This is a genomic window from Bradyrhizobium sp. MI1.3, from assembly GCF_055811695.1.
Genome location: NZ_JBVVPQ010000001.1, coordinates 115,344 through 173,014 on the forward strand (window position 1 = coordinate 115,344; position 57,671 = coordinate 173,014).

The 57,671-nt window shown below is 64.3% G+C and carries 49 protein-coding genes and 2 pseudogenes (2 of these 51 cut by a window edge); 31 read left to right on the forward strand and 20 right to left on the reverse strand.

The genetic code is table 11. From position 1 onward, the window contains the following. The 15 genes in view from AC0L3A_RS00525 to AC0L3A_RS00595 are tightly spaced (at most 41 nt apart) and all read left to right on the forward strand, a layout consistent with a single transcriptional unit that may run on beyond the window. Window positions 1–1,012, forward strand: the final stretch of a protein-coding gene (locus AC0L3A_RS00525; RefSeq protein ID WP_473253333.1) for a Tm-1-like ATP-binding domain-containing protein. Its footprint begins 1,202 nt before the window's first position; only the last 1,012 of its 2,214 coding nucleotides appear in the window; its start codon lies beyond the left edge, outside the window; its stop codon occupies window positions 1,010–1,012. A gap of 3 nt (window positions 1,013–1,015) precedes the next feature. Then, window positions 1,016–1,849 (forward strand): phosphoenolpyruvate hydrolase family protein, encoded by an 834-nt coding sequence (locus AC0L3A_RS00530; RefSeq protein ID WP_473253334.1) that lies wholly within the window; start codon window positions 1,016–1,018, stop codon window positions 1,847–1,849. A 25-nt stretch (window positions 1,850–1,874) separates the two neighbouring features. Next, window positions 1,875–4,775 (forward strand): flotillin family protein, encoded by a 2,901-nt coding sequence (locus tag AC0L3A_RS00535; protein ID WP_473253335.1) that lies wholly within the window; start codon window positions 1,875–1,877, stop codon window positions 4,773–4,775. A 9-nt stretch (window positions 4,776–4,784) separates the two neighbouring features. Continuing rightward, window positions 4,785–5,222, forward strand: coding sequence for an SRPBCC family protein (locus AC0L3A_RS00540; protein WP_473253336.1), 438 nt, complete (start codon window positions 4,785–4,787; stop codon window positions 5,220–5,222). 5 nt (window positions 5,223–5,227) lie between these two features. After that, window positions 5,228–5,677: an SRPBCC family protein gene (locus AC0L3A_RS00545; RefSeq protein WP_473253337.1), complete on the forward strand. Its 450-nt coding sequence runs from the start codon at window positions 5,228–5,230 to the stop codon at window positions 5,675–5,677. After that, window positions 5,674–6,492 carry an FAD binding domain-containing protein gene (locus AC0L3A_RS00550; protein WP_219684407.1) on the forward strand — a complete coding sequence of 273 codons (819 nt, stop codon included), beginning with the start codon at window positions 5,674–5,676 and terminating at the stop codon, window positions 6,490–6,492. Before AC0L3A_RS00545 ends, AC0L3A_RS00550 begins: the two co-directional genes overlap by 4 nt. A gap of 5 nt (window positions 6,493–6,497) precedes the next feature. Continuing rightward, complete coding sequence (locus AC0L3A_RS00555; RefSeq protein WP_007593025.1) at window positions 6,498–6,974, forward strand: (2Fe-2S)-binding protein; 477 nt, start codon at window positions 6,498–6,500, stop codon at window positions 6,972–6,974. 11 nt (window positions 6,975–6,985) lie between these two features. Next, window positions 6,986–8,572 carry a xanthine dehydrogenase family protein molybdopterin-binding subunit gene (locus AC0L3A_RS00560; RefSeq protein ID WP_473253338.1) on the forward strand — a complete coding sequence of 529 codons (1,587 nt, stop codon included), beginning with the start codon at window positions 6,986–6,988 and terminating at the stop codon, window positions 8,570–8,572. Window position 8,573: 1 nt separating this feature from the next. Beyond that, entirely contained in the window at window positions 8,574–9,596 is a 1,023-nt protein-coding gene (locus AC0L3A_RS00565) for a xanthine dehydrogenase family protein molybdopterin-binding subunit (protein ID WP_473253339.1), read from the forward strand. A gap of 7 nt (window positions 9,597–9,603) precedes the next feature. Next, window positions 9,604–10,485 (forward strand): AAA family ATPase, encoded by an 882-nt coding sequence (locus AC0L3A_RS00570; protein ID WP_219684410.1) that lies wholly within the window; start codon window positions 9,604–9,606, stop codon window positions 10,483–10,485. Then, window positions 10,482–11,603 carry a vWA domain-containing protein gene (locus tag AC0L3A_RS00575; RefSeq protein WP_473253340.1) on the forward strand — a complete coding sequence of 374 codons (1,122 nt, stop codon included), beginning with the start codon at window positions 10,482–10,484 and terminating at the stop codon, window positions 11,601–11,603. The genes AC0L3A_RS00570 and AC0L3A_RS00575 overlap by 4 nt, the downstream gene beginning before the upstream one ends. Next, a complete protein-coding gene (locus AC0L3A_RS00580; protein WP_473253341.1) occupies window positions 11,600–12,484 on the forward strand; it encodes an amidohydrolase family protein in 885 nt (294 codons plus the stop codon). The genes AC0L3A_RS00575 and AC0L3A_RS00580 overlap by 4 nt, the downstream gene beginning before the upstream one ends. Window positions 12,485–12,525: 41 nt before the next feature. Further along, window positions 12,526–13,374, forward strand: coding sequence for an MBL fold metallo-hydrolase (locus AC0L3A_RS00585; protein WP_007593031.1), 849 nt, complete (start codon window positions 12,526–12,528; stop codon window positions 13,372–13,374). A gap of 17 nt (window positions 13,375–13,391) precedes the next feature. After that, on the forward strand, window positions 13,392–14,966 hold the full coding sequence (locus AC0L3A_RS00590) for an isochorismatase family protein (RefSeq protein WP_007593033.1): 1,575 nt from the start codon (window positions 13,392–13,394) through the stop codon (window positions 14,964–14,966). Between the two features lie 3 nt (window positions 14,967–14,969). Next, window positions 14,970–15,596, forward strand: coding sequence for an FMN-dependent NADH-azoreductase (locus AC0L3A_RS00595; protein ID WP_007593035.1), 627 nt, complete (start codon window positions 14,970–14,972; stop codon window positions 15,594–15,596). A gap of 24 nt (window positions 15,597–15,620) precedes the next feature. Here AC0L3A_RS00595 and AC0L3A_RS00600 read toward each other — a convergent pair whose 3' ends face one another. From AC0L3A_RS00600 to AC0L3A_RS00625, 6 genes and pseudogenes are all read right to left on the reverse strand, one after another. Beyond that, window positions 15,621–16,670: a LacI family DNA-binding transcriptional regulator gene (locus AC0L3A_RS00600; RefSeq protein ID WP_007593037.1), complete on the reverse strand. Its 1,050-nt coding sequence runs from the start codon at window positions 16,668–16,670 to the stop codon at window positions 15,621–15,623. Then, window positions 16,667–17,311: a ThuA domain-containing protein gene (locus AC0L3A_RS00605; RefSeq protein WP_219684414.1), complete on the reverse strand. Its 645-nt coding sequence runs from the start codon at window positions 17,309–17,311 to the stop codon at window positions 16,667–16,669. Before AC0L3A_RS00605 ends, AC0L3A_RS00600 begins: the two co-directional genes overlap by 4 nt. 10 nt (window positions 17,312–17,321) lie before the next feature. Continuing rightward, window positions 17,322–18,419 carry a Gfo/Idh/MocA family protein gene (locus AC0L3A_RS00610; protein ID WP_473253342.1) on the reverse strand — a complete coding sequence of 366 codons (1,098 nt, stop codon included), beginning with the start codon at window positions 18,417–18,419 and terminating at the stop codon, window positions 17,322–17,324. 22 nt (window positions 18,420–18,441) lie between these two features. Further along, window positions 18,442–19,290, reverse strand: a complete 849-nt coding sequence (locus tag AC0L3A_RS00615) for a carbohydrate ABC transporter permease (protein WP_473253343.1) — start codon at window positions 19,288–19,290, stop codon at window positions 18,442–18,444. After that, window positions 19,283–20,224 carry a carbohydrate ABC transporter permease gene (locus AC0L3A_RS00620; protein WP_473253413.1) on the reverse strand — a complete coding sequence of 314 codons (942 nt, stop codon included), beginning with the start codon at window positions 20,222–20,224 and terminating at the stop codon, window positions 19,283–19,285. The genes AC0L3A_RS00615 and AC0L3A_RS00620 overlap by 8 nt, the downstream gene beginning before the upstream one ends. 2 nt (window positions 20,225–20,226) lie before the next feature. After that, window positions 20,227–21,488 (reverse strand): annotated as a pseudogene (locus AC0L3A_RS00625) (extracellular solute-binding protein). A 160-nt stretch (window positions 21,489–21,648) separates the two neighbouring features. Between AC0L3A_RS00625 and AC0L3A_RS00630 the strand changes: the two are divergent. After that, window positions 21,649–22,407, forward strand: a complete 759-nt coding sequence (locus AC0L3A_RS00630) for an SDR family NAD(P)-dependent oxidoreductase (protein ID WP_007593048.1) — start codon at window positions 21,649–21,651, stop codon at window positions 22,405–22,407. Between the two features lie 34 nt (window positions 22,408–22,441). Here AC0L3A_RS00630 and AC0L3A_RS00635 read toward each other — a convergent pair whose 3' ends face one another. The 3 genes from AC0L3A_RS00635 to AC0L3A_RS00645 all read right to left on the reverse strand — a co-directional run bounded on the left by AC0L3A_RS00635 (window position 22,442) and on the right by AC0L3A_RS00645 (window position 26,877). Then, entirely contained in the window at window positions 22,442–23,590 is a 1,149-nt protein-coding gene (locus tag AC0L3A_RS00635; RefSeq protein WP_473253344.1) for an ABC transporter substrate-binding protein, read from the reverse strand. A gap of 954 nt (window positions 23,591–24,544) precedes the next feature. Continuing rightward, entirely contained in the window at window positions 24,545–25,570 is a 1,026-nt protein-coding gene (locus tag AC0L3A_RS00640) for a glycoside hydrolase family 5 protein (RefSeq protein WP_473253345.1), read from the reverse strand. Next, a complete protein-coding gene (locus AC0L3A_RS00645; protein WP_473253346.1) occupies window positions 25,567–26,877 on the reverse strand; it encodes an O-antigen ligase family protein in 1,311 nt (436 codons plus the stop codon). The genes AC0L3A_RS00640 and AC0L3A_RS00645 overlap by 4 nt, the downstream gene beginning before the upstream one ends. 226 nt (window positions 26,878–27,103) lie before the next feature. On the opposite strand from AC0L3A_RS00645, the pseudogene AC0L3A_RS00650 reads away from it, so the two are divergent. Then, window positions 27,104–28,239 (forward strand): annotated as a pseudogene (locus tag AC0L3A_RS00650) (GNAT family N-acetyltransferase). A gap of 29 nt (window positions 28,240–28,268) precedes the next feature. Here the strand turns inward: AC0L3A_RS00650 and AC0L3A_RS00655 are convergent. Further along, a complete protein-coding gene (locus AC0L3A_RS00655; RefSeq protein ID WP_473253347.1) occupies window positions 28,269–29,492 on the reverse strand; it encodes an FAD-dependent oxidoreductase in 1,224 nt (407 codons plus the stop codon). A 431-nt stretch (window positions 29,493–29,923) separates the two neighbouring features. On the opposite strand from AC0L3A_RS00655, the gene AC0L3A_RS00660 reads away from it, so the two are divergent. Continuing rightward, window positions 29,924–31,270, forward strand: coding sequence for a lipopolysaccharide biosynthesis protein (locus AC0L3A_RS00660; RefSeq protein WP_473253348.1), 1,347 nt, complete (start codon window positions 29,924–29,926; stop codon window positions 31,268–31,270). A gap of 54 nt (window positions 31,271–31,324) precedes the next feature. Here AC0L3A_RS00660 and AC0L3A_RS00665 read toward each other — a convergent pair whose 3' ends face one another. Then, on the reverse strand, window positions 31,325–33,418 hold the full coding sequence (locus AC0L3A_RS00665) for a GumC family protein (RefSeq protein ID WP_473253349.1): 2,094 nt from the start codon (window positions 33,416–33,418) through the stop codon (window positions 31,325–31,327). Window positions 33,419–33,700: 282 nt separating this feature from the next. Here AC0L3A_RS00665 and AC0L3A_RS00670 point away from each other — a divergent pair, with 282 nt between their 5' ends. Beyond that, entirely contained in the window at window positions 33,701–34,876 is a 1,176-nt protein-coding gene (locus AC0L3A_RS00670) for a glycosyltransferase family 4 protein (protein ID WP_007593057.1), read from the forward strand. A gap of 46 nt (window positions 34,877–34,922) precedes the next feature. Continuing rightward, window positions 34,923–36,455, forward strand: a complete 1,533-nt coding sequence (locus AC0L3A_RS00675) for a glucosamine inositolphosphorylceramide transferase family protein (RefSeq protein ID WP_473253350.1) — start codon at window positions 34,923–34,925, stop codon at window positions 36,453–36,455. On the opposite strand, the gene mdlC is transcribed toward AC0L3A_RS00675, so the two are convergent. From mdlC to AC0L3A_RS00705, 6 genes are all read right to left on the reverse strand, one after another. Next, complete coding sequence (gene mdlC / locus AC0L3A_RS00680) at window positions 36,452–38,059, reverse strand: benzoylformate decarboxylase (RefSeq protein ID WP_473253352.1); 1,608 nt, start codon at window positions 38,057–38,059, stop codon at window positions 36,452–36,454. The two genes, AC0L3A_RS00675 and mdlC, sit on opposite strands and share 4 nt — an antisense overlap. Window positions 38,060–38,094: 35 nt before the next feature. Further along, window positions 38,095–39,543, reverse strand: a complete 1,449-nt coding sequence (locus tag AC0L3A_RS00685; protein WP_007593060.1) for an aldehyde dehydrogenase — start codon at window positions 39,541–39,543, stop codon at window positions 38,095–38,097. 34 nt (window positions 39,544–39,577) lie between these two features. Next, window positions 39,578–40,897, reverse strand: a complete 1,320-nt coding sequence (locus tag AC0L3A_RS00690) for an MFS transporter (RefSeq protein ID WP_473253353.1) — start codon at window positions 40,895–40,897, stop codon at window positions 39,578–39,580. Window positions 40,898–40,985: 88 nt separating this feature from the next. Next, window positions 40,986–42,695 carry an FAD-dependent oxidoreductase gene (locus AC0L3A_RS00695; protein WP_473253354.1) on the reverse strand — a complete coding sequence of 570 codons (1,710 nt, stop codon included), beginning with the start codon at window positions 42,693–42,695 and terminating at the stop codon, window positions 40,986–40,988. A 46-nt stretch (window positions 42,696–42,741) separates the two neighbouring features. Beyond that, complete coding sequence (locus AC0L3A_RS00700) at window positions 42,742–43,209, reverse strand: MarR family winged helix-turn-helix transcriptional regulator (RefSeq protein WP_219681073.1); 468 nt, start codon at window positions 43,207–43,209, stop codon at window positions 42,742–42,744. A gap of 43 nt (window positions 43,210–43,252) precedes the next feature. Beyond that, complete coding sequence (locus AC0L3A_RS00705) at window positions 43,253–44,176, reverse strand: LysR family transcriptional regulator (protein ID WP_007593066.1); 924 nt, start codon at window positions 44,174–44,176, stop codon at window positions 43,253–43,255. A gap of 108 nt (window positions 44,177–44,284) precedes the next feature. Here AC0L3A_RS00705 and AC0L3A_RS00710 point away from each other — a divergent pair, with 108 nt between their 5' ends. The 11 genes from AC0L3A_RS00710 to AC0L3A_RS00760 all read left to right on the forward strand — a co-directional run bounded on the left by AC0L3A_RS00710 (window position 44,285) and on the right by AC0L3A_RS00760 (window position 55,158). Continuing rightward, on the forward strand, window positions 44,285–44,608 hold the full coding sequence (locus tag AC0L3A_RS00710) for a Dabb family protein (protein ID WP_007593067.1): 324 nt from the start codon (window positions 44,285–44,287) through the stop codon (window positions 44,606–44,608). After that, a complete protein-coding gene (locus AC0L3A_RS00715; protein ID WP_473253355.1) occupies window positions 44,605–45,684 on the forward strand; it encodes a maleylacetate reductase in 1,080 nt (359 codons plus the stop codon). Before AC0L3A_RS00710 ends, AC0L3A_RS00715 begins: the two co-directional genes overlap by 4 nt. 4 nt (window positions 45,685–45,688) lie before the next feature. After that, window positions 45,689–47,062, forward strand: a complete 1,374-nt coding sequence (locus tag AC0L3A_RS00720) for an amidohydrolase family protein (RefSeq protein ID WP_473253356.1) — start codon at window positions 45,689–45,691, stop codon at window positions 47,060–47,062. A 20-nt stretch (window positions 47,063–47,082) separates the two neighbouring features. Further along, entirely contained in the window at window positions 47,083–47,985 is a 903-nt protein-coding gene (locus tag AC0L3A_RS00725) for an NAD(P)-dependent oxidoreductase (protein WP_473253357.1), read from the forward strand. Window positions 47,986–48,000: 15 nt separating this feature from the next. Further along, on the forward strand, window positions 48,001–48,885 hold the full coding sequence (locus AC0L3A_RS00730; protein WP_354127569.1) for an intradiol ring-cleavage dioxygenase: 885 nt from the start codon (window positions 48,001–48,003) through the stop codon (window positions 48,883–48,885). A 53-nt stretch (window positions 48,886–48,938) separates the two neighbouring features. After that, complete coding sequence (locus AC0L3A_RS00735; protein ID WP_007593073.1) at window positions 48,939–50,333, forward strand: FAD-linked oxidase C-terminal domain-containing protein; 1,395 nt, start codon at window positions 48,939–48,941, stop codon at window positions 50,331–50,333. Continuing rightward, the gene (locus AC0L3A_RS00740) at window positions 50,330–51,856 is read left to right on the forward strand and encodes a sugar ABC transporter ATP-binding protein (RefSeq protein ID WP_007593075.1); all 1,527 of its coding nucleotides are present in this window, start codon (window positions 50,330–50,332) and stop codon (window positions 51,854–51,856) included. Before AC0L3A_RS00735 ends, AC0L3A_RS00740 begins: the two co-directional genes overlap by 4 nt. After that, a complete protein-coding gene (locus tag AC0L3A_RS00745; protein WP_007593077.1) occupies window positions 51,849–52,799 on the forward strand; it encodes an ABC transporter permease in 951 nt (316 codons plus the stop codon). Before AC0L3A_RS00740 ends, AC0L3A_RS00745 begins: the two co-directional genes overlap by 8 nt. Next, window positions 52,796–53,773, forward strand: a complete 978-nt coding sequence (locus tag AC0L3A_RS00750; RefSeq protein ID WP_473253358.1) for an ABC transporter permease — start codon at window positions 52,796–52,798, stop codon at window positions 53,771–53,773. The genes AC0L3A_RS00745 and AC0L3A_RS00750 overlap by 4 nt, the downstream gene beginning before the upstream one ends. A gap of 42 nt (window positions 53,774–53,815) precedes the next feature. Then, a complete protein-coding gene (locus AC0L3A_RS00755) occupies window positions 53,816–54,790 on the forward strand; it encodes a sugar ABC transporter substrate-binding protein (RefSeq protein ID WP_085352393.1) in 975 nt (324 codons plus the stop codon). Between the two features lie 80 nt (window positions 54,791–54,870). Beyond that, the gene (locus AC0L3A_RS00760; protein WP_473253359.1) at window positions 54,871–55,158 is read left to right on the forward strand and encodes a YciI family protein; all 288 of its coding nucleotides are present in this window, start codon (window positions 54,871–54,873) and stop codon (window positions 55,156–55,158) included. A gap of 179 nt (window positions 55,159–55,337) precedes the next feature. Here the strand turns inward: AC0L3A_RS00760 and AC0L3A_RS00765 are convergent, their stop codons facing one another. The 3 genes in view from AC0L3A_RS00765 to AC0L3A_RS00775 are tightly spaced (at most 19 nt apart) and all read right to left on the reverse strand, a layout consistent with a single transcriptional unit that may run on beyond the window. Continuing rightward, on the reverse strand, window positions 55,338–56,330 hold the full coding sequence (locus AC0L3A_RS00765; RefSeq protein WP_354127564.1) for an ABC transporter ATP-binding protein: 993 nt from the start codon (window positions 56,328–56,330) through the stop codon (window positions 55,338–55,340). After that, window positions 56,327–57,316 carry an ABC transporter ATP-binding protein gene (locus tag AC0L3A_RS00770; RefSeq protein WP_473253360.1) on the reverse strand — a complete coding sequence of 330 codons (990 nt, stop codon included), beginning with the start codon at window positions 57,314–57,316 and terminating at the stop codon, window positions 56,327–56,329. Before AC0L3A_RS00770 ends, AC0L3A_RS00765 begins: the two co-directional genes overlap by 4 nt. Before the next feature lie 19 nt (window positions 57,317–57,335). Then, on the reverse strand, window positions 57,336–57,671 hold the end of the coding sequence (locus AC0L3A_RS00775; RefSeq protein ID WP_007593091.1) for an ABC transporter permease. 588 nt of this gene lie beyond the right edge of the window; only the last 336 of its 924 coding nucleotides appear in the window; its start codon lies off the right edge, out of view — the gene reads right to left on this strand; its stop codon occupies window positions 57,336–57,338.

Genomic DNA, 57,671 nt, shown 5'->3' on the forward strand with positions numbered 1-57,671 from the left:
GGCCTTCGCCAGCTGGCTGCGGCGCCAGAGCAATGTTGCCGGCGTGATTTCGGCCGGCGGCTCGGGCGCAGCGTCACTGGTCGCGCCCGGTATGCGGACCCTTCCTGTCGGGGTGCCGAAGCTCATCGTCTCGTCCGTCGCCTCCGGTGACGTCGGGCCCTATGTCGGCCCCGCGGACATCACCATGATGCATTCGGTCGCCGACGTGCAGGGCCTCAACTCGATCTCGCGCGCCGTGCTGGCCAACGGCGCCAACGCGCTCGCCGGCATGGTCAAGGCGCGCCTGGATCAGCATGCACGAAAGGATCGCGACGACAGCGGATTGCCGTCGGTCGGCATCACCATGTTCGGTGTCACCACGCCGGCGGTGCAGAAGATCGCGGCCGACTTGCGCGAGGATTTCGAGTGCCTCGTCTTCCACGCCACCGGCGTCGGCGGGCGCTCAATGGAGAAGCTCGTCGATTCCGGGCAGCTCGTAGGCGTCATCGACCTCACGACCACGGAGGTCGGGGACCTCCTGATGGGTGGCGTGTTCCCGGCCACCGACGACCGCTTTGGCGCCATCATCCGCAACCGGGTGCCTTATGTCGGCTCGGCGGGCGCGCTGGACATGGTGAATTTCGGCGCTCCTGAGACGATCCCGGAGCGCTACCGCGGCAGGAAATTCCACGTCCACAACCCGCAGGTCACACTGATGCGGACCACGGCGGAGGAGAACGAGCGCATGGGGCACTGGATCGCCGATCGACTCAACCGGATGGACGGGCCGGTGCGCTTCTTCCTGCCCGAGGGCGGCGTCTCCGCGCTCGACGCGCGAGGACAGCCATTCTGGGATCCGGATGCCGATGCGGCGCTGTTCCGCACGCTGGAGCGCAACGTGCGGCAGACCGCCAACCGTCAGCTTATCCGCGTTCCCAAGAACATCAATGACCCCGAGTTCGCCTCCACCATTGTCAGCGCGTTCCGAACATTGTTCGGCCGCATTGGGGCGCGCCGGAGACTAGCGAGGTGACCGATGGCACGGTTTGAACGCGCTGCACTGTTGAAGCGCTTCCGCGACATGGCAAGGCGCGGCGAGCCGATCGTCGGCGGCGGCGCCGGCACCGGCCTTTCGGCCAAATGCGAGGAGGCTGGCGGTGTCGACCTCATCGTCATCTACAATTCCGGCCGCTACCGCATGGCTGGCCGAGGCTCACTCGCGGGATTGATGGCTTACGGCGACGCCAACGCCATCGTGCTGGAGATGGCCGGCGAAGTGCTGCCCGTCGTCTCCAGGACGCCAGTGCTCGCCGGCGTCAATGGCACGGATCCGTTCCGCGACATGGATCTTTTCCTGGACCAATTGAAAGCGCTCGGCTTCGCCGGCGTGCAGAACTTTCCGACCGTCGGCCTTATCGACGGCGTGTTCCGCGCCAATCTCGAAGAGACCGGCATGTCCTATGCGCTCGAGATCGACATGATCGCAAAGGCGCGCGAGAAGGACCTGCTGACGACGCCCTACGTCTTTAGCGAGAAGGAAGCTGCCGCGATGGCGATCGCGGGCGCGGATATCATCGTCTGTCATCTGGGCCTGACGACCGGGGGCACCATCGGCGCGCAGACAGCGCTCAAGCTGACGGATTGCCCAGCGCACATCGACACCTGGGCCTCTGCCGCACTCGGCGTCAATCCGGACATTCTGGTGCTCGCTCATGGCGGACCGATCTCCGATCCGGACGATGCCGATTTCATCATGAGGAACACACGCAATTGCCACGGCTTCTACGGCGCCTCCTCGATGGAACGGCTTCCGGTCGAGCGGGCACTGACGGATCAGGTTCGCAAATTCAAGACTATCGGCGCGCGATAACGCCGAAAGGTCGAGGGAGAGAAACATGTCAGGGACTCTGGTCGGTGAATTGATCCTCTGGCTGATCGTCGCCGTCGTGGTGATCGTGGTCGGCGTCTACATCGTGAACTGGCTCTATCACCGCTCGTCCAAGGAGACCTCATTCGTCCGGACCGGCCTGCTCGGCGAGCGCGTCGTGATCAACGGCGGCGCCTTCGTGCTGCCGTTCATCCACGACTACACGCCGGTCAACATGAACGTGCAGCCGATGGGCATCGTTCGCTCCCGCCAGGACGCCGTAATCACCCGTGACCGCATGCGCGTCGACATCGAGGCCGATTTTTATGTCCGCGTGCAGGCGACCCGCGAAGCCGTGTCTATCGCGGCCGCCACGCTCGGCCGCCGCACCATGGAGCCCGAACAGCTCCACGCCCTCCTCGCCGGCAAATTCATCTCCGCCATTCGTTCCGTTGCCTCGGAGATGACCCTCGAGCAGATGCACGAACAGCGCGGCGAGTACGTCGCCCGCCTCAAGGCAAACGCGGCAGAGGCCCTCGCCCAGAACGGACTCGAGCTGGAGTCAGTCGCGATCACCGATCTGGACCAGACCGATCTCGAATTCTTCAACCCCTCGAACCGCTTCGACGCCGAAGGTCTGACCCGCCTGATGGAGGACATCGAGGCCAAGCGCAAGCTGCGCAACGACATCGAGCAAGATTCGATGATCAAGATCCGCTCTCGCAACCTGGAGGCCGAGCGGCAGGCTCTCGAGATCGAACGCGAAAGCGAGACGGCGCGCCTCGAACAGGAACGTGACATCGAGATGCGCCGCGCCCTGCAACGCACCGAGGTCGCGCGCGAGCGGGCCCTGCGCGAGACCGAAGCGGAACAAGCGCAGATTTCCGCCCGTGAAACCATCGAGAAGGCGCGAATCGCCAACGACCAGGCGATCGCCGAAGCCCGCATCGCCTCGGAGCGTGAGACCCGTCAGCGGGAGATCGAGCGCACCCGCACCATCGAGGAGAAGGAGCTGCTCGCACGGGAGGAAATCGAGAAGACCCGGATCGCCAACCAGCGTTCGATCGATACCAACCGCATCGCCTCCGAGCGCGAGGTGCGCCAGCGCGAAATCGAGCGGATGCAGACCATCGAGGAAGCTGAGATCACCGCCCGCGAGGCGATCGAGAAAGCGCGTATCCAGCAGGACCGCGTCGTGACGGACGCCCGCATCGCCAACGAAGAGGAGACCCGGCGCCGCGAGATCGACCGGACCCGCGCTGTGGACGAAGCCGAGATCGCTGCCCGCGAGACGACCGAGAAGGCCCGCATCGCCCAGACCATGATTGTCAATGTCGAGCGCATCGCATCCGATGAGCGCACCCGTGCGCTGGAGATCCAGCAGGTGCGTAACATCCAGGAAGCCGAGATTGAGGCGCAGCGTGCGGTCGAGGCGGCGCGCATCGACCGCGAGCATAGGCTCGCCGTCGAGCGCATCGCGGCCGAGCAGAATACCCGGCAGTTGGAGATCGAACGCAATCAGACGCTGGAAGTCGCAGAGGTCACGGCACGCGAGGCCACGGAAGCTGCCCGCATCACCCAACAAGAACGCGTTCGGTCGCTGGAAATCGCCCGCAACCGCGCCGTCGAGGAAGCCGACATCGCCTCACGCGAAGCCATCGAAGCCGCGCGGATCGCGCAGGAGAAGTCTGTTGCAGCCGAGCGTATTCAGGCCGAGCGTGACACACGCGCGCTCGAGATCGAGCGCACAGCCGTGCTCGAGGCGGCCGAGCTGAAGCGGCGCGACACCATCGAGCGGCAGCGCATCGGCGTCGATCTCGCGCTCGAAACCGAGCGCATCACGTCCTCCAGGAAGCGCGAAGTCCTCAACATCGAGCACAAGAAGGCGATCGAGATCGCGGATGAGGACCGGGTCATCGCGCTCTCGACCAAGAAGTCCGAGCGCATCGACGCCGACCGCCAGGTCAGGCAGGCCGAGATTGTCGCGCGCAAGGAGGTCGAGACCACGGACGTCTCGCGCGAGCATGCGCTGGAGGCGGCGCGGATCGAACGTCGCCGTTCGATCGAACAGCTCGAAGTCGCTCGCGTCCAGTCGCTGCAGGAAGCCGAGATTGCCGCGCGTGAAGAGGTCGAGCGCACCCGCATTGCCTCCGATCGCGGCCTCGACGAGGCCCGCATCGGCCGCGAGCGCGAGCTGCGCAAGCTTGAAATCAATCGTGAGAAGGAGGTCGAGACCGTTCTGATGGAGAAGGCGATTGCCATCCACCTGAAGTCGTTGGAGGAATCCGCGGCCAAGACCTCGGCCGAGGAGGCGCGGGTGCGTGCCACTGAGGCTACCGAGCGCGTCATTACCGCGCGCGAGAGCGAGATCGCGAAGCGTCGCAAGACCGTGGAGATCCTGATCGCCGAGAAGCAGGCCGAGGAGACGCGAATTGCCGCGGAAGCGGAACGGATCCGCGCCGCGGTCGAGGCCGAGGCGCAGCGTATGCTCAACGAGGCCGAGAACGTGCTGACGGACCAGGCGCGCTACTCGCTGTTCCGTAGAAAGCTGCTCGACCGCATCGAGGGCATCGTCCGTGAGAGCGTCAAGCCGATGGAGAAGATCGAGGGCATCCGCATCCTCCAGGTCGACGGCCTCAACGGCAACGGCCATGGCGGCAATGGCGGCCGGAGCGCGACCGACGAGGTGATCGACTCGGCGCTGCGCTATCGCGTCCAGGCGCCGCTGATCGACTCGCTTCTTGCGGACATCGGCGTCGAAGGCGGCAGCCTCGCCAAGATGCCAGGCCTGATCCGAGAAGCTCGCGACATGCAGGGCATCAAGGACTCCGCGCGCAAGGGCGGCGGCGGCGAGAATCCAACCGCTGCGCCCTCGCCTTCGTCCGACGGCGAGCCGACCGCCGAGCGCAGCCCTCGGAAGAAGAGCTGAGGTCGCCCCATGGCCCGGGTCTATGTCTCAACCGTCGTCAACGCACGCAACGATCGCGTCTGGGCGCGGGTACGCGACTTCAACGGTCTGCCGAACTGGCATCCCGCGATTGCGGAAAGCCGCATCGAGGGCGGCGAGCCCTCCGACAAGATCGGCTGCGTCAGGGATTTTCGCCTGCGCAACGGCGATCGTATCCGGGAAAGGCTGCTCGGCCTGTCCGATTACGACATGTTCTGCACCTACTCGATCCTCGAATCCCCGATGGGGGTCGAGGACTACGTCGCGACGCTTCGGCTGACGCCGGTCACGGATGGCGACCAGACCTTCATGGAATGGACCGCCGAGTTCGACTGCGCACCCGAGCGGGAGGCGGAGCTCGTCGCGAATATCGGCGGCGGCGTGTTCCAGGGCGGCTTCGACGCCCTCAAGCGCCAGTTCGGAGGCTGAGCGCCGTGCCGCATATCGTCAAGAGCACGATCCTGGATGCGCCGACCGGCTCCGTGTGGGCCGTGCTGCGCGACTTCAACGGGCACGATCGCTGGCATCCGGCGGTCGCGACCTCCACGATCGAGCGCGCGCAGGCTTCGGACAAGATCGGTTGTGTCAGGCGCTTCAAGCTGCAGGACGGCTCGGAGCTGCGCGAGCAATTGCTGACGCTGTCGGATCTGGAGCAGACCTTCAGCTATTGCATGCTCGATACGCCGGTCCCGATGTTCAACTACGTGGCCCACGTCCGCCTGCTGCCCGTCACGGACGGCGACCGCACCTTCTGGCACTGGGAATCCCGCTTCTCGACACGGCCGGGGGACAAGGACCGGATCACCCACATGGTCGCGGAAGACATCTACCAGGCGGGATTCGACGCGATCCGCCGGCACCTCAAGGAGGCTGTGTCAACATGACTGTGACGGTGAAGACCTTCACGAGTTCGAGCGAGGCCGCCGCTGCGCTGTCGTCCGATCGCAACGCACGCTATCTCGGCGGCGGCACGCTGGTGATGCGCGCACTGAACGAAGGCGACATCTCGATCTCGACCGTCGTGCGCGCCAATGACCATGCCTTGACGCGCATCGACCCCTCCGGCCCGCGGATCACCCTAGGTGCTGGTGTAACTTTCGCCCGGATTCTGGGCGAGCGCGACCTTGCTTTCCTGCACGCCCCTGCCCGTTCGATCGGTGGCCCGGCGGTGCGCAACATGGGTACGGTGGGCGGCAATCTGTTCGCGCCCAACCCCTATGGCGATTTCACCGTCGCCCTGCTTGCGCTCGATGCCACGGTGGCCCTGCAAGGCGGCTTTGGATCGCGCGACATTCCAATTGAGGAGTTTTTGCAGTCGCGCGAAAGGCAGGCGGGTGCGCTCGTGCTGTCGGTGTCGTGCACGCGACCGACAAACGCGGATGCTTTTCGCTACCGCAAGATCGCACGGATCAAGCCCAAGGGCGGCTCGGTCATCACGCTCGCCGCACATCTGCCTATCAGTGGCGGACGGATCGCCGGGGCGCGAATTGCATTGGGATCGATGGCGCCGACGCAAATACGTGCGCGGGCGGCCGAACGCGCCCTGGAAGGCCGCGCGCTCGATGCCGCGACCGTCGCGGCCGCAGCCTCTGCAGCCGCGGAAGGAACATCGCCGTCCGACAACGCGCTCGGCAGCGCCTGGTACCGCCGCGAGATCGTCGGCGTCCATCTGCGTCGTCTTCTTTTGGGTCAGGAATAGATCGTATGGCCAAGACTGCTCTGCAATTCCGCCACAACGGCAGCGATGTCGCCATTTTCGTTGATGGTGGCACCAACCTCCTCGTCGCGCTTCGCGAATTGATCGGCGACATGACGCCGAAGTTCGGCTGCGGCCAAGGGGGCTGCGGCACCTGCAGTGTCCTGATCGACGGCGAACTCCATCTCTCCTGTCTGACGCTGGCCGAGACCGTTGCCGGCCGCTCCGTCGAGACGCTGGATAGCCTGAAGCAGGGACCGAACCTCCATCCGCTGCAGCGCGCCTTCGCCGAGAATTTTGCTGCCCAGTGCGGCTATTGCACGCCGGGCATGCTGATGGCTGCCAAGGCATTGCTTGATCGCAATCCCTCGCCGAGCCGCGCCGAGATCGTCGAGGCGATCTCCGGCAACATCTGCCGGTGCACCGGCTACGAGCCGATCATCAACGCCATCCTCGCCGCCTCCGGTGGCCGGGTGAGCGCCTGAAGGACCAGATCATGCTGGAACTGCGCAAAGACATTTTCGCCGACGAGCGCGACGACAATCTCAACGAGATCGGCAAGGGCACGCAGCGCCAGGACATGCTCGGCCATGTCACGGGGACGTCGAGCTATTTCAACGACCACAAGCTCCAGGGCATGCTGCACCTGAAAGTCGTTCGCTCGACCCATTCGCATGCGAGGATCCGGCGGATCGACACCACGGACGCCGAGCGCTCATCCGGCGTGCGCCGGATCATCCGCGGCTCCGACGTACCCCGCAACCTCAATACGCTTTTGAGTCTGATCAATTTCGGCAGGGACGACGAGCCGTCGCTGGCCGTCGACAAGGTCCGCTACAAGGGGGAGCCGATCCTGGCCATCGTCGCCGACAGCGAGCGCGAGGCCTTTGAAGCTATCTCGAAAGTCCGCATCGACTACGAGCCGTTGCCGACCGTGTTCGACGTTGAAGATGCGCTGAAGGCCGGCGCGCCCGTCGTCAACGACACCTATCCGAAGAATGCCTTCATTTATCACGACACATACGACCACCAAAAACTCCGCTTCGGCGACGCCGATGCCGCGCTCGCGACCGCCGATCACGTGCTCGAGCAGCGCTACCAGATGTCGCCTATCGAGCACGCGCCGACCGAAACCAACGGCTCGATCGCGGCGCCCGACACCAACGGCCGCTATGTCGTCTATACCTCGACGCAGGCGTTGTTCTTCTCGGTCGACACCTGCGCCAAGATTCTCGATGTCCCCTCGAACACCTTCCATTTCATTGGCGGCACCGTCGGCGGCGGCTTTGGCGGCAAGGTGGACACGCTGACCGAACCTTTGTGCATCCTGGGTGCGATGCTGACCGGACGTCCGGTACGCTACGTGTTCGGACGCGAAGAAGAGATGCAGTACGGCCCGCCGCGGGGCGCCGAGCGCATCTACATCAAGGACGGCGTGATGCGCGACGGCCGCGTCGTCGCGCGGAAAGTCCGCGCATATTTCGACAGCGGCGCATATACGCGGCTCTCGAGCTATGCAGCGGTGAAATGCGCGGCCCACCTGCCGGGACCCTACACCATCCCGAACGTCTATGGCGACGTCTACTGCGTCTTCACCAACCGCACGCCGGCAACCGCGATGCGCGGCTTCGGCGTCACCGCAATGGATTTTGCGATCGAGTGCCAGATGGACAAGCTCGCGAACCTCGTCGGCATGGATCCGATGGAATTCCGCATTCTCAATGCCTATCGCGACGGCGACATGAAGGCACACCGGCGCGAGGCCAAGAACACGGCGCTGATCGAGTGCGTCCAGGTCGCCGCCGAAAAGGCCAAATGGCCGATCCGCGACGAGTTCAAGCGCGCCTCCTCCCGCAAAGACGGCGGCGGCAGCCGCGCCGCCGTCCCGCGGACGCCGACTGACACCCGCGGAGGTACAACTGCGCCAACGCAGCAGCGCACGACTTATGATCGCCAGCCGACGACCGCCTTGCGCGAACCACCGCGTGAGCCCCCGCCGCCCCCCCCACAGCCACCGCGACCGGCAGCGCCCTCGCATGGGGCGGGCCGATTCTCATCCGTGTTCGGCACCAGGAGGCGTTGAGATGACCCGACATCGCGGACGCGGCATCGCGTCGGTCAATTATCCCATCGGCATGAACCTCGGCGGCGATCCCAGCCAAGCCCTGGTTCACTCCAATCCGAGCGGTAAATTCACCGTGGCGCTTTCCTCGATCGATCTCGGCCAAGGCATGAAGTCGGTCACGCGGCAGATCTGCGCAGAGACGCTCGGCGTACCCGTCGAGGACGTCTACGTCGACACCGCCGATTCCGACACCGGTCCGCATTGCATGGGCTCGTTCGCTTCGCGCGGCACCCATCGCGTCGGCAATGCCGTGATGGCGGCAGCGCGCGAGGCGCGCGGCGTGATGATGGAGGCCGCCGCAGAGGAACTCGAGGTCAACGCCGCCGATCTCGAAACCGACGGCCGGGGGAACATCCACGTCAAGGGCGCGCCGCACCGCTCGATCTCCACCAAGGACGTCGCCATCGCGGCGCAGTTCAAGCAGGGCAAGACCATCTCTGGCCGTGGCATCTTCCTGGTTCCTCTGTCCAATGTCGATCCGGAAACCGGCGAGATGTCGCCGGCGACCTGCTACGCCCATGCCTGTCTTGTCGCCGAGGTCGAGGTCGACGACGAGACCGGCGAGGTCACGATGATCCGCATGGACTCTGCCTACGAGCTCGGCCGCGCGCTCAACCCGCGCCTGGTCGAGCAACAGCTCGTCGGCGGCGCCTGGATGGGTGTCAGTCACGCGCTCTACGAGACTCCCGAACCGTATTATCCAGACCCTGTCCACGGACCTCGCGACTTCGTCGAATATATCATGCCCGGTCCTGGCGACATCTGCCCGCACGACATCGCCGTGTTGGAACGCCCCGCTCCCGATGGCCCCTTCGGCGCCAAAGGCCCCGGGGAAATGTGCGCGAATCCGGTATTGCCGGCCGTTGCGAACGCCATCTTCAACGCCGTCGGCGTTCGCATCGACGATCTGCCGATTAGGCCGGAGAAGGTGCTGCGCGCGATCAAGGCCGAGGGCGGCGCGCGCCCTCAGGCGCGGCGCTGAGGTCGCGATGGCCGTCCGCAGCAACATCGTCGGCATCGACAGCCCCGAGGCACTGGAGAAGGCGCTTCGGGCCGCCTATTACCTCGCCGACGAGGGGCTGGCGACCGCGGCCTATCTCGGGCTGGCACTGGGCAAACCATTGCTGGTCGAGGGTGCGCCGGGCGTCGGCAAGACCGAAGCCGCCAAAGCCATCGCCGCCGTCCTCGGCCGCCGCCTGATCCGCCTGCAATGCTACGAAGGCATCGACGCATCCGCAGCACTCTACGAATGGAACTATCCGCGCCAGATGCTCGCCATCCGCCAGGCCGGCGATGAGAGCATCGACATCTACGGCGAAACCTTTCTGATCGAGCGACCGATGCTGGCGACACTGCGCGCGCCTGACTCGACTGTGCTGCTGATCGACGAAATCGATCGCGCCGACCAGGAATTCGAAGCCTTCCTGCTCGAGTTTCTGTCCGACTTTCAGATCTCGATCCCGGAGCGCGGCACGGTGCGCGCTTCTGAGCGCCCGGTCGTCGTCCTCACCTCAAACCGCACGCGGGATCTTCATGAAGCGTTGCGGAGGCGGTGCGTCTATCACTGGATCGACTATCCCTCGGCGGAGCGCGAAGCCCGCATCGTGATGATGCGGGCCTCCAGCGTCGCCGAGGGGACCGCGCGGGCCGTCGTCGCCGCCGTCGAGAAGCTGCGACGCGAGCCGCTCAGCAAGGCGCCCGGGATCGCCGAGGCCGTTGACTGGGCTGAGGCCGCCACGCTGCTGCACAAGGGCGGCGCACGGTGGCCCGATGCCTTCAGGCGCTCGATTGGCGTTGCCCTGAAAGACGAGGAGGATCTGCACTTCATTTCGCCGCGCCTCGACGCCCTGCTGGCGGAGGCCTCTGCATGAGCGCCGAACCCGAACTGCCGCGCGCTGCGCGTGTTTTCATCTCGTTCGTCAGCTTGTTGCGAACGAACAGGTTTGCCGTCGCACCGGAACAGACGACCTCGTTCCTCGCCGCGATCCAGTTGCTCGGTCCCCGCAGCCTGGAAGACATTCGGCAGGCGGCCCTTGCAACACTGGCCCCTCCACCGGAGCGTCGCGCAACGTTCGACCGGCTGTTCGATCTGCACTTTCGCGGAAACGAGGCAATCGAGCGCGTCGATGACGGCGAGGACGACGAGACAGTTCGGCTCCAAGAGGAGGCCCGTGGAAACGACGAGCCACTGTTGTCGGACGAAGCCAATGAGTCCGGTCTCGCAGCTGCGCGCGCCGAAGCGCTGGTCGAGCGCCGCTTTGCGCAGCTCTCGACCACCGATGCGCTGCGCCGGCTGTCCCGCGAGGCGCCCAGGCGCCTGCCGAAGCGGCGCGGCCATCGCCGCATGCGGGCTCGCAGCGGACCCTACGCGGATTTGCGCCGCACCTTACGCGACTCCATTAGCAGCGACGGCGAAATCCTCCGGCTGGGACGTTTGAAGCGGCGGCACCGCCCACGCAAGGTGTTGCTTCTGATTGACGTCTCCGGCTCGATGAAGACGCGCACCGAAGAGAATATGAAGTTCGCGCACACGCTGGTGCAGGCGGCACCCAATGTCGAGGTCTTCACCTTCGGCACGCGGCTGACCCGCATCACCCGCCCGTTGCGTCTCAAGCGCCGCGAGCAGGCGCTCAAGGCCGCGGCCTATGTGGTCAGCGACTGGGACGGCGGCACCCGGATCGGCGAGGCGCTTCAGGCCTTTCTCGCCGTGCCCCGCTTTGGCGGATACGCGCGAGGAGCTGCCGTGATCATTATTTCCGACTGCCTGGAGCGGGGCGAACCCGACGCGCTGCGCGATGCGGTCGCGAAACTATCGCGCCGTGCGTGGCGCGTGAGCTGGCTGACGCCGCTCGCGGCCGGTTCCGGCTTTCGGCCGCAGACCGAAGCGCTGGTCGCGATCGAGCGCTTCGTCGACGACCTGGTCGATGGTGGATCGAGCGCGTCGATCGTCGCGCATGTGCTGGCGCTGGGACAGAGGAGAGTTGCGTGACGGATATCGTCGATGGGCACCATCATATCTGGCGCCAGGCTGACCTGCCCTGGCTGGTCGGTCCGATGCAGCCGCGCATCTTCGGTCCATACGAGCCGATCCGGCGCGATTACCCGATCGGGGAATATCTCCGCGACCTCGAAGGCAGCGGCGTCACCCGCTCAGTCTATGTCCAGACCAACTGGGCCAATGACCGCTTCGAGGAAGAGGCCGCCTGGGTGCAGCAGACCGCCGAGGAGCACGGCTGGCCGCATGCCATCGTAGCTTACGCCGACTTTTCAGTGGATGACGTGCGTCCACAGCTCGATCGCCTGAAGCGCTATGCCCTCGTACGCGGCGTTCGCATGCAACTGCATTGGCACGAGAACCCGCTTTATCGCTTCGCCGCGCGGCCGGATCTCTGCACCGATCCCGTGATCCAGCGCAACATCGCCCGCCTTGCGGATTATGGCTGGAGCTTTGACCTTCAGGTGTTCACGCCGCAGATTCCGGACGCCGCGCGCCTTGTGGAATCTTGCCCGAAGGTGACCTTTATCCTCCAGCACGCCGGCATGCTGGAGGACCTTTCACCCCCAGGCCGCGCTGCGTGGCGCGCCGGCATGGCCCGCCTCGCCGCATGCCCGAACATCGTGTCGAAACTGTCGGGGCTCGGAACCTTCATCCACCGCAACGACCCCGCGCATATCGCGTCCGTCCTGACCGATACGATTGCGATCTTCGGCGCCGAACGCTGCCTGTTCGGCTCGAATTTTCCGATCGAGAAATTGTGGACCAACTACCGCGAGTTGATTGATGCATTCCGTGTCGCCGCGGCGCCGCTACGCGATGATCAGCGCGAAGCCGTTTTCAGAACCACTGCCATGCGCGTCTATCGGCTCTGAGCGCCGAGGAAACAACGAGAACGGACACAGGGAGGGACGGAATGCCGCTGGAGATCAAGATTCTGGACTATGGCGATATTGAGCTGGAATCGAGCTTTTTGGTTCTCGGCCGCGATTGCGGCCGCACCCGCCGCGTCCTCACCCTCGGTTTCCTGATCCTCGGCGGCAAGTATCCGGTGGTGGTCGATACGGGTTACCGCTCCAACCAGATCATGGAAACGCTGGGCATGCGCGGCCTGCAGTATCACGAGCACATGATCGAAAACCAGCTTGCACGGCACGGCGTGCGGATGGGCGATGTGCGCTTCGTCTGCCACACCCATCTGCACATCGACCACGCCGGCAAGGACGATCTGTTTCCGATGAACACGACTGTCGTCCTCAACCGTCGGGAGCTTGAATACTCCGTGTCCGGCCTGATGCATCCGCAATATCCGGCGCCGGATATTAAGCATCTGATCGACCGTCTGCACACCAAGAGTGCCCTGCGCTTTCTCGACCTTGAGATCACAGGTCCCATCGAGCTGATGCCGGGCGTCTACTGCGACGCTGCGAATGCGCATACCGAGGGCTCGATGAACATCATCGTCGAAACCGCCGACGGCATCGCCACAATTTGCGGCGACGTCATCTATGATTTCAACGACCAGATCGTAACGCCCTTCAACGAGATCCACGACTGGGAGCCGCGCACCACCGGCAATCACGGCACCACCAAGCGCGCCGAGAAGGCCGCCATCAAGAAGCTGCTCAGCAATTCGCGATATCTGCTGCCGGTCCATGACCGTCCCGCCAAGATCGAAGGTGGCAACGTCGTCGGCCGACTCCACGACCAGGTGCCTGGGCCGGTCGTGCAGTCCCTGCCCCAGCGCAACTGGTTTCCAGCCTAGACGCCAGAGGATGGATGATGACGCACGTCACCTTACGCTCCGAATTCGAGACCCTGATTGACCCCTACGCACCAGTCGCGCAGATCGGCACCGGTTTTGACTTCACGGAGGGACCGATCTGGCATCCAGTCGATCATTATCTGCTGTTCTCGGACATGCCGGCCGACGTGCGTCGGCGCTGGGATGCGCGGCGAGGCGTCGCCGAGGTCAAGCGTCCCTCGAACAAATGCAACGGCATGACCTATGACGCCGAACTCAATTTGATCGTTTGCGAGCACGCGACGTCGTCATTGATCCGCGAGCGGCCGGATGGGCGGCGCGAGGTGCTGGCCTCGCACTTTGGGGGACAGGAGCTCAACAGTCCCAATGACGTCTGCGTGCACTCCTCGGGCGCGATCTATTTCTCGGATCCCTGGTATGGCCGCATGCCGGTCTATGGCGTCGAGCGGCCAAGGCAGCTCGGTTTCCAGGGCGTTTATCGCGTGGTGCCCGGCGCCGAGCCGAAGCTCGTCGTGGACCGCAATCTGTTCGACCAGCCGAACGGGCTGTGCTTCTCGCCCGACGAGAAACTGCTCTATGTCAACGACACCGTACAGGCACTGATCCGCGTATTCGATGTCAACGGCGACGGCTCGCTGTCGAGTGCGCGTGTGTTCGCGAGCGGCATCCGCTCCGAGCTCGAGCCCGGCTTGCCCGACGGCATGAAGTGCGACCAGCACGGCAACATCTGGGTCACGGCACCCGGCGGCGTGTGGGTCTATTCGCCGCGCAGCGAGCTGCTCGGCAAGCTCCGCCTGCCCGAGCTTGTCGCCAACCTTACCTGGGGCGGGCCGGATTTCCGCACGCTGTACCTGACTTCGACGCACTCGGTCTATGCCATTCCCACCAAGGTCGGACCGCGCCACGAGCCCTATATGAGCGGCAAGCGAGGCGGCGGCACAGCGGCGGCCGGCTCTGCTTCCGCTGCACCCGTCCTCGCCGACGGCGAGATGCAGCTCGACCCGCGACGCTGCGCCATGATCATCCAGGACCTCCAGAACGACGTCATCATGGACGGTGGCGCCTTTGCCGATTCCGGCGCGCCCGGGCATGCGCGCCAGCAGCATGTCGTCGAGAACGTCCGCCGCGTGGCCGAAACCGCGCGGGCGCGCGGCGTCGCCGTCATCCATGTCTGGTTCGTCGTTGAGCCCGGCGCGCCCGGCGTGACTCTGAATGCGCCACTGTTCGAGGGTCTCGTCGACAGCAAGGCGATGGTGCGCGGAAGCTGGGGCGCGGCACCGGTTTCAGGTCTCGAACCACGGCCCGGCGATTTCGTGGTCGAGAAGGTGCGAATGAGCGCCTGGGAAGGCACGAAGCTCGAAACGATCCTGAGAGCCACCGGTCGCGACATGATCATCAACACCGGCGCCTGGACCAACATGTCGGTCGAGCACACGGCGCGGACCGGTGCCGACAAGGGCTACTTCATGATCGTTCCTGAGGATTGCTGCTCGACCATGAACGCCGATTGGCACGCCGCGTCGATCAACTTCGCCATGCAGAACGTCGCCGTCGTGACCAGGGCCGATGCGGTCATCAAAGCGCTGGGATGAGCGGTGGCGAAGCTCCTGCACCTGTCCTGCTCGCCCCGCGACGACTCCTGGTCAAGCGCCGGCGCCCGCGTTTTCCTCGATGGCTTTCGCCAAGCTCGGCCCGATTGGGACGTGGACGTCATGGATCTCTGGCGCGAGCGCCTGCCGGAGTTTTCAGGCCCCATTGTCGAGGCCAAATATGCACGGATGAAGGCGCAGGCCTTTAACGACGCGCAGCGGGACAGCTTCGCGGAGGCCGAGCGGATGGCGGTGCGCTTGGCGCTTGCCGAGCGGGTGTTGATTTCCACGCCCATGTGGAATTTCGGCATTCCCTATAAGCTCAAGCAATGGTTCGACGTCATCGTCCAGCCCGGGCTCACCTTCCGGTTCGATCCGTCGCTGGGATATGTCCCGTTGCTGAAGGACCGGCCGACCATCGTCATCATTGCCAGTGGCAGCGATTTCGCCACTGGAATGAACCGCGGGCGCATCGACATGGCAACACCTTACCTGCGCGAAATTTTGCGTTTTGTCGGGATCAACAATGTCCGTTTCATTCCAATCGGACCAACCACCGGACCGCAACAGCCGATCGAGGCGGCCCGCGAACGCGCCCACCAACGTCTGGCCGCAATGGCCGCGAGCTTCTGATGCGCTCCGCAGGCGACTCAAAGGTTACGGCAGATTGTCCCGCAGAAAAATGTCGATGCGGATGCGCTCCTGGTCGGGGCTGATGGGCTCACCCGAACAATGCGCGAGCAGGACTCGCGCCGCAGACCGTGCCTCGTGGCCGGGATCCTGGTTGATGATAGCATCGAGCGCGCCGCGGACCAGGAAACGCCGTGTGTATTGAGTCAGCTCATGGGCAATCCAGACCACCTCGCGCGCGCGTCCCGAGGCCTCGAGCGCATCGGCGATGCCACGGTTGCCGGCGCCGCAGCAGTATATGCCGCGCAGATCGGGCTGGCGCGCGAGCAGTGCCGCAGTGAGCTCCCGCGTGCGCTCGCTGTCGTCGCGGCCCTCGATCACCGGCAGCGCGAGCAGGTTCGGATACTCGCTGGACAGGATCTGGTGGAAGCCGAATTGCCGCTCGGTGTGATCGCGCAGCGACAACGATCCCGCGATCACGGCCACCGTCCCCTCGCGACCAGTGAGGAACCGTCCCATCAGCGTTGCAGCGGTGCGGCCTGCCGCCGGGTTGTCGATGCCGACATAGTGCAGCCGGCGCGAGCTCGGCGCGTCCGACACAAGGGTCACCACAGCGACCCCGCGCGTGGTGAGTTCGTCGATCGCGGCGCGCACCCTGGGATGATCGAGCGCGATGACGGCGACGCCCTGATACACCGGCGAGAGATTTTCCAGTGCGGCAGCGAGTACGTCCGGATCGAACACGTCGACATGCAGGATATCAATGAAGCCGCGCTGGCCGGCGAGCCAGTCCGCGGTGCGCTGGACCTGCTCGGTCAGGTTGGTCATGAAGCTGTTGCTACCCGTCGGCAGCACAAAGGCAAAGCGGAACGTCTGCCCGCGGGCAAGCCGCGCGGCCGCGACGTCGGCTCGATAGCCGAGTTTTGCCACCGCGGCCTCGACCCGCGCGACGGTCTTGGCGCGCACGCCCTCGCGCCGGTTGACGACGCGGTCGACGGTGGCGAGCGAAACACCCGCCGTGCGCGCGACGTCCTCGAGCGTGGCACGAAGCACCGGCTGGGTCGCACCAGCATTCATTCGCGCGCCGCCCACAGCATGCCGCGGATCATCAACGTACGGATCTCCGGTACGTCGAGCTCGTAAGCGCGGTGGCCGAGCGAGGAATAGAACACCCTGCCCGCGCCGTATCGCTTCTTCCAGACCACGGGCATCACCACGCCCTCGATCCAGGGTGCGTGCTCGCCGGTGAAGGTCGTCGTCGCCAACACCTCGTTGGCGGGGTCGACATGCATGTAGTACTGCTCGGAACGATGCTCGAAACTCTTCAGGCCCTTCATGATGGGATCATCCGGCTTCGTCAAGTCGACCTTGTAGTCGATGATGTTGCCGGGATGCGCAACCCACTGCCCGCCGCACAGGAATTGGTAGTCGACAGAATCGCGGAAAGCGTCGCCCATGCCGCCATGATGGCCGGCGAGCCCGACGCCGCTACGGACCGCAGCGCAGAGATTGAGCGCTTCCGCCTTCTCGATCTTCGACATGGTGTAGATCGGGATGATCAGTGACAGGTCGTGAATCGCGGGATCGGCGAACGCGGCGGTGGTGGTTTCGATCCGCACCTCGAAGCCTTCAGCCTTCAGCCAGCCCCGGATCATCGAAGCACAGAGATCGGGATCGTGCCCCGGCCAACCGCCCCATACAATCATTGCCTTGCGCATGGTCATTCCCTCAGTCGATCTGTCCGGTTTCACGCCCGGCCGGCAGCATCGCCGGCCGTTCGACGCAGCTCTCGATCTTGACGCGTCGCCCTTCGTCGGCAGAGGTCTGGAACGCTTCCATCACCTCCAGCACGTGGAACGCGAGCGCACCGCTGGCACGATGCGGCCGGTTGTTCAGGATCGCGGAGGCCATGTCGGCGACACCGATGGAACGGAACTCGCCGTCGACATGACCGTGGGTCAGCGGCACCGGCTCCCACTCGCCGCCGGTCTTCGCGACCTGCACCTCGCCGCCGAAGCGGTTCGGGTCCGGTACCAGCATGCTGCCCTTGTCGCCATAGATCTCGATCGGCGCATGTCGGTGCTTGGGCACATCAAAGCTCATCGCGATCGAGACGACCGCCCCGCTCTCGAATTCGAGCGTGCCGGCGACATGGGTCGAAACTTCGACCGGGATCAGCGTTCCGTTCATCGGCTGGCTGGTGACCAACCGCTCGGATTTCGGACGCGCCGTCGAGCCCATCACGCTCGCCACCGGGCCGAGCAACTGCACGAGATCGGTGATGTAGTACGGGCCCATGTCAAGGATTGGCCCGCCGCCGCGCAAATAGTAGAAACCCGGCGCCGGATGCCAACACTCATGGCCGGGGCAGCCGAAGAACGCGCTACCGGCCACAGGCCTGCCGATCGCACCATCGTCGATCAACTTGCGCGCCGTCTGGTGCCCCCCGCCAAGGAACGTATCAGGCGCGCAGCCGACGCGAAGACTCTTCTGCGCGGCGAGCTCCATCACCTTGCGGGCTTCCGTGACGTTGATGCCGAGCGGCTTCTCGGAATGAACGTGCTTGCCGGCGTTCAGCACCGCGAGACTGACGTCGGTGTGGGCGAGTGGCACGGTGAGATTGATGACGATCTCAACGTCGTCCCGCTTGAGCAGTTGATCAACCCGCATCGCCGGCAGCCCGAAGGCGGCGCCTTGCCGCTCTGCGATGTCGCTGCGCATATCGGCGAGCGCCTTGATTTCCATGACCGGGAAGCGCTGGGCCGCCTTCAGATAAGCGGTGCTGATATTGCCGCAGCCGATGATGCCGATGCCGACTTTTCTCATTGTGATCTCCGTGAGGTGCCGTTCATCCCTTGACCGCGCCGGCAGTGAGGCCTGCGACGATGTGTTTCTGCGCGAGAAGGAAGATAATGATCGTCGGCAGGATGGTCAGTGTGATGAAGGCCAGGATCAGATGCCACTCGGACGAATACTCGCCCTGATAAACCATGATGCCGAGCGGCCAGGGATAGAGCGCGTCCGTGTTGAGCATCACCAGCGGCAACAGATAGGCGTTCCAGCTGTTGACGAAGGTGATGGTACCGACGGTCGCCAGGATCGGCCGCGACAACGGCAACGTCACATAGCGGAAGAATTTGATATAGCTGCAGCCGTCGACCAGCGCGGCTTCCAGCAGTTCGTACGGGATGTCCTTGAAGAAGCGCCGCAGCAGCAGCACGCTCATCGCAAGACCGAAGGCCGCCTGCGGCAGGGCAACGCCAAAATATGTATCGAGCAATCCGAGATCGCGCACCTTGATGAAGAGCGGCAGCACCGCTGTCGCCGCCGGAAACAGCAGGCCTAGCGTCAGGTAGCTCAGCAGCATCGAGCTGCCATAGAACCTGATATGGGCAAAGGTGAACGCCGCCATCGAGGCGACGATCAGGGTCAGGGCCACCGTGAGGGTCGAGATGATCAGCGAGTTGCGCAAGAGCTGCCAGTAGCGTGCCGAGAACAGAATGTCGGCATAATTCTGCCACTCCCAGTGACGTGGCAGGCCGAACGGATTGACGCGCAGTTCGCCGAGGGATTTGAAACCACCGAACAAAGTCGCAAGCAGCGGCACCATTACGATGATGGCGACGACAACGAGGAACACCAGCTTGAACAGCATTGAGGGATCGAACGGCGCGCGAATGATCCTGGCGTTACTCATCGCGCATGAACCATCGCTTGTACGTGAAGGCAAAGGTCACGCAGATCGCAAACAGGATGACGCCGATGGCGCTGCCGTAGCCGACCCGCATGCGCGAGATGCCGTTGTTGTAGAGAAAGCTCACCATCGTGTTCGAGGAGTCCGCTGGCCCCCCGCGCGTCAACGGCATGACGAGGTCGAACAGCTGCAGCGAGCCGACGATGGCGAAGAACACGGAGAGCCTTATCGTCGGATAGAGCAAGGGAATGACCACATGTCGCAAGGCTTGCGATCGGGTCGCGCCGTCGATGCGTGCCGCCTCGACCAGGCTCTTGTCGAGACTCTGGAGCGCTGCGATGAAAAGCATCATGTGGAAGCCAAAGTACTTCCAGACGATCACGATCAGCACCGCCAGCATCGCCGTATCGGTCGAAGCCAGCAGATGCGGAGGCTCGGCGCCGAAGCTGCGCCAGATCGAAGCCACAAGGCCGTAGTCGCCATCATAGACGAAGCTGAAGATCAACCCGGTCGCGATCTCCGCCAGGATATAGGGCATGAAGAACAGCATGCGCAGCGCCACCGCCCCTCGAAAGCGCTCGGCGAGCATCAAGGCCAGCGTCAGCGCAAGCGGCAGCTGGATGGCGAGCGAAACAGCGATGATCAGGCCGTTGTTACGCAGCGCGAGCCAGAAGGCGCGGGTCTCCAGCACGAAGCGGTAATTGTCCAGACCGATCCAGTGGGTCGGCCTGCCGAACCCGTTCCAATTGAAGCCCGAATACCAGGCTGCTTCGCCGATCGGCAGCACAACGAACAACGTGAACAACAGCAGCGCCGGCGGCAGGAACAGGATGAGCACCGTCAGCCTGCCGTCCCAAACCGGGCCACGGACCCTGACTTGCGGTACCATCTCGCCAGCAGCACCGATCGCCGACACGCTCGCGGTCCGCCGCGCCACCGTCAGTTGCCCTGCTTCCACGCCGCCTCGATTGCCTTGGCAGCCTCTTGCGGGCTCATGCTGCCGCCGGCGATCTCGGCCGTGACGTCGTGGCGACGCGGCCGACCGACGGACCCAGGCTCTGGTCATAGAAGTTCTGGTGGTAGTTCGAATTCGCCAGATTGGCGGCGATCAGCTTCATGAAGCTGTTGTTCAGCCCTGCGTCCGCGCCCTGCACCACCGGGATGATGAAGTTGCCGGCGGCAAGCCGCGTCTGCACCTCTTTGGAGACGAAGTATTTCAGGAAATCGACGGCTTCCTTCGGCGAGCCTTTCGTAATCAGCCAACCGGTGATGCCGCCGAGCGTATCGGTGGGCGCACCCTTGCCGCCGGTCACGACCGGGAAGTCGAACCAGCACATCTTGTCCTCGGTCAATCCGACCTTGTCGGCGGCGAGAGCGCGCTGCAGATGATAGACCGTGCTGATCGCCAGCGTCATCGCCGCCTTGCCGTCGCCGAAATAGCCGACCGCCTGCGGATTCTTGAAGCCCAGGAAGCCATTCTGGAACGGCTGGAGATCGACGAGCTGCTTGAACAGCTCGCCGGATTTCTGGAAGGTTTCCCCGGAAAAGCCGCCGTTCTCGCCGCGCAGCGCCGCATCGAACGCCGCCTTGCCGCCGATGCGCACAGCAAGATGGGTCCAGTAGAAGTGCAGTGGCCATTTATCGGCGCCGCCGACCACGATCGGGGTCACGCCGGCGGATTTCAACGCCTTCACGGCAGCAAGCAGTTCGTCCCAGCTCTTGATCCCGGCAGGATCGACCTTCCCCTTGGCCATCAGCTCCTTGTTGCAGAGGAAGCCGACCTGCGAGAGCGCCGTGGGCAGACCATAAACGCGGCCGTTGCGGGTGAAGGCGGCGAGCGCCGCCGGCGTGAGACTGTCGCTGTAGCCCTTCACAGAATCGGTGATGTCGTCGAGCACGCCGGCCTCGATCTGCGTCTTCAGGACACCGCCCGCCCAGCTGTAGATGATGTTGGGCCGGTCTTTGGATTGGAGGATGGTCGGCAGCTTGGCCTTGTAGGCCTCGTTCTCGAGGAACTGCATCTCGACCTTGACGCCCGGATGCGACCCCTCAAAGGCGCGCGCAACCTCTTCCCAGATTTTGACCTGGGCCGGGTTGGCCTCGATGTGCAGCCACTTCACCGTCGTATCGGCCGCAGCGAGTTTCGCTCCGAGCAGGCATGCGACAACGGCCAGTCCCAGTTTCCCGAGCAGTCTCTTCACATCCTCCCAACGGCTTTTATTCTCTGGTGCAATCCTGCCTTCGATTTTTGAGGTACGCAACTAAAATTCTGATCTATGCACCTCACGAAGGAGGTCGTTAAGGTGAGCGCGAGAATCGGGCGGCGCGTCGCGCTGCCCCAACGCAAATCGAGGGATATCCATGGCTGCCGTTTATTCCGACCTCGCCGGCAAGGTCGTTCTCGTCACCGGGGGCGCATCCGGAATTGGCGCTGCGATCGTGCGGCGCTTCGCACAGCAGAAATCCAATGTCGTGTTCTTCGACATCAAAGTCGACGAGGGCCAATCCCTGGCACGCGAGCTGTCGGATCAAGGTCTTAGCGCGCGTTTCATGCGTGTCGATTTGACCGATATCGCCGCGTTGCGTGCCGGTGTCGCGGAGGCGCGCAACGTGCACGGCGCGATCAACATCCTCGTCAACAATGCCGCACATGACGAGCGGCACAGCACCGAGGAAATGACACCGGAATATTGGGACAACCGTGTCGCGGTCAACTTGAAGCACCAGTTCTTTGCTGCGCAGGCCGTGTTGCCGGACATGAAGGCGGCGAATGCCGGCGCGATCATCAATTTCGGTTCGGTATCGTGGATCGCCGGACAAGGCGGCATGGCCGCCTACACCGCCAGCAAATCAGGCGTCATCGGTCTCACGCGCTCCCTGGCGCGCGATTATGGCGCCTACAACATCCGCGTGAACGCGATAGCGCCGGGATGGATCATGACCGAGCGCCAGCTCGATAAATGGATGACGCCACAGGGCGAGGTCGAGCTGATGCAACGACAATGCCTGAAGCGCAAGCTCATGCCGGACGAGATCGCGAAGTTCACCATCTTCCTCGCTTCCGACGAGGCTTCCGCCTGTACAGCCCAGCACTACATCGTCGATGGAGGCTGGGTCTGAGGCGGAGCAGGCGAGATCGTGCATTGGCGCGCCGCTACTTTGCCAGGCGGAACTTCCCGCCTTCGACCTTGATCAGGAAGGCCGAGCGCTCATCATAGCCGTTGTGATCGGCCTTGCTCATGTTCGACAGCCCATTGTTGAGATAGATGTTCTGCCCTCGCTCGAGTGCGTCCCGCAGGGCCGCGCGAAATTCGATTGTGCCAGGCTTTGCCGTCTTCAGCGCATCCGGCGAAGCTTTTCCGATCAGCGCGACGACATCCCAGAGGTGAGCAGCGAACATGTTGGGCTTTTGCCCGTTTGCCGCTTCATACGCGGTCACGAACTCCTCCGTCGAGCGACGAAACGGATCTCCCGTGGGGAGGTCGGCGGCAATGGTAAAGGCCTCGCCCGCGAATACGGCACCTTCGACGTTCGCGCCACCAAGCTTGATGAATTCCTCACTGGCCACGCCGTGAGTCTGAAATATCTTCCCGGCGTATCCGCGCTCGCGGAGCGCCTGCTGCGGCAAGACGGCCGGAGTTCCTGCGGACGCGATGAAGACGGCATCCGGATTGGTCGACATCACCTTCAGCGCCTGACCGGTGACGCTGGTGTCGGCTCGCGCATAGACTTCGTGTGTGGTTACGGTCAGCCCCAGCGCGGGCGCGAGGCGGCTCACCTCCTTGTAGTAGCCCTCGCCGTATCCATCCGAAACGCCTATATAGCCCAGCGTCTTCACGCCTGACGTCGCGATATGCTTGAGAATGGCGGCCGCCATGAGGTCGTCATTGGGAACGACCTTGAAGGCCCAGGCGCGCTTCTCATCCATCGGTTGAACGATGGCGGTAGCGGCAGCGAGCGACAGCAGCGGCGTCTTCGATTCGAGCGCGACATCCAGCATCGGCATGGTCACCGGCGTCAGAGAGGAGCCGACCAGCACATCGACCTTGTCCTGGATCACCAGCCGGCGTGCGTTCTGGACCCCTTTTGTCGAATCCGACTCGTCGTCCAGGACGATATAGGTCACTTTCTCTCCACCGATCTCTTTCGGAAGAGCTGCAACCGTCTTGAGCTGCGGTTGTCCCAGTGCGGATCCCGGGCCACTTGCCGAAATCACAATTCCAATTTTGATGTCCGCGTGAGCCGCATTTCCATAAAGGACGCATGCCACAAGAAGCGAGGCTCGCGCGAAACCGACCTTCATGTCCTGTTCCTCCCTGTCCGCTTTGACGATTCCGCCGGCTGCGTCGGCGCCCCGGCTCGAGCTTGCAGTGCTCCCCACGACACCGTCGCCGCTCAAGAGGCATGTCGTCCGACATACGCGTTTCCTCCTGCGGTCCCGAGCAACCGGGCGGGCCATGCTAAGCGGATCGCAGCAACGTGTCTGTCCCTAGCGTTAGGGACAAGTCATCGGTGCCCGAACCGGAATATTGGGGTTGGCGGACGCACCGCCGCGTTCTCGCGGCGAAATTCGCCCGAGGTTTGCCTGGTCACTCCACCCTCAAATCCAAGAGGGCGCAGGGAAGGCCGGGTGCCGGCTGGCACCCGCGGTCCGCTGCGCGAAAAGCACACGCAGGAAAACCGCACAGCAGCATACAGGTGTAGCCAATCACTCGGCCTTCCCTGCGCGATGGTTGGACGGCTTATGCCGTGCTCTCCCGGGAGCCGAGTTCTCTTTGGCCTCCCTCGCCTTCGCGAAATTCACCGGCACCGCGCCGGTTGACGCAGATGCCGCATTCGCCAGGGCTTGACCGTAGCAACGACGGCCAGGACCACACGGTTTTGCCGTACGCACGGCCCGCCATTTCGCCGCAGTTTTTCCAGCCCTGTCGACGGAGCCGGAAACTTACAGACGAGACGAAGCCTAGCAGCGCCGCTCGTCGGAACGAAGCCTTGGGCTCACGGAGAGCAATCCGCCCTGCCCTTGGCCACTCGCACCCGAACGCTGCCGCGTCCACCGCAAGCCCGGCTCGCGAACATGACGACCACAAGATCGCCCCTCAAGGATGAGCCGGGATGGCCGATACATACGTCAAAACCGAATTTCGGTAACGTGGAATATTTTTGCGGAGAGGGGTTGACGCGGTGGCGGGTGTTTTGCCCGACGGGTCAAGGCCCGACACTCCTTCCGCGACATGAGCGGGCTTGGGACCCGACTTCAACGCGCCGGCGGCATCAGCGCACGCAGGATACCTGGCTTCCAGGCCTGACGCGCGCTGTCGAAGGCGGCAAAGTCGTGATCGAACTGCCAGTAGGCCCATGACCAGCCGAGCCTATCGGCGCTTCTCGCCACGAATGACAAATATCGCTGCCGGCTGTCGGATGGCGCACGCTCGTACACTCCGAACTCGCCGACATAAACCGGGCGCTGCTCTTTCTCCGCCCAGAGGCTCATCTTCCTGAAGTCCGCGGCAGCCTTCGCTTCATCCTCCGGGCTGCCCCAGTCCAGGGGCCCGATCCGCGAAAACGTCGGAGACCACGGCGCGCCCTGATGGGTGAACCGTATCGGCGCGTAATAATGAAACGTGACGATGAGATGCCTGTCCTCTGGCGGCAGAACCAGCGCGTCGACAGGGATCTCGTCGGTGTTGAGAACGGCGGCGATGACCAGCCGTTCGGGATTGGTGCGGCGGATAATGCCGAGACATTCATTGAGGAGCGAATTCCAGCCGGCGGACGTCATTTCCCCACCAGGCTCGTTCAACACCTCGAAGACGAGTGCCGGATATTTTCCGGCATAGCGCTCGGCGATCTGCCGCCAGAACGCCTTGAGCTTCTCGGCGCATTCGGAAACGTCGCGCTGGCAAAGATGAGTATCGTGCTCGTCGACGATGGGAACGAGCTTCCTCGCGAGAACCTCCTCGATGACGGCGTCGAGCCGCCTCAGGACGATTTCGTCCATGACATTCCCCGGCCCCATGAACTTGAAGCCGAAGAAATTGATCCTGACATGCGCGAACCCGGCTTTCTTGATGGCGGTCAGATTGTCCAGGCGAAATGGCGCGTTTTGGCCGCCTTCCCAGATACCATCGTAGCCGAGAATGTTGATACCGCGACCCAGTTTTGGCATGTCACGGGCGGCGGTCTGCTCGGCCCCGTGGGCGTGGGAGAACAGCGATGCAAGGAAGAACGCCGCTACCGCGAGATTGAAGCTTCTCGACCAGCGAGCGCGCGTGGCGGTCATACCGCTTCCATTCCTAGAGCCTGGAATTCCGTCGGTCGCACCGGCCTGCACGTCGCGAAGAAAAATCCCACCAGGAGCACCGATGTGAACATCGTCGAGCGAAGGAACGTCGTCTCCGTAAAATTGGTGTGAAAGCTGAGGACGACAAATCCGATGATGAGGGCACAATGCGATCGGTCGATCGTGCGAGCGGAAATCAGATGAAGGATCTTGTGCGAAAACAGGAGGACGGTCGCAGCAAAGAGCATGTACCCCAGGAAGCCGGTTTCCATCAAGATCGCGATGTAGCCGCTGTGATAATTGTCGAGCACCCAGCCGTGATTCTGTTCGAAATAATCGTAGATCGACGGGATGGTCCAGAAGCCGTTGATGCCGAAGCCGAGCAGCGGCGCATCGTTGAAATGGCTTATCGCGTAATGCCAGATGAAGGTTCGTTCGGTGAAATCGATACTGGCATCGCCGATATGGATCGCGTCGTATCCCGTCACGTAGAAATACAGGATCAGAAGTCCGGCCAGAACGCACATGACCGACGGCAGGAGCGCATAGAGCCTCATGCAGCCGACCGACCACATCGAGGTCACGAGCATGGCGCAGGCGGCCAGGGCGACAGCGCCGGCGCCGCGCGATTCCGACGCGAGCACACATGTCGACGCCAACAGGAACACGGCGAGGAAGGCCAGCCACCCCTGCCCCGTCATCTTTTGATAGCAGGCCAAGAACATCAGATACGCGCCGACGAAGCCGAGCGTCTGCTTGGATTCGTAGACGCCCTGCCATTGACCGTTGTGCATCCAGCTGTGGTCGATCCCGATGTCGGGCACGGCCAACGCACAGACAGCCGACGCGGCGACCAATATGAAGAGCCCAAGGGCCGTGGCTCTCACGATGTCGTCCACGTCGACGCGCGTGACGAGGCAAAATGCGCCGAACGTCGTCATCGCAAGCGCCGCGCTCTTCATGATCGCCGCGACGCTCAGGCTGGACCAGAACACCGAGAGAATAGCGAAGGCATAGAATGCGACCAGCGCCACCAGATCGGGATTGACCTGCAACCGCAGGCGCGGCTGCACGAATGCACTTGCGTAGATCAGGATAGCCCACATCAGAAGGGCTATGGCCTGTTGCAGAAAGCTCAGCTCCGCCGGCACTAGCGCAGCGTTGAAGATGCCCATCGATGCGACCACGTTGATGGTGATCGAACAGCTGATCGCGATCCTGGCTATCCTCTCGACGCCAACGCTGCGCGTCGTCCAGATCGCGCGCCCGGGTGCCCCGGAATCCACCTCGGTCTGCAGGCTGGCCATGAGATGACCTTCCTTAAGCGCGGTTAATAATTCGCTAGCGCAGGTCGATCTTCACGCCGCGAGGCGGCGCCGTTGCGAGAAATTAACGGTTTGGTAACGATACGAGCCCTGCTTGAAGCATTAGCGCAAATCACACGCCGCCGGTGTCTCGCCTGTAATGACCCTGCTATAAAGCGCAGATCCGGTTCGATCGACAGTCCCGAGCTATCCGGCTTCCCTGGTTATCATGAACAGACCTAGCAACACATTCGACATCGCCATCGAGCAGGGATTCGACTTCCTGTCGCCTGATTACGCGGAGCTGTTCGACAACTCGGCCGCCACCGCTTCCAGCATCCGCTCTGGCTCGACACCCTCTATACCAGGCTCGCGTCTCATGCAGGCGCAACGCCTCTGGTTGTCGTGGTCCGCCACCGCGCGACGGGCGCCCTTGCGATGGTGCTGCCCTTGCTGCGGATCCGGCGCGGCCCGATACGGACCGTCGAATTCGCCGACCTTCGCGTCTCCGACTATCTGGCTCCGGTGTGCAGTCCGCAGGTCTTTTCCGAGCTGCTCAAGGACGAGAGCGCGTGCGCAGAAATCAGGTACCTTGTCCGCCCGTTCGATCTGCTCCGAATGACCAAGCTCCCGGATGGACGGCTTCCGATCGAGAACCTCCTGGCTACGCCCCACCGCGCCGCGATGGACTCCAACGCCTACGCGACCGTTCTCGTCGCGCCGTTCGAGCAATGGCGCGCCAGCGCGATGGACCGTTCCTACCAGAAGGAGCTCGCAAAAAAATCCCGGCAGCTCCAGAAGAAGGGCGATCTGAGTTTTTCATGCTGCGGCGACAGCGCCTCCGTGATCGAGGCGATGGACGTGATGCGAAAATTCCGCGGTCCGCGCTTTCAGGCGCAAGGCGACGGAGATCTGCTCCAGCGCTCCGAATATTACGGCTTCTATTCCGAGATGGCGCAGCGCGGCCTCGGCTCCTTTGTCCGGCTCTATGCCATGAAGATGGATGGCGAGGTGATTGCCGCCGTGCTCGGGCTCTGCCATCGAGGCAGCTTCCTCGTTATCATGAGCGCCTTCGACATTGCCGGATACAAGAGCCAGTCCCTGGGCGCGCTGATGTTCGAGCAAGTCGCGAAGGACTGCATTGAGCGCGGGGATCAGATGCTCGATTTCACCATCGGTGACGAGCCCTACAAGAAGCAGTTCGGCGCACAGCCCGCGCCGATGTGGGTGGTCACGCAGGCCGGCAGCACCGTGGGCGCCATTTCCTTGTTCGCACTGAAGCAGGCGCCCTGGCTCAAACTGGCCGCCAAGCGAATGTCGGAGTTCCGGCTCCTGCCGACCCGGACCTCAACGCCCACGCGCTGACCGGCGCGAGGCCCCGATGAGTGCGGCTCTCAGGCGCGTAGCGCGCCTCGAACATGCGCGAGCCAGCCCGGCCGCATTTGATCGACCCGGTGGGTGATCCTGCGTCGCAGGAAGTGCAGGCGCCGTCGCACGTCCCAGCCGATATCGTTGCGGGACGTCAGCGCCTGCCGGAAGTGCGCCATCTTCAGCGACTGCTGGTCCGCCGCGACCTTGTCGACATCGGAATAGAATTCCGAAATCTTGTCCTGGCTCATGCCTTCGGTCACGAGCCAACGCGGCGCATATTCGGTGCAGAGGCGGTCGACATCGACCAGCAGGCGGGCAACGCCGGTGCCGGCGGCAGGGCAATTGGTCTGGAACGCATCGCCGATGAGCACGACGCCGGGCTGCAGATGTCCTTCCACGACGGACAGGTCCATCACCCAATTCTGCACCCGGTCGATCACGTGGAAATCGCCGAGGTAAGGCCGCAAACCCGGCAGCAGGCGCAACACCGTCGCTTCCGGTTCGCGGCGCAGCTCGCGCATGATCGGATCGGCCGCGTCGCGGAACATGAAGAGATTTGCCCGCATGCCGGCACGCACGGGAAACAGGCTGAGATAATCGATGCCGTCCGCCGTGCGCTCGCCGTAACAGGTCAGCGCCTCGAAATCGAACGGCGCATCGTCTCGGCGCGCGATCGTGAATCCGAACGTGACCGAATGACGCTCGGCCAGCACCCGCCGCTTGATACCGAGCTTGTAACCGAGAACGCCCGCCATGCCCGTGGCCAACACGACGAGGCGCGCTGTCATGCGTCTCCCGGACGCGAGCTCGATATGCTGGATATCGTCGCTACAGTTGACGGCAGTGACCTCGTCGACGATCAGGCTGGACGGATCAGGCAGTTGACTGCGCGCCATGGCGACGAGATCGGCATACGGAAGTCCGTAAGCCCGGCCGACGCTGATATCGACCACCTTGCCTTCCCTGATATTGAGCACCTGATCATATCGGCAGGCGACGCTGTCGAGCGCGTCGAGGAAGCCCAGCTTGCGCAACATCTCCAGCTGATGGCCGCCAATTTTCTCGACCCGGAACTCGTCCGGATAGACCGCGCGCTTGTCGACGAGCGCGACACGATGCCCTGACCGCGCGAGCACGGCCGCCGCGAGCGAGCCCGCGAGGCCGCCGCCAACGATCGCAATGTCGGCGACGATCGTCGAAGGGCCGGCTGCGCCAATCGGCTCGGGCGCGTTGCTATCCGCCGTCATGGTCCAGGCTCCCACGGTCAACGATGATTGCCCGTGCAATTCTCTCGCCTGATGTCGCATCGCAGGACCAAACGCGATCATTTCTCGATATCTCGGTTAATGCAGCGGAGACCTGCCCGGCCCGACGAGATCCGGCACGCGGCTTGCTCGGGATGACCAATCCCGGCGAGCCGGTCCGCATTCCAGCGGCTCATCTCGCCTCATTGGCCGTCGATGCGGCGCTATGCCGCCACGCGATCAGGCCGCACTTTGCTCTATCTGGGACAATGGGATCAGCAATGTTCCATAGTGAAGCAACAGGCATGCCGCGACATCGCCGCGGTCGGCAGGATCATGGAGGCCGTCCATTAACACTCGCGGTTTTTCGGCATGCTAGGCTTTTGCAGGTAATCTGAAATGTCTCTTCAGGGGAAGTTGCCCCTTAAATCTCCATGATTGAATCCATCGTCCAATTCATGCGGCGCGACGTGACGCGCGGTGTTGCCGGAACCATCCTTCTCAAGGTTGGTAGCGGCGCGCTTGCGTTCGCGTTGTTCTCGCTTGCGGCACGAACGATGTCGCCCGATGGGTTTGGTATCTTTGCGACCTGGCTTTCGGTCGCCCAGATGGCAGCGGTCGTCGGACTGGTGGGCCAGGAATCGCTGCTGGTGCGATTTCTGAACGAGTATCGGGTGGGAAATCAGCCCGGTCTCACCAAAGGCGTGCTGCTATCGAGCCTCAAAATTTCCTCCGTCGCGATGCTGATCGCGATCGGCACAATGGCGATCGGCGCGAACATCAAAGGCGCCTCGTGGCTGCTGGTTCTCGCGGTGTCGGCCTACACGGCCGTGAATGCGGGACTGATGCTTGGCAGCCAGATCGCACGCTCCCTGGTCAGCATTCTCATGGGAGAAGGAAACAGGGAGTTCTTCTGGCGCGTCAGCGTCGTGCTGTTCCTGCTTGCAATCATGTTCGGCCATCGCCAGCTCGATCCCGCCGAATTGATCGCCGTGATGACGATTGCCATGTCGGTCGGACTGATTGCACAGATCATCGCGATTGCGCGAACCCTGCCGGATTTCCGCGGCACGGCGGTGGGGTCCGAGACGTCGCGCTGGAGATCGAGCGCGCTTCATTTCTGGGTCGCATCCATCCTCGAAGCCGCGAACCAGTATTTCGACGTCATTCTGGTCTATTGGATGCTGGACCCCACAACCGCCGGAATTTACTTTGCCGCTTCGCGGCTGGCCAACATCTTCGCCATGCTGTCGGCCGCACTGTACAGTTTTGGCGCACGTCGGCTCCCCTCGCTGTACTTCAGCAAGAACCATCAGGAATTCGAGCGAACGTTGCGGCTCATGGCGGAAGTAACCGCGGTGTGCGTGGTCAGCGGACTTCTCCTGATCTGGGTTGGAGGTCCCCATCTGCTCAACCTGTTCGGGCCGCATTTTGCTGCGCAGCACTGGGTCCTGATCGTGCTCGCGATCGGAACAGCGTTCCAGGCGGCGGGCGGTCCTTCTGCGGCAATCTTGCAGCTGACCGGCTATGAGCGCGAGTATGTCCCCGTGATCGCCGGGAACGTAGCGCTGCGGCTGGTCGGATTTCTCGTCCTCATTCCCTGGCTCGGCGTTCTTGGCGCAGCGATCTCGGCCACTGTGTCGCTGGCGCTGGCGACCATCGCTCTCAACATGCTCTGTCGCCGGCGAACCGGGGTCGATCCTTCGATTTTGGGGCTTTTGCGCTTCTCGGCATCGAAGCCTAGCGCCTACGCGGTCCGTGGCGCGGACTCCGGCGAATAGGCGTCGGTTCAGCCGAGACAATTGCTCGGCTCGGCAATCCGTTGCCGGGTGGCGTCAACCAGCCAGGCCCAGCACTTCGCCGCGACGCGGCGCCGACGGGCCGGCCGGCACACGATTGACGACGATGCCCGTCGGCACGCCGGCAAACCGGGAGAGCGCAGCGATCGCCCGGCGCATTGCGGCCGAGTCGACTGCGTCTTCGCGCGCGACCAGCATGACAAGATCGGCGTGAGCAGCCAGCGCCGCCGCCTCCGGCTGCAAGGCCAGGGAGGTGGCGTGGACGACAATCAGATCGAACTCCGAACGAATATCGTCCGCGGGCTGTGGCTGGGGCTTCTTGCTGGCGTTCAGGAGCTCATCGACGCTGCGGAAATCTGCGGTGGTCATGCCGTCGGCCTGGCCCTTGGCGAGGCCAGCTCCGGCACCGCCGAGGTCCGGCTCGACCCGGATCAACACGCTCAGCCTGCCCGTGTTCACGGCCCATCGATTCAGCGACCGCGCGACGGTGTTGCCGCCGGCGCGCTTCCCGACCGACATCACGAGGACGACCTTGCCACGAGGTCCCGGCACCTTCTCCAGCCGCTCCAGCAGCGGACGCAGGTGGAGACCGAGATCGAGTTCGGTCGTCGCGGACACCGGAGCTTGCCAGATGTTTCTGGGGGCTTCGCCTGGCGCCAAGTCGGGAATGCGGGCCCAAATGGGCGGACGCGACCACGTCGCGGGCTGGCGCGGAGCCGGTTCGGGGTCGCGGATATCGGGAGCGGATTTGTCCGATCCGCGTCCCGTGGCGGCAACGACCGCCGTCGATGTCAGCAGCGAACCGATCGCGAGAGCGGCGAGCAGCAAGGACAGCGGTGGAAGGGTCGAGCGCAGCGGCGGAATGGCGGACGACGCAATCTTGGTCTGGGAGCTCTGCAAGAGGCGCTGCTCGTTCGTCGTCTTGGAGCGCGAGAGGAACTGCTCGTAGATGTTTCTGTTGGCCTCGGCGTCGCGCTGCAGCTCCTGGAGCCGGACCAGTGCCTGACCATCGACCAGAAGCTGCGATTCCGCCGCCTTCATCTGGCCTTCCAGCGCCTTCTGCTGTTCGCGCTGGGCCTCGTATTCCGATTTTGCGGTGTCGATGCCCTTCGTCCGCTCAACCTCGATCTGCCTATTGAGATCGGTCAACTGGCTGTACGACATGACGAGGTCGGGATGGCGGTCGCCGAACACCGCCCGCTTCTGCGCAATCTGGTCATTGAGCGCCGACCGCTGCGCGCGCAGGGCGCTCAGCAGATCCTGCTTGACGGGACTGTCGACATTCGCCTTCACGTCGCGCTGTGCCTGCTCGTAGCGGGCCTTCGCCTCTTCGGTCCTGGCGCGCGCAGCGGCAACCTGCTGCGACAGTTCGGTGACCCGCAATTGCTGGGTGGTGGAATCCTTGCCCGCGTTGACGATCCTGTGCTCGAGCTTGAACGTGGCCACGGCGTCCTCTGACGCCTTCAACCGTTCGCTCAATGATTTGAGCCGGCCACTGAGCCAGTCGGCGGCCTCGTCGGTCGCATCGGTGCGGCTGCGGCCCTGGCTGGCGACGAACGCCTCGGCGATGGCATTGGCGTAGTAAGCGGCCCGCTCCGGCCGGTTCGACGTGAAGCGGATGGCGATGACATAGGTCAGCCCGCGCCGGGAAATGTCGAGGCGGTTGCGGAATCTCTCGAGCAGGCGCGCGGGGTCGGTATGTCCCCCGGAAATGTCCTCGTCGTCCCGAATCTTGAGCTGCTCGATCAGCGGCTTGAGAAAGCCGTCGGACTTCGCCACTTCGACCAGGCTTTGCAGCGCAGCGCTATCCTGCCCGATGCCCGGCAGAACGTCCTGCTCCGAGGTCACGCGTTGCTCGCGTGGATCGACCACCACCAGCGCGGTCGCCGCAAATCGCACCGGGATCACCAAGAGAACGATGACGCCAAGGGAAAAAATCGCCAGAGCAAGCGTCAGGATGCGGCGAGCGTTGTTCCGCATGAAAGAGAGCGCACCCGCGGCCGTGAGCGCACCGCCCAAGCGCGCGGCGGATTCGCGCGACTCGCCGTTTGACGCATGTCGCGTCTGCCACGACGCGGCGGCAGCGGTCGATCCGGAACTTGTCGGGTCTGCGCGGCGACCGAACGTCATGGATTTTACTCGGATTCAACTGGCGAACACTGTTCAGTGCCTGCTCCAACGTAAATATCTATGGTTAATCCGCGGTTACCCGCGCCTGGCGCGGCCGTGACCAATTGGTTAACGCGCGCGCTTCATTTCGTCGGGAACCAGCGGAATTCCCTCGCGAACGATGCCCTTGCGACAGGCCGCGCATTAACTCCGTTTATTGCTAGTCGGTGTCCGCGCGAGGCCTCCATGGTAAGCACGGGGTTAAGAATGTGAAAAATTCGTTTCTCTAGTGGGTCGGGATCCGTGCTCCATTACCAGCCAAACAAGGCGTTGGGCGAGACGACTGCGACAGCACTCCCGCCGCCCAACGGTGGCGGACGAAAGCCGCACGTGCTTCTCGTACAGACCCAGGCCGAGAACGCGGGCGCGCAGGAGATCTCGCGCCTGCTTGGCGCCAGGCTGACCGCCCGCGGCTATCGGGTCACCAATCTGTTCTTCTTCCGCAAGTCGGATTCGTTCGATGAGCCCCCCGACACGATCTATTGCGCGTCGAGCCGGCCGGGAAATCCGCTGGCGCTGCTGCAAATGCTGTGGACGCTCGGCGGCCATATCAGGGCCACCAGGCCCGACGCCGTTCTGACGTTTCAGCACTTCGGCAATGTCATCGGCGCCGGCGTGGCGCGCCTCATCTGCCGCGCGCCTGTCATCGCCAATCAGGTTTCATCCGCGCTGTCGATGAGCTGGCCGGTCCGTATGGCCGACATCGCCATGGGCAGCCTCGGCTTCTTCGACCGCATCACGCTCAACTCGCTGGACATGCAACGCGAGTATTCGCGCTACCCCAAGGCTTATCGCGCGCGCATGGTGCATGTCCCGCACGGCTTCGACGACAAGGCGCTCACCCTGACGAAGCAAGCTGCGCGACAGAAGTTCAATCTGCCGCCGGATCGCACCCTGCTCGGCTGCGCAGCAAGATTGCACCCGCACAAGCGGCTCGACGCGGCGATACGTCTGTTGCCGGATCAACCATCCTGGCACCTCGCGCTGGCCGGCCAGGGAGCCGACGAGGCCCGGCTGCGGCAGTTGGCGGATGAGCTGAGAGTATCGGACAGGCTGCATCTGCTCGGCGAAATCACCCCGCGCCAGATGGCGGAGTTTCTCGCCGCTCTCGACGTATTCGTATTTCCGACGCAGGCGGAGACCTTCGGCTTGGCCGCTGTGGAGGCCGCAAACGCCGGCGTTCCCTCGGTCGTCACCGATCTCCCGGTCTTGCGCGAGGTGTTGTCCGTCGAAGGAAAACCGACAGCGCTGTTCGTCGATGCCTCCGATCATACCAAGCTGTCGGCCGCCGTCTCCAGGCTCCTGACGGACCAAAAACTGAGCGACGAACTGCGACAAAACGCCAAAGGCCTGAAGCTGCGCTATTCAGTGGACGCCATGGTGGAGGAATACGTTCGAATTCTCGGCCAGGTCATTTGATCGGGGCGCATTTAAACGGATCGACTGGCAAACGGATCGGCTCGACATGATCATCGAGTTTCGCTGTGAAATTGAGCATGCGCGGCGGTGGATGGGCCGCGAGACGCTGTCGATCGACTGCCGGGATGTACCGGTCCAGATTGCATGGACGGCAACGGCGGAGCCGCGGCCGACGGGTCTCGACATGCTGTTCGAGCTCGAACGTCTGGTGTTGCACAAGGGCAAACACAGCGGCGCCGACAGGCTGAAGATCAGTCCCGAACGGATGCAGGCTCGCGCCGGCACGGCAGACGTGATCGTCGATTTCACCGGTGCCGCGCGGGATCCGAACTGCTCCGCCCGGCAATATCTCCGCCCGCTGTTCAATGGAGCCGCAGGCGAAAACGCAGCCCTTGCCGCCATTCTCGCCGGCGATCTGCCGGTGATCGAAATCGTTGACGAGGTCGACGGCGCCGTCCTCGATCGCGGCCAACCCTCCGCCGAAATCGCGGCCGGTCTGAGCGGCGGCCTAGAAACGGTCATGGCGCGAACCCTGACCATGGTGGCGGCCATCCTGTCGGGACGGCCGCGCATCCTGCCGCAGCTGGCGCGACCGGCCCGAATTGGTAACGGCCTGCCGGCGGCGTACGTCGCGCGCGGCCTAGCGACATCGATCGCCAAGGAGATCTATCGCCTCTGCTGCTATGCCCCGCATTGGCATGTCGGATGGCGCTTCAATGATGGTGCCGGCGTCTGGCAGACCGGAGATCTGTCAGGGCCCCGCTGGAATGTCCTTTCCGACCCCGGAAATCACTTCTACGCCGATCCTTTCCCCATCACATGGCAGGGAAGAACATTCGTCTTCTTTGAAGATCTCGATCACCGGGTTGGGAAAGGAATCATTTCCGCGATCGAGTTCGACGATACGGGCCCGGTCCGAGCGGTCGTGCCCGTACTGGACGAGCCCTGGCACCTCTCCTATCCCTTCCTGATCGAGGACGATGGCGCGTTGTGGATGATCCCGGAGAGCTCGACCAATGGGGACGTCGCCATTTACAAATGCGTTCGGTTTCCAGACAAATGGGAGCGGCACGAGACGCTGCTTTCGGGACTTGAACTCGCCGATGTGACGATCACGCGGCACAACGGCCTGAACTATCTGTTCGGAGCTTGGCGCGACGGCACCGGCGGATATTCGGATTCGCTGGCGATCTATTACGCCGAGCACCTCATGGGCCCGTGGTTGCCGCATGCCAGCAACCCCGTCCTCATCGACCGCGCGAGCACGCGGCCTGCGGGGAATTTCGTCACCATCAATGGCAAATTGTGGCGGCCGGTCCAGGATTGTGCCGGCGGATACGGCGCAGCGCTCGCCCTGGCGGAAATCGTCGAACTGTCGCCGACGACGTTCAAGCAGATTGTCCGCCACTCTCTGCGGCCCGGACCGGCATGGCCCGGCAGGAAGTTGCACACCTTGAACCGCTGCGGCCGGCTCGAGGTGATCGACGGATCGCGTGTCCAACCCAAGACCAGCGCCTTCACGAGCAAATTGCCATCGGGCGTTTTGTCGCCGCGGACCAGTGCCTCCACCGCCAGCTAGCGGGGGTGGCTGAACAAGTCCGTCGTCGCGCCGTCGACGGCGATATCGACCAGCGCGGGACCAATCGATGCCAACGCTTCGGTCAAGATAGGATCGACGTCACCGGCATCGGTCACGCGCCGCCCCGGACAACCCATTCCCCTTGCGAGCGCCACGAAGTCGAGCCCGGGCAGGTCGATCCCGGGCGGGCGATGCGCCTGCATCAGCTGGCTGAAGGCGCGCATCGCGCCGTAGCCTGAATTGTTCATGATCACGAAGGTGATCGGCAAGCGGCGTTGCACCGCGGTCCAGATCGCCTGGATGCAATACATCGCCGATCCGTCACCGATCAGGGCGACGATGCGGCGACCGGGCCGCGCCAGCGCCACGCCGACGGAGGCCGGCAGGCTGTAACCAAGTCCGCCGCTCGCCATCGTATAGAAGCTGTCCGCACCCGGCCGCGGCAGGAATTGTTGAATGGCGGGACGATGCGACGGCGCTTCCTCGACCACGATCGCATCGCCCGGCATCAACGCCGAGAGCCGGGCGAGCGCATAGCCCGGCGGAATCGGATTTTGCGCGGCAGGAGCGGCAGGCCGCATCCGCGCGGCCGGCACTTCGCGCTCCGCGATGTCAGGCATCGCCGACAGCAGTCCAGCCAGCGCCTTCGGGAGCGTGCTGATGATGGTGTCGCCGACAGAAGCGGCTGCGGCTTCCGTCGGATCATCCGTGATCTGCCAGACCAGCGTTCCGTCGTCGAGCAATTCGCATTGTCCTTCGACATGGAAAGTAAACACCGGCGCGCCGACCACGACGATCAAATCGGCGCCGCGCAGGGCGCGGGCGAGCCCTCCTGGTGCTGCCGGAAGGAAGCCGGCAAACAGCCGATGCAATTCCGGAAAGCTCGAACGGCTCGACATCGGGCTTGCCCAAACGGCCGCGCTCGCCTGCTCGGCCACAGCGACCATCGCGTCGACGCAGCCGCTGCGATCGATCTCGGGTCCGACAACGAAGATAGGTTTTTTGGCGGCCCGGATCGCCGCGCCGAGCCGAACGATCGCCGCCGGATCGGGCGCAAACTCCGTCGCGATGTGGCGGACCGGCGGTGCGATTGCGGGCCGCGCCCAATCATCCGACGGGACCGACACGAATGTCGGACCGCGCGGATGCTGCATGGCGGTGAGGAAGGCCTGCGCGATCGCCGCTGGAACATCTTCGCCCCGCGCCGGTTCGGCGCTCCATTTCACATAGGGCTTTGGAAACTGTGCGGCGTCCTCGGCGAAGAGATAGGGTCGCATCCGCAACAGGCTGCGCGCCTGCTGCCCGGCTGTCACGACCATCGGCGTCTTGTTGCGGAACGCGGTGAAGAGATTGCCGAGGGCATGACCGAGTCCGGCCGCCGAGTGCAAATTGACGAAAGCCGGACGTCCCGTCGCCTGCGCGTAGCCGTCCGCCATGCCGACGACGCAGGCTTCCTGCAAACCGAGCACGTAGTCGATGTCATCGGGCCAGTCGCCGAGGAAGGCAAGCTCGGTCGAGCCGGGATTGCCGAAAACGCGATCGACGCCAAAGGAGCGAAGCACACCGAGGGTCGCTTCCCGAACCGTGAGAATTTTCGAATTCATGAATGGACGTCCTGGTGGCTTCGCTTGCTGCGCGATCAGAAAGGATAGTGCTGCGGCTGGGTCTCGATGGTGATCCAGCGCAGATCGGTGAACTCGGCGATCCCGGCCTGGCCGCCGAAGCGGCCGTAGCCCGATCCCTTGACGCCGCCGAACGGCATCTGCGCCTCGTCATGCACGGTCGGGCCGTTGACGTGGCAGATACCGCTTTCGATCCGCTGCGCCACCGTCAGGGCACGCGCGACGTCGCGGCCGAACACGGCGGCCGAGAGGCCGTACTCGGTATCGTTGGCGAGCCGAACGGCATCGTCCACGCCACGCGCGCGGACCACCGAGACGACGGGACCAAAGCTCTCCTCGGTGTAGATGCGCATGCCCGGCACCACGCGGTCGAGCACGGTGGCTGGGACGACCGTGCCAACCCGGTCGCCCCCCGCGAGCTTGACGGCGCCTTTCGCGATCGCGTCGTCGATCAGGGCAACGACATGCTTGGCCGGCGCCTCGTCGATCATCGAGCCGACCACCACCGGACCGCGGCGCGGGTCGCCGGCCGGAAGCGCGCCTGTCTTCTTGGCAAGCTTCGCGACGAACTGATCGGCGACGGCCTCGTCCACGATTACGCGCTCAGTAGACATGCAGACCTGGCCCTGGTTGATGAAGGCGCCGAAGGCCACGGCGGCGACGGCGGCATCGAGGTCGGCATCGTCGAGCACGACCAGAGGCGCCTTGCCGCCAAGCTCGAGCAGCACCGGCTTGAGGTGCCGCCCGGCGAGTTCGGCGATGACGCGGCCGACCCGGGTTGAGCCGGTGAAGTTGATCCGCCGCACGGCCGGATTGGCGATCAGGCGCTCGACCAGAGCAGGCGCATCGGCCGGTGCGTTGGTCAGAACATTTACGACACCGGGCGGAAAGCCTGCATCCTTGAAGACCTCGCCGATCAGCCGGTGCGTTCCCGGGCAAATCTCGGACGCCTTGAGCACGACCGTATTGCCGCAGGCAAGCGCCGTCGCCACGGCGCGAACGCCGAGAATGATCGGCGCATTCCACGGCGCGATACCGAGGCACACGCCGGCCGGCTGGCGAACGGACATCGCGAGACATCCCGGCTTGTCCGACGGGATCACCTCGCCGGCGATCTGCGTGGTGAGCGACGCCGCTTCGCGCAGCATGCCGGTCGCGAGCTTCACGTTGAAGGCGGACCAGATCTCCGTCGTGCCGATCTCGGCCATCATGATCCGGATGAAGGCATCGCGCTTCGCCTCAAGCGCATCTGCGGCCTTCAGCAACAGAGCGCGCCTCGCATTCGGGCCAAGTGCCGACCATCCTGGCAATGCGGCGGAAGCTGCCGCCACCGCGGCGTCGGCATCGAACGCCGTCGCGGCGGCCGCGCGGCTTGCCACCTCCTGCGACAGCGGATTGCGGCGCTCGAACACCTTGCCGCCGGAAGCGGCCTGATCCTGCCCGTTGATGAGAAGACTGACGTCCATGGAAACCTCCCTGATGTTGGTGATGGCGCTTGCCCTAGCCGAGCAGCCGCGACTTGCCGGTTTCACGCGCGAAGCCGAGCGCGATCATCGCCGCGAGCGCGAGCGCGACGTAATATCCGGTGATGGCGTAAGTGGAGCCCGTCTGCGCGAACAGGCTGGTGGCGACCAGCGGCGCGATGCCGCCGCCGAGCACCGTCCCCAGTTGCTTTCCGATCGACACGCCGGTGAAGCGGATGCGGGTCGGAAACAGCTCCGGGAAATAGCTCCCTTCGCTGCCGAACATCAGCGGATGGATCACCCCCGCGGCGAGGATCACCGCGCCCGTCACCAGCATCGTGTCGCGGCTCGCCACCACACCGTAGAATGCAAACATCGAGATGGCTGCGAGCACGACACCGGTCAGGAACAGACGCTTTCGTCCGATGCGGTCGGACCAGGCGCCGATGAGGGGCATCGCAACGAGTCCGACGAGATTGGCAAACAGCACGGCCTGCGTGATGACGTCCTTCTGGACGCCGAGCTGACGGGTCGCGAAGGAGATGGTGAAGATGGCGGTCAGATAGAAATAGGAAGTCTGCGCCATCTCGGCGAAGAACACGATGAGGATCGGCCGCCAATGCTCCCGCAGGGCCTCGACCACAGGCGCCACTTCAGTCACCTTCGCTTCGCGGAACGTCGCGCTCTCCTCGATGCGCAGGCGCATGTAGACGCCGAGCGCGACCAGCACCGCACTGATCAGGAACGGAACGCGCCAGCCCCATGACAGCAGGTCCGCTTCCGGCAGCCGTGAAATCGTAAGCGCCGCGAACGAGGCGAGCACGACACCGACCGGTCCTGCGGCCTGGATCACCGCAGCCGAGAAGCCGCGCCGGTGCCCGGGCGCCGTCTCGATCGCCATAAGGATCGCCGCGGTCGACTCGCCGCCGAGCGCAAAGCCCTGGACGAAGCGCAACGCCACGAGCGCGACGGTCGCAGCCACGCCTGCACTGGCGTAAGTCGGCAACAATCCGATCGACATGGTCGCAAGTCCCATCATGAGCAGCGTACACAGCAAGACGGACTTTCGGCCGAGGCGGTCGCCGAAATGACCGAACACCAGTCCGCCGAGCGGACGCGCCAAAAATCCGACAGCAAACGTCGCGAACACCGCAATGGTCGCCGTGAGCTGGTCGAACTTCGGAAAGAACAGCTGATCGAATACCAGCGGCGCGATCAGGCCGTAGATGAAGAAGTCGTACCATTCGATCGCGGTGCCGATGGTGCCGGCGATCAGGATACGCCGGCGGCTGCTCGCCGTCTGCTCGGCAGTGGCGACGGTCGCAACGTCGTAGTCCTCCAATGCTCTTATCGTCACGGCTTCCTCCTCCGATGTCATTTGTCGTTTTGTTGTCTTGTTGTTATTGGCCGCGCCGCCGCTGATCGGATGCGACGGCGAGAGTCGATCAGCTTGCCAGCCGTGCGCTGTCGCTCCCATTGTGTCCGAGTGCGCGGGCAAGGACGCGCCCCATCGTGCCAGCCTGTGACGCGCTGCCGCGCCAGGCCACGATCTGGTCGGGGCGTATCAAGGCGAGATCGGCGGCGTAGAGATCGCGCAGCGATTTCGGCAGCGTGACGAGTTTCACATCAACCCCGATCGCGCGGATGGTCTCGGCGAATGACGCATGCGCGGACATGACCTCGCCGAACTGGAGCAGCGTCCACTCGAACCCGAACAGATCGTACAAGGAGACGCCGTCGTCCAACCACGCATGCGGGGCGCGCCCGCCGGGACAGGCGCTCGGAACGTAGACGTTCGCGGCGTCCGGCGGCGGCTGGCTACCATCGGAGACGATGATCGGCGAGCCGTCGTAACGCCCGCCGAAGGTTATGCCGGGGATGTTGAATTCGGCGCGGGCGTGCTGTTCGAGATAGACGCCAGCGATCCGCCGCGCCTCGTCGCCGGCCTCGGTGGGGTCCTCGATCTCAGGCGCGGGAGCGAACAGACCGAGCGAGTCGGCAAAGCGACGCGCATAATCGGTGTTGCGCAGCGCCACCGGACGCCGCTCGACCTCATAGCTGTCGAGCAGCCCCGCCGGGCTCACACCCCTGACGACGCTTGCGACCTTCCAGCCGAGATTGACCGCATCCTCGATCGCGGTGTTGTAGCCGAGGCCTCCGGTCGGCGTGAACAGATGCGCCGCGTCGCCGCCCAGGAACACCCTGCCCCGCTGCATGGCATTCGCAACCAGCGCGTGGCCGGCGGTCCAAGTCAGGAACGACAGCACTTCGCAGTCGATCGGCGCGCCGCAGGCGCGCTGGAACGCGGCCATGGCCTCGTCGGCCGTGATCGCGCGTTCGTCCTCGCCCGGCCGGAGCTGGGTGTGAAACGCGAATTCGTCGCGACCGTTCACCGATGCCATGAAGGCGCGGCGGTCGCCGTTGAAGCAATTGTACATCCACGCCTTGGCGTGCGGGATGCTCGCGTAGAAGCCGGGCGAACGGAGATAGACCGCCAGCATGCGGCCGCCCATGAAATCGCGCTGCGTTCCGGTTTCGCCGCCGTAGACAATGCCGAGCGACTGCCGGACCATGGAGCGCGGCCCGTCGGCCCCGACCAGGAAGTCGGCCCGGACCTCAAAGCGGCTGTTGTCATCGAGACGTTCGATCTGGGCGACGACGCCGTCATCGCTCTCGACGTAGCTGATCAGACGATGACCGTAGCTGAGCCGTATTCCGGGAAGCCGTTCGGCATGGCGGCGCAGCACCGCCTCGACATATTTTTGCGAGACCCGATGCGGCAGCTCGGCCGCGCTCCAGGAGCCCGACATGGCCTTGACGAGCTCGCCCGCGCGTGACGATGACGGCAATTGAAATCGGGCCAGCTCGTATCCGGTGTAGCGCGTGAAATATGCAACGTCGGTCGGATAATCCGCAGGCAGTCCTTCGCGTCGGATCTCGTCGGCAAAACCCAGCCGCCGATAGTGCTCCATCGAGCGCGCTTGCGTCGCATTGGCTTGCGGATTGAATGCCGTGCCCGGCTTTTCATCGACCAGGATCGCGGACACGCCGCGCCGGCCGAGCTCGTTGGCGAGCATCAGGCCGCAGGGCCCCCCGCCCACGATGAGCACCGAGGCCTTCAGACATGTTTCCAAGACGCTTCTCCCTACCAGCATTATTCTGCATGGTAAGGTCGCCTGACGATATCGTCAAGTAGCCTGACTATCTGATGTCGTCGAGCGTGTCGAACGTCGCGCCATAGACCGCCAGCCCCTTCACGATCGCATCCATCGTGGCCTTGCCGAGCTCGGCGCGCATTTCCTGCTCGGCGACGTCGACCGCGTCGCGGAACGCATCGAGCCATTTGCGCCCGGCCGGCGTGAACATGACGATGCGCGCGCGCCGATCGGTGGGATCGGCGATGCGATCGACCAGGCCGAGATCGGCGCATTGATCGACCAGCTCGCCCATCGCCTGCTTGCTCATGGAGGCGCGGCGGGCGAGCTCCGTCAGTCTGGTCCCCTCCACGTCGAGATTGCGTGTGAGGCCGACATGCGCGATCCGCGTTTCGCCATGCCCCTTCTCGCTCATCAGTTCGAGCACACGACCTTCGAAGCGCCGCACTGCGTTGTTGAGCAGCCGACCGATGTTGGCATGCCGCCATGCGGTGCCGGATGTCCTGGCTTTCAATGGATGTGCCTTCTGCAAAGCCGCCTGAATTCGAAAATGTCGCTCACTTCGCCGCGTCGATCCAGATCCCCGGCTGCGAATGCTCGCGGATGTGGCTGACCAGGAAGTCGGAAAAGACCCTGATCTTGGCGGGCAGTCCGGCACGGTTCTGGTAGGCGATGTTCATCGTCAGCAGCGGCAGCTCCCAGTCCATCAGAACCTGGACGAGACGGCCCGCCGCGATATCGCTTTGCACGATATAGAGCGGCTGGATGAGAATGCCGAGCCCCGCCAGCGCGGCGCCGCGGATGACCTGGCCGTCATTGCTGTCGAGCGTCGGCGTGACGCGGACAGTCTGCGCGCCGTTGCCTCTGCGCAGGCGCAGCGAATAAGGATCGTTGGCGAGATTGTAGACCAGCATGTTATGGCGCGCGAGATCGACGGGCTGTTCCGGCTCGCCGCAGCTTGCGAGATATGAGGGCGCAGCCGCGAGCACACGCCGCATCTGGCCGATGCGGCGGACGATGATGTTCGAATCCGGCTCCTGCTCGCGCGTCCTGATCGCCACGTCGATGCCGGCCTCGATGAAATCGGAATACCGGTTGGCGGTGGTGATCTGCATGTTGAGCTTCGGATAGCGCGCGCGGAAGGCCGGCAGCATCGGCGCCAGATAGATCACCGCAAAGGACAGCGAGCTCGTGACCCGCAGCGTGCCCTGCGGCGACAGCGCGCGATCGCTGACGATGTCCTCGGCCTCCGCCAGTTCGCTCAAAACCCGGCTCGAGCGCTCCAACAACTCCTGCCCCGCCTCCGTCAACCACAGCCGACGAGTGTTGCGTTCGATCAGCCGGACCGCAAGGCGCTCCTCGAGCGCGCTGAGATGGCGGCTCGCGGCCGCATTTGACATGCGCAGCGCTTCGGCAGCTTTGGACAGGCTGCCGAGCTCGGCCGTCTTGGCGAACACTTCCAATTGCAGCAGGCGGTCCATTTTTTCGCAAACAGGAAAAGAGACTTGCGATTATTGACCTTTATTTCCGTATCCCGCAAGCCAAAATGGCCCAAACACAAGCAAGATAGCAGGCGAGGAAACAGGGAAATGTCGGGCCCGATCAGGCACATCGTGATGTGGCGGCTGCGCGGCGAGACGCCCGCGGAGCGTTCCGCCGCCCGGGTCAAGGTCAAGACCCTGTTCGAGGGGCTGCGCGGACGGATCGACGGCCTCACCCATATCGAAGTCGGGCTCGATGTCAGCGATGTCGATTACGCCTGCGACGTCGTGCTGTTCTCCGAATTCACTGACCACGCTGCGCTCGCGGCCTATGCCACCCACCCGGAACATTTGCGCGTGCGCGAGGCGCTGGGCGACTTGCGGATCGGACGCTTCCAGGTCGATTATCCCATCAAAGAGACCGGCACATGATCGGTTCGTTCACCTTTGAAAACCTGCCCTGCCGCGTCGTGTTCGGCAGCGGAACGCTGGCTGGCGCCAAGGCCGAGGTCGAGCGGCTCGGCGGCAAGCGCGCGCTGGTACTGACGACGCCGCAGCAGGAGGCGCAAGGCAAAAAGCTGGGCGCGGCGCTCGGTCCGCTCTACGCCGGCATTTTTCCGGGCGCGACCATGCACACGCCGGTCGAGGTCACGGAGCGGGCGCTCGCGGCGATGAAGGCGTGCGAGGCCGACTGCGTCGTCTCGCTCGGCGGCGGATCCACGACCGGGCTCGGCAAGGCGCTGGCCTTGCGCACCGGAATCAACCAGCTTTGCATTCCCACCACCTATGCCGGCTCGGAGATGACGCCGATCGTCGGCCAGACCGAGAACGGCCTGAAGACCACGGTACGCGACGCCGCCATCCTGCCGGAGACGGTGATCTACGATGTCGATCTCACTTTGACTCTGCCGGCGAGCCTGGCCGCGACATCAGGCATCAACGCGATTGCGCATGCGGTGGAGGCGCTCTATGCGCGCGATGCCAATCCGGTGACGTCGCTGATGGCGGAGGAAGGCATCCGCGCGCTCGCCCGAGCCCTGCCCGCGATTGCCACGAAAAGCGACGATCGCGAGGCCCGCACGGAAGCGCTCTATGGCGCCTGGCTGTGCGGCGTCTGCCTCGGCACCGTCGGCATGGCGCTGCATCACAAGCTCTGCCACACGCTCGGCGGCACCTTCGACCTGCCGCATGCCGAGACCCACACCATCGTGCTGCCGCATGCGCTGGCCTACAACGCGCCAGCCGTGCCCGATGCGATGGCGCGGATCTCACGCGCAATCGGCGTCCCCGATGCATCGCAAGGACTCTTCGAGCTCGCGAAGCGGCTGGGTGCGAAGGTTGCATTGCGCGACATCGGCATGCCCGAAAGCGGCATCGACAAGGCCGCGGATCTCGCTGTCACCAACGCCTACTGGAACCCGCGCCCGCTCGAACGCAACGCCATCCGCGACCTGATCGCGCGCGCCTGGGCCGGCGAGCCGCCCGGCGCCATCAAAGCGGCAGTTTGATTCGATGCAGCGCACGCTGATCAAATCCGCGGTCATCATCAGCATGGATGACACGATCGGCGATTTACCTGGCGGCGATGTGCTGATCGAGGGGAACCGCATCGTTGATTTGCGTCCATCGATTGATCTCGGCAGCGGCGCGACTGAAGCCGAGATCATCGACGGCAAAGGCCGCATCGTCATCCCCGGTCTCATCAACGCGCATATGCACACCTGGCAGACGGGTCTACGCGGCTATGCCGCCAACTGGACGCTGCTGGAATATTTCCGCCGCATGCATGCCGGGCTCGCAACGGTGTTCGGGCCCGAGGACATCCATATCGCGACCTTGGTGGGCGCGCTGAACCAGATCAACCAAGGTACCACCACGCTGGTCGACTGGTGCCACAACAATCCGACGCCCGATCATACCGACGCCGCCGTGCGCGGCCTGATCGAGAGCGGTATCCGCGCGGCCTTCTTCCACGGCTCGCCCAAACCTGAACCGAAACCGGGCGAGCCGCATTTCTCGGAAATCCCGCATCCACGCCGTGAGGTCGAGCGACTGCTGGCGGGGCCCCTCGCCGACCGCGACGGCCTCGTCACACTTGGGCTCGCGATCCTCGGCCCGCATTATTCGACGCTCGACGTCGCCATGCACGATTTCCGCATGGCGCGCGAGTTCAAGCTGATCGCATCCATGCATCAGGGCGGTGGTCCCGCCAAGACGCCTGGTGGCTGGGAGAAGCTGATCGGGGCCGGCCTCGTCGGCGCCGGAATCAACATCGTCCATGGCAACGACCTGCCTGACGAGCTCCTGGACCGGATGGTCGACCTCGGCGTCTCCTTCTCGGTGACGCCGGAGAACGAGATGGTCCAGGGCCACGGCTTCCCGATCACCGGACGGCTGCTCAAGCGCGGCGTGCGGCCGACCATCGGCATCGATCTGGAATCCGTGCTGGCCGGCGACCTCTTCTCCGCCGCGCGCGTTGCGCTCTCGATGCAGCGGGCGCTCGACAACGCCGAGTCGCGCAAGGTCACCAGCACCATTCCAGCGACGACCACGATCCCCGTCCGCGAGGCGCTACGCTGGATTACGACGGAAGGCGCCCGCATGCTCGGTCGCGAGCACCAGATCGGCTCGCTGACACCGGGCAAGCTCGCCGACCTCGTCATCATCGATTGCTCCGATCTCAACCTCGTCCCAGTGCACGATCCCGTTGCCACCGTGGTGATGCAAACGAGCCTCGCCAATATCGAGGCCGTGATGATCGGCGGCGTGTGGAAGAAGCGGAATGGACGGTTGCTGGCCGACGGTCTGGAGGCGAAAAAGCAATTGCTCGCGCAATCCGGCCGGCGGCTGGTGCACGACATCGAACGACAGGGACACGCCGCCTGAGGGCGTCAAGGACAACAACAATGACTGACACGCCAAAGAACGTCGCTTTCATCGGGATCGGCAAGATGGGCCTGCCGATGTCGGTGCTCGTCGCCAAGGCCGGTTATGTCGTGACCGCGTTCGACCGGAGCACGACACGGCTCGACGAGGCGCGCGCGCAAGGCATTTCGATTGCCGCTTCGCCGGCGGAGGCCGTGGGCGGCAAGGTCGCGATCATCACGTCCTTACCCGATGACGCTGCCTTGCGCGGCGCACTGCTCGGCCCAACAGGCCTCATCGCCGCGATGGCGGCTGGATCTGTCCTGGTCGAGACCAGCACTGTGAGCGTCGAGGCGTCCGCAGAGGTCGACGCCGCCGCACAGGCGCGCGGTGTCCTCTACCTGCGTGCGCCGGTCTCGGGCAATGCCAGCATCGTCCACACTGGCGCGCTGAGCTGCTTCGTCTCGGGCCCGAAGGACGCCTACGAAAACGCAAAGCCGCTGCTCGCCGCCTTCACCCGCGCCCAGACCTATCTCGGGCCCGGCGAGGAAGCGCGATATGCGAAGCTTGCGGTCAATTTGATGATCGCTGTCTCGGCCGCCATGATGGCGGAAAGCCTGGCGCTGGCGCGCAAGGGCGGCATCGGCTGGCAGGACATTCTGAAAGTTCTCGACGACAGCGCGGTGGCCTCACCGATGGTGAAGTACAAGACCGCGCCGCTGCGTAACCGCGATTTCGACTCGACCTTTTCCTGCAGGCAGATGGCCAAGGATCTCGATCTGATCCTCGGCGCCGGCCACGCGGTCGGCGTGCCGCTTCAGCTCGCCGCCCAAGTGCGGGAGACCTATGGCTCGCTGGTCGCGCAAGGCGACGGCGACGCTGACTTCATCGCGACTGTCAAACACATCGAGCGGCTGTCCGGCCTCGGCGAGCCCAAACTCTGAGTTACGGAGGCATCTATGCGCAATTTCAACGAGAACACCATCACCGACGCCGTGCTGGAGCGGATCGCGGGCGCAACCGATCCGCGCATCAAGCAGGTCAGCGAAGCGCTGGTGCGCCACCTTCATGCCTTTGTCCGCGAGGTGCGGCCGACCCAGAAGGAATGGGAATACGGCATCGACTTCCTGACCCGCACCGGCCAGATGTGCGACGACAAGCGCCAGGAGTTCATCCTGCTGTCGGACGCGCTCGGCGTCTCCATGCTGGTCGACGCCATCAACCATCCGGTGCCGGAAGGCGCGACCGAAACCACGGTGCTCGGTCCGTTCTTCGTGCAGGCCTCGCCCGAGAAAGACAACGGCGCTGACATCTCCGGCCCGATGGAGGGCGATCCGATGCTCGTCACCGGCTCGGTGTCGACTGTCGACGGACGGCCGCTCGCGGACGCGGTCGTCGACGTCTGGCATTCCGACGATGACGGCTATTACGACGTGCAGCAGCTCGACAAGATCGGCGATCTTGCGATGCGGGCGCGCTTCCACACCGACCAGAATGGCCGCTTCAATTTCTGGTCGATCAAGCCGGCCGCCTATCCGATCCCGCATGACGGCACGGTCGGCGACATGCTGGAGGTCCAGGGCCGCCATCCCTGGCGCCCGGCGCATGTGCATTTCATGATCTCGGCGCCCGGCTTCGAGCAACTCGTGACCCATGTGTTCGTGGCCGGCGACCAGTATCTCGACAGCGACGTGGTGTTCGGCGTCAAGGACAGCCTGATCCGCGAATTTGTGCGGTGCCCGCCAGGTCGTGCGCCCGATGGTCGCATGGTGGACAGCGAGTATTTTCATCTCAACTATGATTTCGGCCTGAAGCAGGTCGCAAGCAGCGCAAGAGCCGCCTAAGCTGAACGACGGCGGACCAACAAGAGTCCGGCAGGGCAAGACAGGGAGCAAGGATGGGACCACGGGTCAGCACGGGCATATTGGCCGATCGCCTCACAGGCTTGATCGGCCCGCGCGCGAGCGTCGCGCGTGGCGTGCTCGATCAGCATGGGCAGAGCGAGTCACATTATCGCAGCCTGCCGCCAGACATCGTCGTATTCCCTGAAACCACGCAGGAGGTCGCGGAGATCGTCAAGCTATGCGCGGGCGCGAACATGCCCATCGTTCCGTTCGGCGCCGGGACCTCGCTCGAAGGCAATGCGGCCGCGGTCGCGGGGGGAGTCTGCTTCGACTTCGCACGCATGAACAAGGTGCTGACGGTGCACGAGAGCGACATGGACGTCGTGGTCCAGCCCGGCATCACACGAAAGCAGCTCAATGCGGCGCTGCGCGGCACCGGGCTTTTCTTTCCGATCGACCCCGGCGCCGACGCCTCGATCGGCGGCATGACGTCCACGCGGGCCTCCGGCACCATGGCGGTGCGCTACGGCACCATGAAGGACAACGTCATGGCGCTGGAGGTGGTGCTGGCCGACGGCCGCGTGATCCGAACCGCCCGGCGTGCGCGCAAGTCGGCCGCCGGTTACGACCTGACCCGCATGTTCGTCGGCGCCGAGGGCACGCTCGGTGTCATCACCGAGATCACGCTCAAGGTGCATCCCGTGCCGCAGGCGATCTCGGCCGCGGTCTGCAGCTTCGACACCCTGCAGGACGCCGTGGACACCGCGATCTCCGTGATCCAGTCCGCGATCCCCGTGGCGCGCATCGAGCTGCTCGACGACGTCATGATGCGCGGCATCAACGCCTATGCGAAGCTCGGCTATCGCGAAGCCCCGACCCTGTTCTTCGAATTCCATGGTTCTGAGACTTCCGTCGCCGAGCAGGCCGAGGCCGCACAGGCCATTGCCGCCGACCATGGCGGCCATGGCTTTGCCTGGGCGAAGGCACCGGAGGATCGCAGCCGTCTCTGGCACGCCCGCGACAACACGCTCTATGCCGGCCTGGGCCTCCGCCCCGGCGCGCGTGCCGTGATCACCGATGTCTGCGTGCCGATCTCGCGACTGGCGGAATGCCTCACGGAGACCCGGCGCGACGCGGACGGGCGCGGGTTCATCGCGCCGATCGTCGGCCACGTCGGCGACGGCAATTTCCACATGCTGATCCTGATTGACCCGGCAAGGCCGGAGGAAGTGGAAGGCGCCAAGGCGCTCCAGGCTCGCATGGTCGCCCGCGCGATTGCCATGGACGGCACCTGCACCGGCGAGCACGGCATCGGGCTCGGCAAGATCGATTATCTCGCTGATGAACTCGGCGAGGCCGTCGATGTGATGCGATCGATCAAGACCGCGCTCGACCCCAAGGGCCTGATGAATCCCGGAAAGATCTTTGCAAGCGGAGCGCAGGCATGAGCACCGCCGCATTGGCCGTCGAGCCCTCCTCGCCTGTCCCGCTCCTCGAGCTGCGCGGCATCAGCAAGGAGTTTCCTGGCGTCAAGGCGCTGGATGACGTGTCCTTTGCCGTCTTCCCCGGCGAAGTCCATATGCTGCTGGGCGAGAACGGCGCCGGCAAGTCGAGCCTGATGAAGGTGCTGTGCGGGGCCTATCGCGCCGATGCCGGCGAGTTCTACTTCAAGGGCGAGCCGGTCGCGATCAACTCGGCCGCAGACGCGCAGAAGCTCGGCATCGCCGTGATCTTCCAGGAATTCTCGCTGGTCCCCCATCTCGATATCGCCCAGAACATTTTTCTCGGCCGCGAGCCGAAGGGCCGCATCCCCGGCACCATCGACCGCCGCAAGATTTTGGCCGACGCCGCGCGCGTGCTTGGCACGATCGGCTTTGACATCGACCCGTCAACCATCGTCGACAAGTTAGGGGTGGCGCAGCAGCAGATGGTCGAGATCGCCAAAGCGATCAGCCAGAACGCCCGCATCCTCGTGATGGACGAACCGACCGCAGCACTGTCCGATCGCGAGACCGAGCTGCTGTTCGCGCTAATCGCGCGGCTGAAGGCCGACGGCGTCTCCATCGTCTACATCTCGCACCGCATGGCGGAGGTGTTCGCGCTCGGAGACCGCATCACCGTGCTGCGCGACGGTCGTCGCATCGACGGCGTTCGCCCGGCCGACGTCACGCCGGACCAGCTCGTCCGCATGATGGTCGGCCGCAATGTCGACATGACCTACCCGCGCAATTTTGCCGACGAACCCGGCGAAGTGCTGCTCGAGGTCAAGGGCCTGAGCGCCTCCACCGGAATCTCGGACATCAACATCGAGGTGCGGCGGGGCGAGATCGTCGGCCTGTGTGGCCTGGTCGGCTCCGGTCGTAGCGAGGTCGCGCGCGCGATCTTCGGGGCCGATCCCGTGACATCAGGCGAGATCGTCTTCGACGGCAAGACTATCTCCGGCGAGCCTGATCTTGCCGCCCGCTGCGGCATTGCGCTGATCCCGGAGAGCCGCAAGAGCGAGGGCCTCGCACTGTTGCGGTCGGTGGGGGACAATCTGGTGGTGTCGGCGCTGCGAAAGCTGTTTCCGAGCGGTCTGTTCGATCAACGCAGCGCGCAGCGCACTGCCGACGGCCTGATCCGGCAGTTGCGCATTGCGACGCCCAGCGCGCGCCAGACCGTCGGTCTGCTCTCCGGCGGCAATCAGCAGAAGGTCGTGATCGGGAAGTGGCTCGCTGCCGGCTCGAAGCTCTTCATCTTCGACGAGCCGACCCGGGGCATCGACATCGGCGCCAAGGCCGAAATCTTCGCCCTGATCGACCGACTTGTCGCTGAAGGCGCGGCCGCGCTGATGATCTCGTCCGAACAGGTCGAGATCTGCCATGTCTGCGACCGCGCCTATGTGATGCGCGAGGGGCGTGTCGCCGGGCACCTCGCGCGCAACGAGCTGACGGAGGAGAACATCGTGCGACTGGGGATGCATCATGCGTGAGGCCGCAGTCGTCTCTCAACCCAATCCATTGCAACGCATTCCCGGCGTTGCCATCGTGCTGGTGCTGCTGATCGCGCTGTTCAGCACGATCGCGCCCGGTTTTCTGTCGGTCGCCAACCTCTCCAACGTGCTGGTGCAGTCGACGATCCTGACCATGCTCGCGCTGCCGATGACCTTGATCATCATGACCGAGGGGCTGGACCTGTCGATGGGCGCGGTGCTGACCCTGACCTCGCTCTGCGTCGCCATCGTCTCGCTCGCCACCCACTCGATGTCGCTCGGCCTCGGTGCCGGGCTTCTCGTCGGCACAGCCTTCGGCTTCGCCAACGGCTGGCTGGTCGCCATCGTGGGCATCCCACCTTTCGTCGCGACCTTGGGCACGCTTGGCATGGCGCAAGGCCTGTCACTGATCGTCAGCGACGGCCAGAGCGTGGTCGGCATCCCCCACAGCGTACGCGACATCTATTCGGCGACGCTGCTGGGCGTTCCCGTGCCGATCGTGATGGCGCTGGTGACCTATGCAACGTTTCACGGCCTGCTCTATCACACCCGTTTCGGCACCTACATCTTCGCGCTCGGCGGCAACCGGGAGGCGCTGCGCTATGCCGGCCTGTCACCCAACCGTCTGCTGATCATGGTCTATGCGATCGGTGGCGCGATGGCCGGCATTGCCGGCCTGCTGATGACGGCGCGGATGAATTCCGGTCACCCGACGGCCGGCCTCGGTCTCGAATTCGATGCGATCGCGGCCGTCGCCGTCGGCGGCACGTCGTTCGAGCGCGGCAATGGCTGGCTGCTCGGCACCGTGCTCGGCGTGCTCTCGGTGGGCGTGCTGCGCAACGGGCTGAACCTGATCTCGCTGCCGTCCTCGGTGCAGGTCGCAAGCGTCGGCGTCCTCGTCATCGTCGCGCTGTTCCTCGACGGGCTCAGGAGCCGCGCATGACCGACCTCAGCAAAGAGGCCATCGCGCCGCCGCGCTCGTTCCTGTCGCAGGATGCGATCCAATTATTCTATCGCCTGCTTGCGGCGCTGCTGATCTGTGCGGTGCTTGCCGTGCTCAGCGATTCCTTCCTGAGCCTCGGCAACATCCTCAATGTGCTCAGGCAGGCGAGCCTGACCTTCTTCATCGCCTCCGGCCTGACCCTGGTGGTGCTGACCGCGGGCCTCGATCTCTCCGTCGGCGCCAATGTCGCGCTGTCCGCCTGCATCGCCGGGACCGTGATCCACAAGACCGGCTCGCCGGCGCTCGGCATCCTCACCGGACTTGCTTGCGGCGGCATCGTCGGCCTGCTCAACGGCGTCATGGTCACCGCGCTTCGTATCCCCTCCTTCATCGCCACCTACGGCATGCTCTGGGTGCTGAACGGCCTCACCTACTGGTACATGGCGGGCGAAACCCTTCACGGCTTTCCGGCAGGCTTCCGCCAGATCGGCAGCGGCTATCTGTTCGGCCTGCCGATCCCGGTCTACCTGCTGCTGGTGTTCCTCGGGATCGGAACACTGTTTGCGCAGCGAACGATCTGGGGCCAGGAGATCTATGCGATCGGCGCCAATCCGGTCGCGGCACGACTCTCCGGCATTCCGGTCGCGCGCCGCCTGCTGCTGGTCTACGCCGTCTCCGGCACCATGGCGGGGCTCGCCTCGATCATCTTCCTGTCGCGGCTCAATTCGGCCGAGGCTGACATCGGCGAAAGCCTGACGCTGCCCGCGATCGCCGCCGTTCTGATCGGCGGCACCTCGCTGTTCGGTGGCGTCGGCACGGTGTTCGGCACCTTCATCGGCGCACTGATCCTGACGCTGGTGCTGAACGGCATGAACCTCTTGTCGGTCAGCGCCAACTGGCAGCCGCTGGTCACCGGCATCATCGTCATTCTCGCGGTCTGGCTCGACATGAAGACCCGCCGCCGCACGCAATGAGTTCTTGAACGACCAACAAGCAAAACGAGGGATGGAGGCAACATGAAACAGACACTGGGTTATTTGGCGCTGCCGCTGCTGATGGCGGCCGCGCTCACCACGCAAGCGCGAGCCGACGGCGAGACCATCGCCGTCTTCACCAAGAACCAGACCAACCCGTTCTTCCAGACCGTGCGGGTCGGCGCCGACAACATGGCGAAGACGCTGAACGCGAAGACGCTGCAGTACATCCCGACCAAGCCCGACAGCATTCCCGAGCAGCTCAGCCAGATCGAGGACGTCGTGGTGAAGAAGCCGAGCGCCATCGTCTTCACGCCGGTCGACTACAAGGCGATGGTGCCGGGTGTCGAGAAGATCAACGATGCCAAGATCCCCGTCGTCAACATCACCGACCGCTCCGCCGGCGGCAAGTTCCTGTCCTTCGTCGGCGCCGACGATTACAGCCTCGGGCTCGAGACCGCGCGCTTCCTGCTCAAGACGCTGGGCGGCAAGGGCAACATCGTCATCATCGAGGGCGTCAAGGGCTCGCTGACCAATGTCGACCGCGTCCGCGGCTTCAACGACGCGCTGAAGGAAAACGCCGGCGCAAAACTGCTGGCCTCGCAGCCCGGAAATTACCAGCGGCTTCAGGCGCTCCAGGTGATGGAGAATCTGATGCAGTCGAACGCGCAGATCGACGGCGTGCTCGCCGCCAATGACGCCATGGCCGTCGGTGCGATCGAGGCGCTCGACGGCGCCAACCGCAAGGCGCAGGTGATCGGCATCAACGGCACCAAGGAAGCGATCGACGCGATCAAGTCCGGCAAGCTGCTCGCGAGCGGCGACTACAACGGATTTTTTCAGGGATGCCTTGGCACCATGATGGCGATCCGCTCCCTGCGCAACCAGCCCGTCATTGCCGAGATCGTGCTGAAGCCGACCGTGATCACCAAGGACAATTACCAGCCGTTCGACGTGCCGCTGGAGCAACGGAGCTGCCCGACTTTCGAGGAAGCCAGCAAGCTCGGCGGCAAGTAACCAGGCGCACCCATCACGACAAGCCCGGACGGCCGCAGCCGCGGCCGTCCCAAGAAACGGACGCATAAACGGAGACCATCATGCTGTTCGCCATTCACGCCCTCGACCGCGCCGGCGCGCTGCCGATCCGGCTCGCCAATTACGACGCCCACAAGGCTTTCCTGAGCGACACCTCGCGCTTCAGCGTCGAGATCGTGATGTCGGGACCGCTGGTCTCCGACGACGGCGCGACCATGATCGGCAGCCTGTTCCTGATCGAGGCGCCTGGCCGCAGCGAGGTCGAGGCTTTCAACCGAGCCGATCCGTTTGCGGCGGCCGACATCTGGGACAAGGTCACGATCACGGGCTTCCTGCGCCGCCAAGGCTGAAAGGCGGCTCAACAAAAGCGCGAAAACAACCCCATGCACAGTAAGAACGGGGTTGTTTTTACACATGAATTTTCGTCGCAAACGTCTTTGACTCGTCGGGCAGAACAGGAGCGGAGTGCCATCCTTGCCCGATTGTCGCCCCTACGCCTCGATCCAGAGCTTCGCCGCGGCCCCAACGGCTAGCCGCTCGCCACCGCGGCACCTTCTTCGAGATGACAGGCCACCCACTGCTCGGGGCCGGCCGCGCGCAATGTCGGCTCCTCGGTCCGGCAGCGATCGAACACGAGCGGGCAACGGGTGTGGAAGCGGCACCCGCTCGGCGGGTTGATCGGACTCGGCACGTCGCCCTTGAGGATGATCGGATTGCGCTGGGCCCCCGGCTCCGGCAGCGGGACCGCCGAGAGCAGCGCCTTGGTGTAAGGATGCTTTGGCGCGGCGAAGATCTCGTAGCGCGGCGCCACCTCGACGATCTTGCCGAGATACATCACCGCGACGCGATGGGTCATGTGCTCGACGATCGCGAGGTCGTGGCTGATGAACAGCAGCGCCAGGCCGAACTCGCGCTGGAGATCCTGCAGCAGATTGACGATCTGGGCCTTGACCGAGACGTCGAGCGCCGAGACCGCCTCGTCGCAGACGATCAGCTCGGGCTCGGCGGCGAGCGCCCGCGCGATGCCGATGCGTTGGCGCTGGCCGCCGGAAAATTCATGCGGCCTGCGGTTCAACGCCTCGCGCGGCAGGCGCACGGTGTCCATCAGCGCGGTCACGCGGGTTTCAAGGTCGATCGCGGATTTGGCGAGGCCGAAATTGCGGATCGGCTCGGCCAGGATGTCGCGCACGCGCATGCGCGGATTGAGGCTCGAGAACGGGTCCTGGAACACCACCTGCACGCGGCGGCGCATCTGGCGCATCGTGCTCGGATGGGCGTCGTCGATGCGCTGGCCGTCGAGGATGACCTGCCCCGACGTGATGTCGAACAGTCGCAGGATCGCGCGGCCGACCGTTGATTTCCCGCAACCGGACTCGCCGACCAGCGAGAGCGTCTCGCCGCGCGCGATCTCGAACGACACGCCGTCCACCGCATAGACCCATTCGGACTTGCGGCTGAACATGCCCTTTTTGACCGGAAAGTGCTTCTTGAGGTCGTTGACCTGGAGCAGTGGGGGGCTCATGCCGCGACCGCTCCCTTGGCTGCATAGTGGCAGGCCGCGACGTGACGTGGCCCCTTCTCTTCGAGCCCCGGCGCGTACTGGCGGCAGAGATCGGTCGCGAGCGCGCAACGTCCGGCGAAGACGCAGCCGACGATAGGCTTGCGCAGATCAGGCACCTGCCCGGGGATCTCTGTCAGCCGCCTCGCGGTGCCGGTCAGCGACGAGCCGAGCCGCGGCACTGCGCCGAGCAGGCCCTGCGTGTAGGGATGACGCGGCGAACGGAACAGTTCCGCCACCGGCGCTTCTTCGACCTTGCGCCCGGCATACATGACCATGACGCGCTCGGCGATCTCGGCGACCACGCCAAGATCGTGGGTGATCAGGATGATCGCCGCGCCGACCCGGTGCTTGAGGTCCAGCATCAATTTCAGGATCTGCGCCTGGATCGTCACGTCGAGCGCGGTGGTCGGCTCGTCCGCAATGAGAAGCTTTGGATTGCAGGCAAGTGCAATGGCGATCATGACGCGCTGGCGCATGCCGCCGGAGAGCTGGTGCGGATATTCCCGCACGCGACGCTTCGGCTCGGGAATGCCGACCAGAATCAACATCTCGATGGCGTGCGCCTCGGCGGCCTCACTATCCAGGCCTTGGTGGATCATCAGCGTCTCGCGGATCTGACGCCCGACGGTCAGGACCGGGTTGAGGCTGGTCATCGGTTCCTGGAAGATCATCGAGATGTCGTTGCCGCGGATCGCACGCATCTCGCGGTCGGACATTTGCAGCAGGTCCTTGCCCGCGAAGCGGATGCTGCCGGCGATCCTGCCCGGCGGTTCCGGGATCAACCGCATCAGCGACATCGAGGTCACCGACTTGCCGCAGCCGGACTCGCCGACGATGGCGAGCGTCTCGCCCTCGTTGACATGGAACGACACGCCTTCAACCGCGCGGTTGATGCCGCTGGGCGTCCGGAAGTGGGTCTGGAGGTTCTCAACTTCGAGCAGCGCCATCGTGATCAGCCCCTTGACATCAGAGGCTCTTGGCCATGCGCGGATCGAGCGCATCGCGAAGGCCGTCGCCGAGCAGGTTCACGGCAAGCACGGTGACGGACAGGAAGGCCGCCGGAAAGAACACGATGTAGGGTTTGACCTGCCACAGCGCCCGCCCCTCGGCCATGATGTTGCCCCAGGACGGAATGGTCGGCGGCGTACCAGCGCCGATGAAGGACAGGATCGCCTCGGTGATCATCGCGCTGGCACAAATGTAAGTCGCCTGGATCAGCATCGGCGCCAGCGTGTTGGGCAGGATATGGCGCAGGATGATCATCGGTGTGCGCGTGCCGCAGGCCACTGCCGCATCCACGTA

Excerpts from the sequence above, each read along its gene's own strand:
- AC0L3A_RS00530 (WP_473253334.1), top strand. The coding sequence starts at position 1,016 with ATGGCACGGTTTGAACGCGCTGCACTGTTGAAGCGCTTCCGCGACATG.
- AC0L3A_RS00535 (WP_473253335.1), top strand. The coding sequence starts at position 1,875 with ATGTCAGGGACTCTGGTCGGTGAATTGATCCTCTGGCTGATCGTCGCC.
- AC0L3A_RS00540 (WP_473253336.1), top strand. The coding sequence starts at position 4,785 with ATGGCCCGGGTCTATGTCTCAACCGTCGTCAACGCACGCAACGATCGC.
- AC0L3A_RS00550 (WP_219684407.1), top strand. The coding sequence starts at position 5,674 with ATGACTGTGACGGTGAAGACCTTCACGAGTTCGAGCGAGGCCGCCGCT.
- AC0L3A_RS00555 (WP_007593025.1), top strand. The coding sequence starts at position 6,498 with ATGGCCAAGACTGCTCTGCAATTCCGCCACAACGGCAGCGATGTCGCC.
- AC0L3A_RS00560 (WP_473253338.1), top strand. The coding sequence starts at position 6,986 with ATGCTGGAACTGCGCAAAGACATTTTCGCCGACGAGCGCGACGACAAT.
- AC0L3A_RS00565 (WP_473253339.1), top strand. The coding sequence starts at position 8,574 with ATGACCCGACATCGCGGACGCGGCATCGCGTCGGTCAATTATCCCATC.
- AC0L3A_RS00570 (WP_219684410.1), top strand. The coding sequence starts at position 9,604 with ATGGCCGTCCGCAGCAACATCGTCGGCATCGACAGCCCCGAGGCACTG.
- AC0L3A_RS00575 (WP_473253340.1), top strand. The coding sequence starts at position 10,482 with ATGAGCGCCGAACCCGAACTGCCGCGCGCTGCGCGTGTTTTCATCTCG.
- AC0L3A_RS00585 (WP_007593031.1), top strand. The coding sequence starts at position 12,526 with ATGCCGCTGGAGATCAAGATTCTGGACTATGGCGATATTGAGCTGGAA.
- AC0L3A_RS00590 (WP_007593033.1), top strand. The coding sequence starts at position 13,392 with ATGACGCACGTCACCTTACGCTCCGAATTCGAGACCCTGATTGACCCC.
- AC0L3A_RS00600 (WP_007593037.1), bottom strand. The coding sequence starts at position 16,670 with ATGAATGCTGGTGCGACCCAGCCGGTGCTTCGTGCCACGCTCGAGGAC.
- AC0L3A_RS00605 (WP_219684414.1), bottom strand. The coding sequence starts at position 17,311 with ATGCGCAAGGCAATGATTGTATGGGGCGGTTGGCCGGGGCACGATCCC.
- AC0L3A_RS00610 (WP_473253342.1), bottom strand. The coding sequence starts at position 18,419 with ATGAGAAAAGTCGGCATCGGCATCATCGGCTGCGGCAATATCAGCACC.
- AC0L3A_RS00615 (WP_473253343.1), bottom strand. The coding sequence starts at position 19,290 with ATGAGTAACGCCAGGATCATTCGCGCGCCGTTCGATCCCTCAATGCTG.
- AC0L3A_RS00630 (WP_007593048.1), top strand. The coding sequence starts at position 21,649 with ATGGCTGCCGTTTATTCCGACCTCGCCGGCAAGGTCGTTCTCGTCACC.
- AC0L3A_RS00635 (WP_473253344.1), bottom strand. The coding sequence starts at position 23,590 with ATGAAGGTCGGTTTCGCGCGAGCCTCGCTTCTTGTGGCATGCGTCCTT.
- AC0L3A_RS00640 (WP_473253345.1), bottom strand. The coding sequence starts at position 25,570 with ATGACCGCCACGCGCGCTCGCTGGTCGAGAAGCTTCAATCTCGCGGTA.
- AC0L3A_RS00645 (WP_473253346.1), bottom strand. The coding sequence starts at position 26,877 with ATGGCCAGCCTGCAGACCGAGGTGGATTCCGGGGCACCCGGGCGCGCG.
- AC0L3A_RS00655 (WP_473253347.1), bottom strand. The coding sequence starts at position 29,492 with ATGACGGCGGATAGCAACGCGCCCGAGCCGATTGGCGCAGCCGGCCCT.
- AC0L3A_RS00660 (WP_473253348.1), top strand. The coding sequence starts at position 29,924 with ATGATTGAATCCATCGTCCAATTCATGCGGCGCGACGTGACGCGCGGT.
- AC0L3A_RS00665 (WP_473253349.1), bottom strand. The coding sequence starts at position 33,418 with ATGACGTTCGGTCGCCGCGCAGACCCGACAAGTTCCGGATCGACCGCT.
- AC0L3A_RS00675 (WP_473253350.1), top strand. The coding sequence starts at position 34,923 with ATGATCATCGAGTTTCGCTGTGAAATTGAGCATGCGCGGCGGTGGATG.
- mdlC (WP_473253352.1), bottom strand. The coding sequence starts at position 38,059 with ATGAATTCGAAAATTCTCACGGTTCGGGAAGCGACCCTCGGTGTGCTT.
- AC0L3A_RS00685 (WP_007593060.1), bottom strand. The coding sequence starts at position 39,543 with ATGGACGTCAGTCTTCTCATCAACGGGCAGGATCAGGCCGCTTCCGGC.
- AC0L3A_RS00695 (WP_473253354.1), bottom strand. The coding sequence starts at position 42,695 with ATGCTGGTAGGGAGAAGCGTCTTGGAAACATGTCTGAAGGCCTCGGTG.
- AC0L3A_RS00705 (WP_007593066.1), bottom strand. The coding sequence starts at position 44,176 with ATGGACCGCCTGCTGCAATTGGAAGTGTTCGCCAAGACGGCCGAGCTC.
- AC0L3A_RS00710 (WP_007593067.1), top strand. The coding sequence starts at position 44,285 with ATGTCGGGCCCGATCAGGCACATCGTGATGTGGCGGCTGCGCGGCGAG.
- AC0L3A_RS00715 (WP_473253355.1), top strand. The coding sequence starts at position 44,605 with ATGATCGGTTCGTTCACCTTTGAAAACCTGCCCTGCCGCGTCGTGTTC.
- AC0L3A_RS00720 (WP_473253356.1), top strand. The coding sequence starts at position 45,689 with ATGCAGCGCACGCTGATCAAATCCGCGGTCATCATCAGCATGGATGAC.
- AC0L3A_RS00725 (WP_473253357.1), top strand. The coding sequence starts at position 47,083 with ATGACTGACACGCCAAAGAACGTCGCTTTCATCGGGATCGGCAAGATG.
- AC0L3A_RS00730 (WP_354127569.1), top strand. The coding sequence starts at position 48,001 with ATGCGCAATTTCAACGAGAACACCATCACCGACGCCGTGCTGGAGCGG.
- AC0L3A_RS00735 (WP_007593073.1), top strand. The coding sequence starts at position 48,939 with ATGGGACCACGGGTCAGCACGGGCATATTGGCCGATCGCCTCACAGGC.
- AC0L3A_RS00740 (WP_007593075.1), top strand. The coding sequence starts at position 50,330 with ATGAGCACCGCCGCATTGGCCGTCGAGCCCTCCTCGCCTGTCCCGCTC.
- AC0L3A_RS00745 (WP_007593077.1), top strand. The coding sequence starts at position 51,849 with ATGCGTGAGGCCGCAGTCGTCTCTCAACCCAATCCATTGCAACGCATT.
- AC0L3A_RS00750 (WP_473253358.1), top strand. The coding sequence starts at position 52,796 with ATGACCGACCTCAGCAAAGAGGCCATCGCGCCGCCGCGCTCGTTCCTG.
- AC0L3A_RS00755 (WP_085352393.1), top strand. The coding sequence starts at position 53,816 with ATGAAACAGACACTGGGTTATTTGGCGCTGCCGCTGCTGATGGCGGCC.
- AC0L3A_RS00760 (WP_473253359.1), top strand. The coding sequence starts at position 54,871 with ATGCTGTTCGCCATTCACGCCCTCGACCGCGCCGGCGCGCTGCCGATC.
- AC0L3A_RS00765 (WP_354127564.1), bottom strand. The coding sequence starts at position 56,330 with ATGAGCCCCCCACTGCTCCAGGTCAACGACCTCAAGAAGCACTTTCCG.
- AC0L3A_RS00770 (WP_473253360.1), bottom strand. The coding sequence starts at position 57,316 with ATGGCGCTGCTCGAAGTTGAGAACCTCCAGACCCACTTCCGGACGCCC.